General features: G+C 41.9%; 68 protein-coding genes and 1 other annotated feature (2 of these 69 running past the window's edge). Of the genes, 13 read left to right on the forward strand and 55 right to left on the reverse strand.

Annotated features, from left to right (window positions below):
• The 11 genes from hpt to proS all read right to left on the reverse strand — a co-directional run.
• Window positions 1-478, reverse strand: the 5' portion of a protein-coding gene (hpt, locus tag PGW42_RS05625; protein WP_117557526.1) for a hypoxanthine phosphoribosyltransferase. 44 nt of this gene lie to the left of the window's left edge; only the first 478 of its 522 coding nucleotides appear in the window; the start codon lies at window positions 476-478; its stop codon lies off the left edge, out of view.
• Complete coding sequence (tilS, locus tag PGW42_RS05630; protein ID WP_117557528.1) at window positions 429-1,871, reverse strand: tRNA lysidine(34) synthetase TilS; 1,443 nt, start codon at window positions 1,869-1,871, stop codon at window positions 429-431. Before tilS ends, hpt begins: the two co-directional genes overlap by 50 nt.
• Window positions 1,872-1,890: 19 nt before the next feature.
• Entirely contained in the window at window positions 1,891-3,309 is a 1,419-nt protein-coding gene (locus PGW42_RS05635; RefSeq protein ID WP_022220223.1) for a SpoIIE family protein phosphatase, read from the reverse strand.
• Between the two features lie 72 nt (window positions 3,310-3,381).
• Window positions 3,382-3,705 (reverse strand): FtsB family cell division protein, encoded by a 324-nt coding sequence (locus PGW42_RS05640; protein ID WP_008370019.1) that lies wholly within the window; start codon window positions 3,703-3,705, stop codon window positions 3,382-3,384.
• Between the two features lie 84 nt (window positions 3,706-3,789).
• On the reverse strand, window positions 3,790-4,134 hold the full coding sequence (gene yabQ, locus PGW42_RS05645) for a spore cortex biosynthesis protein YabQ (protein WP_118198890.1): 345 nt from the start codon (window positions 4,132-4,134) through the stop codon (window positions 3,790-3,792).
• An 11-nt stretch (window positions 4,135-4,145) separates the two neighbouring features.
• A complete protein-coding gene (yabP, locus tag PGW42_RS05650) occupies window positions 4,146-4,436 on the reverse strand; it encodes a sporulation protein YabP (RefSeq protein ID WP_117557534.1) in 291 nt (96 codons plus the stop codon).
• A 121-nt stretch (window positions 4,437-4,557) separates the two neighbouring features.
• Window positions 4,558-4,797 (reverse strand): RNA-binding S4 domain-containing protein, encoded by a 240-nt coding sequence (locus PGW42_RS05655; RefSeq protein WP_022220222.1) that lies wholly within the window; start codon window positions 4,795-4,797, stop codon window positions 4,558-4,560.
• A 78-nt stretch (window positions 4,798-4,875) separates the two neighbouring features.
• Window positions 4,876-5,151 (reverse strand): HU family DNA-binding protein, encoded by a 276-nt coding sequence (locus PGW42_RS05660; protein WP_117557536.1) that lies wholly within the window; start codon window positions 5,149-5,151, stop codon window positions 4,876-4,878.
• Between the two features lie 172 nt (window positions 5,152-5,323).
• A complete protein-coding gene (locus PGW42_RS05665) occupies window positions 5,324-6,319 on the reverse strand; it encodes a CotS family spore coat protein (protein ID WP_117557538.1) in 996 nt (331 codons plus the stop codon).
• A 77-nt stretch (window positions 6,320-6,396) separates the two neighbouring features.
• The gene (locus PGW42_RS05670; RefSeq protein WP_270203484.1) at window positions 6,397-7,725 is read right to left on the reverse strand and encodes a CCA tRNA nucleotidyltransferase; all 1,329 of its coding nucleotides are present in this window, start codon (window positions 7,723-7,725) and stop codon (window positions 6,397-6,399) included.
• Window positions 7,726-7,737: 12 nt separating this feature from the next.
• On the reverse strand, window positions 7,738-9,183 hold the full coding sequence (gene proS / locus PGW42_RS05675) for a proline--tRNA ligase (RefSeq protein WP_008370004.1): 1,446 nt from the start codon (window positions 9,181-9,183) through the stop codon (window positions 7,738-7,740).
• 155 nt (window positions 9,184-9,338) lie between these two features.
• Window positions 9,339-9,540: a binding site (T-box leader), on the reverse strand.
• Between the two features lie 118 nt (window positions 9,541-9,658).
• On the opposite strand from proS, the gene PGW42_RS05680 reads away from it, so the two are divergent.
• Window positions 9,659-10,351 carry an RluA family pseudouridine synthase gene (locus PGW42_RS05680; protein ID WP_207733896.1) on the forward strand — a complete coding sequence of 231 codons (693 nt, stop codon included), beginning with the start codon at window positions 9,659-9,661 and terminating at the stop codon, window positions 10,349-10,351.
• A gap of 17 nt (window positions 10,352-10,368) precedes the next feature.
• Entirely contained in the window at window positions 10,369-10,704 is a 336-nt protein-coding gene (locus tag PGW42_RS05685) for a hypothetical protein (protein WP_022220217.1), read from the forward strand.
• On the opposite strand, the gene PGW42_RS05690 is transcribed toward PGW42_RS05685, so the two are convergent.
• Window positions 10,664-11,335: an HAD family hydrolase gene (locus PGW42_RS05690; RefSeq protein ID WP_117557544.1), complete on the reverse strand. Its 672-nt coding sequence runs from the start codon at window positions 11,333-11,335 to the stop codon at window positions 10,664-10,666. The genes PGW42_RS05685 and PGW42_RS05690 overlap by 41 nt on opposite strands.
• A complete protein-coding gene (locus PGW42_RS05695) occupies window positions 11,335-11,496 on the reverse strand; it encodes a hypothetical protein (RefSeq protein WP_008369991.1) in 162 nt (53 codons plus the stop codon). Before PGW42_RS05695 ends, PGW42_RS05690 begins: the two co-directional genes overlap by 1 nt.
• A gap of 224 nt (window positions 11,497-11,720) precedes the next feature.
• On the opposite strand from PGW42_RS05695, the gene PGW42_RS05700 reads away from it, so the two are divergent.
• The gene (locus PGW42_RS05700) at window positions 11,721-12,281 is read left to right on the forward strand and encodes a hypothetical protein (protein WP_022220216.1); all 561 of its coding nucleotides are present in this window, start codon (window positions 11,721-11,723) and stop codon (window positions 12,279-12,281) included.
• Window positions 12,282-12,473: 192 nt separating this feature from the next.
• On the opposite strand, the gene PGW42_RS05705 is transcribed toward PGW42_RS05700, so the two are convergent.
• From PGW42_RS05705 to PGW42_RS05725, 5 genes are all read right to left on the reverse strand, one after another.
• Window positions 12,474-13,334 (reverse strand): deoxyribonuclease IV, encoded by an 861-nt coding sequence (locus PGW42_RS05705; RefSeq protein ID WP_117557546.1) that lies wholly within the window; start codon window positions 13,332-13,334, stop codon window positions 12,474-12,476.
• Window positions 13,304-15,094, reverse strand: a complete 1,791-nt coding sequence (locus PGW42_RS05710; RefSeq protein WP_117557547.1) for an aminopeptidase P family N-terminal domain-containing protein — start codon at window positions 15,092-15,094, stop codon at window positions 13,304-13,306. Before PGW42_RS05710 ends, PGW42_RS05705 begins: the two co-directional genes overlap by 31 nt.
• A 168-nt stretch (window positions 15,095-15,262) precedes the next feature.
• Window positions 15,263-15,400, reverse strand: a complete 138-nt coding sequence (locus PGW42_RS05715; RefSeq protein WP_270203485.1) for a hypothetical protein — start codon at window positions 15,398-15,400, stop codon at window positions 15,263-15,265.
• 51 nt (window positions 15,401-15,451) lie between these two features.
• Window positions 15,452-15,829: a DUF3783 domain-containing protein gene (locus PGW42_RS05720; RefSeq protein WP_118217411.1), complete on the reverse strand. Its 378-nt coding sequence runs from the start codon at window positions 15,827-15,829 to the stop codon at window positions 15,452-15,454.
• Window positions 15,830-15,841: 12 nt separating this feature from the next.
• Window positions 15,842-16,726, reverse strand: coding sequence for a YitT family protein (locus PGW42_RS05725; protein ID WP_270203486.1), 885 nt, complete (start codon window positions 16,724-16,726; stop codon window positions 15,842-15,844).
• A 217-nt stretch (window positions 16,727-16,943) separates the two neighbouring features.
• On the opposite strand from PGW42_RS05725, the gene PGW42_RS05730 reads away from it, so the two are divergent.
• A complete protein-coding gene (locus tag PGW42_RS05730) occupies window positions 16,944-18,392 on the forward strand; it encodes a 4Fe-4S dicluster domain-containing protein (RefSeq protein ID WP_117557551.1) in 1,449 nt (482 codons plus the stop codon).
• An 87-nt stretch (window positions 18,393-18,479) separates the two neighbouring features.
• On the opposite strand, the gene fliB is transcribed toward PGW42_RS05730, so the two are convergent.
• Genes fliB through PGW42_RS05745 form a run of 3 tightly spaced genes read right to left on the reverse strand, consistent with a single transcriptional unit; the run spans window position 18,480 to window position 20,973 of the window.
• Window positions 18,480-19,616, reverse strand: a complete 1,137-nt coding sequence (fliB, locus tag PGW42_RS05735) for a flagellin lysine-N-methylase (RefSeq protein ID WP_270203487.1) — start codon at window positions 19,614-19,616, stop codon at window positions 18,480-18,482.
• On the reverse strand, window positions 19,617-20,258 hold the full coding sequence (locus PGW42_RS05740; RefSeq protein WP_173826117.1) for an endonuclease III domain-containing protein: 642 nt from the start codon (window positions 20,256-20,258) through the stop codon (window positions 19,617-19,619).
• Between the two features lie 13 nt (window positions 20,259-20,271).
• Window positions 20,272-20,973 (reverse strand): helix-turn-helix domain-containing protein, encoded by a 702-nt coding sequence (locus PGW42_RS05745; protein ID WP_117557557.1) that lies wholly within the window; start codon window positions 20,971-20,973, stop codon window positions 20,272-20,274.
• 250 nt (window positions 20,974-21,223) lie between these two features.
• Between PGW42_RS05745 and pepT the strand changes: the two genes are divergently transcribed.
• The 4 genes from pepT (at window position 21,224) to PGW42_RS05765 (ending at window position 27,024) form a co-directional block, all read left to right on the forward strand.
• On the forward strand, window positions 21,224-22,444 hold the full coding sequence (pepT, locus tag PGW42_RS05750) for a peptidase T (RefSeq protein ID WP_118217415.1): 1,221 nt from the start codon (window positions 21,224-21,226) through the stop codon (window positions 22,442-22,444).
• A gap of 18 nt (window positions 22,445-22,462) precedes the next feature.
• Window positions 22,463-23,962 (forward strand): YfcC family protein, encoded by a 1,500-nt coding sequence (locus tag PGW42_RS05755; protein ID WP_118217416.1) that lies wholly within the window; start codon window positions 22,463-22,465, stop codon window positions 23,960-23,962.
• Between the two features lie 30 nt (window positions 23,963-23,992).
• Window positions 23,993-25,369 (forward strand): dipeptidase PepV, encoded by a 1,377-nt coding sequence (gene pepV / locus PGW42_RS05760; protein WP_270203488.1) that lies wholly within the window; start codon window positions 23,993-23,995, stop codon window positions 25,367-25,369.
• 170 nt (window positions 25,370-25,539) lie between these two features.
• Window positions 25,540-27,024: a sensor domain-containing diguanylate cyclase gene (locus tag PGW42_RS05765; protein WP_270203489.1), complete on the forward strand. Its 1,485-nt coding sequence runs from the start codon at window positions 25,540-25,542 to the stop codon at window positions 27,022-27,024.
• A gap of 139 nt (window positions 27,025-27,163) precedes the next feature.
• Here PGW42_RS05765 and PGW42_RS05770 read toward each other — a convergent pair whose 3' ends face one another.
• The 13 genes from PGW42_RS05770 to PGW42_RS05830 all read right to left on the reverse strand — a co-directional run bounded on the left by PGW42_RS05770 (window position 27,164) and on the right by PGW42_RS05830 (window position 38,396).
• Window positions 27,164-28,297: an ATP-binding protein gene (locus PGW42_RS05770; protein WP_270203490.1), complete on the reverse strand. Its 1,134-nt coding sequence runs from the start codon at window positions 28,295-28,297 to the stop codon at window positions 27,164-27,166.
• Between the two features lie 171 nt (window positions 28,298-28,468).
• On the reverse strand, window positions 28,469-28,639 hold the full coding sequence (locus tag PGW42_RS05775) for a hypothetical protein (RefSeq protein ID WP_270203491.1): 171 nt from the start codon (window positions 28,637-28,639) through the stop codon (window positions 28,469-28,471).
• Window positions 28,640-28,752: 113 nt separating this feature from the next.
• Entirely contained in the window at window positions 28,753-30,042 is a 1,290-nt protein-coding gene (locus tag PGW42_RS05780; RefSeq protein WP_008369949.1) for an O-acetylhomoserine aminocarboxypropyltransferase/cysteine synthase family protein, read from the reverse strand.
• A gap of 215 nt (window positions 30,043-30,257) precedes the next feature.
• A complete protein-coding gene (locus PGW42_RS05785) occupies window positions 30,258-31,385 on the reverse strand; it encodes a M20/M25/M40 family metallo-hydrolase (protein WP_270203492.1) in 1,128 nt (375 codons plus the stop codon).
• 108 nt (window positions 31,386-31,493) lie between these two features.
• A complete protein-coding gene (locus tag PGW42_RS05790) occupies window positions 31,494-32,633 on the reverse strand; it encodes a trans-sulfuration enzyme family protein (RefSeq protein WP_270203493.1) in 1,140 nt (379 codons plus the stop codon).
• A gap of 88 nt (window positions 32,634-32,721) precedes the next feature.
• On the reverse strand, window positions 32,722-33,156 hold the full coding sequence (locus PGW42_RS05795) for a GNAT family N-acetyltransferase (RefSeq protein WP_173826124.1): 435 nt from the start codon (window positions 33,154-33,156) through the stop codon (window positions 32,722-32,724).
• 16 nt (window positions 33,157-33,172) lie between these two features.
• Entirely contained in the window at window positions 33,173-33,505 is a 333-nt protein-coding gene (locus tag PGW42_RS05800) for a hypothetical protein (protein WP_270203494.1), read from the reverse strand.
• 15 nt (window positions 33,506-33,520) lie between these two features.
• Window positions 33,521-33,847, reverse strand: coding sequence for a hypothetical protein (locus PGW42_RS05805; RefSeq protein ID WP_117824081.1), 327 nt, complete (start codon window positions 33,845-33,847; stop codon window positions 33,521-33,523).
• Window positions 33,848-33,917: 70 nt separating this feature from the next.
• Window positions 33,918-34,676 carry an amino acid ABC transporter ATP-binding protein gene (locus PGW42_RS05810; protein WP_055249387.1) on the reverse strand — a complete coding sequence of 253 codons (759 nt, stop codon included), beginning with the start codon at window positions 34,674-34,676 and terminating at the stop codon, window positions 33,918-33,920.
• Window positions 34,677-34,679: 3 nt separating this feature from the next.
• Complete coding sequence (locus PGW42_RS05815) at window positions 34,680-35,423, reverse strand: amino acid ABC transporter permease (RefSeq protein WP_008369937.1); 744 nt, start codon at window positions 35,421-35,423, stop codon at window positions 34,680-34,682.
• A complete protein-coding gene (locus PGW42_RS05820; RefSeq protein WP_270203495.1) occupies window positions 35,423-36,286 on the reverse strand; it encodes a transporter substrate-binding domain-containing protein in 864 nt (287 codons plus the stop codon). The genes PGW42_RS05815 and PGW42_RS05820 overlap by 1 nt, the downstream gene beginning before the upstream one ends.
• Before the next feature lie 25 nt (window positions 36,287-36,311).
• On the reverse strand, window positions 36,312-37,349 hold the full coding sequence (locus PGW42_RS05825; protein WP_270203496.1) for a glutathione S-transferase C-terminal domain-containing protein: 1,038 nt from the start codon (window positions 37,347-37,349) through the stop codon (window positions 36,312-36,314).
• A gap of 12 nt (window positions 37,350-37,361) precedes the next feature.
• Window positions 37,362-38,396, reverse strand: coding sequence for a glutathione S-transferase C-terminal domain-containing protein (locus PGW42_RS05830; RefSeq protein WP_270203497.1), 1,035 nt, complete (start codon window positions 38,394-38,396; stop codon window positions 37,362-37,364).
• A gap of 236 nt (window positions 38,397-38,632) precedes the next feature.
• On the opposite strand from PGW42_RS05830, the gene PGW42_RS05835 reads away from it, so the two are divergent.
• Window positions 38,633-39,040, forward strand: a complete 408-nt coding sequence (locus PGW42_RS05835; protein ID WP_055158591.1) for an RrF2 family transcriptional regulator — start codon at window positions 38,633-38,635, stop codon at window positions 39,038-39,040.
• An 11-nt stretch (window positions 39,041-39,051) separates the two neighbouring features.
• Window positions 39,052-39,540 (forward strand): GAF domain-containing protein, encoded by a 489-nt coding sequence (locus PGW42_RS05840; protein ID WP_117835107.1) that lies wholly within the window; start codon window positions 39,052-39,054, stop codon window positions 39,538-39,540.
• Here PGW42_RS05840 and PGW42_RS05845 read toward each other — a convergent pair.
• Window positions 39,524-39,766, reverse strand: coding sequence for a hypothetical protein (locus PGW42_RS05845; protein WP_270203498.1), 243 nt, complete (start codon window positions 39,764-39,766; stop codon window positions 39,524-39,526). The two genes, PGW42_RS05840 and PGW42_RS05845, sit on opposite strands and share 17 nt — an antisense overlap.
• 68 nt (window positions 39,767-39,834) lie before the next feature.
• Between PGW42_RS05845 and PGW42_RS05850 the strand changes: the two genes are divergently transcribed.
• A complete protein-coding gene (locus PGW42_RS05850) occupies window positions 39,835-41,043 on the forward strand; it encodes an MYG1 family protein (protein WP_270203499.1) in 1,209 nt (402 codons plus the stop codon).
• Window positions 41,044-41,123: 80 nt separating this feature from the next.
• Here the strand turns inward: PGW42_RS05850 and PGW42_RS05855 are convergent, their stop codons facing one another.
• From PGW42_RS05855 to PGW42_RS05880, 6 genes are all read right to left on the reverse strand, one after another.
• Window positions 41,124-42,122: an aromatic acid exporter family protein gene (locus PGW42_RS05855; protein WP_270203500.1), complete on the reverse strand. Its 999-nt coding sequence runs from the start codon at window positions 42,120-42,122 to the stop codon at window positions 41,124-41,126.
• Window positions 42,123-42,210: 88 nt separating this feature from the next.
• Window positions 42,211-42,408, reverse strand: coding sequence for a hypothetical protein (locus PGW42_RS05860; protein ID WP_117557584.1), 198 nt, complete (start codon window positions 42,406-42,408; stop codon window positions 42,211-42,213).
• A gap of 484 nt (window positions 42,409-42,892) precedes the next feature.
• Window positions 42,893-43,801: a radical SAM mobile pair protein B gene (locus tag PGW42_RS05865; RefSeq protein WP_117835112.1), complete on the reverse strand. Its 909-nt coding sequence runs from the start codon at window positions 43,799-43,801 to the stop codon at window positions 42,893-42,895.
• The gene (locus PGW42_RS05870; protein ID WP_270203501.1) at window positions 43,789-44,169 is read right to left on the reverse strand and encodes a hypothetical protein; all 381 of its coding nucleotides are present in this window, start codon (window positions 44,167-44,169) and stop codon (window positions 43,789-43,791) included. The genes PGW42_RS05865 and PGW42_RS05870 overlap by 13 nt, the downstream gene beginning before the upstream one ends.
• Complete coding sequence (locus PGW42_RS05875) at window positions 44,166-44,603, reverse strand: radical SAM mobile pair system MarR family transcriptional regulator (protein WP_004853467.1); 438 nt, start codon at window positions 44,601-44,603, stop codon at window positions 44,166-44,168. Before PGW42_RS05875 ends, PGW42_RS05870 begins: the two co-directional genes overlap by 4 nt.
• A 143-nt stretch (window positions 44,604-44,746) precedes the next feature.
• Window positions 44,747-45,079 carry a winged helix-turn-helix transcriptional regulator gene (locus tag PGW42_RS05880; protein ID WP_008373705.1) on the reverse strand — a complete coding sequence of 111 codons (333 nt, stop codon included), beginning with the start codon at window positions 45,077-45,079 and terminating at the stop codon, window positions 44,747-44,749.
• Between the two features lie 141 nt (window positions 45,080-45,220).
• On the opposite strand from PGW42_RS05880, the gene PGW42_RS05885 reads away from it, so the two are divergent.
• Window positions 45,221-45,574, forward strand: coding sequence for a cupin domain-containing protein (locus tag PGW42_RS05885; protein WP_270203502.1), 354 nt, complete (start codon window positions 45,221-45,223; stop codon window positions 45,572-45,574).
• A 106-nt stretch (window positions 45,575-45,680) separates the two neighbouring features.
• Here PGW42_RS05885 and PGW42_RS05890 read toward each other — a convergent pair whose 3' ends face one another.
• From PGW42_RS05890 to PGW42_RS05925, 8 genes are all read right to left on the reverse strand, one after another.
• Window positions 45,681-45,827 carry a hypothetical protein gene (locus PGW42_RS05890; protein ID WP_270203503.1) on the reverse strand — a complete coding sequence of 49 codons (147 nt, stop codon included), beginning with the start codon at window positions 45,825-45,827 and terminating at the stop codon, window positions 45,681-45,683.
• Between the two features lie 71 nt (window positions 45,828-45,898).
• Window positions 45,899-46,909, reverse strand: a complete 1,011-nt coding sequence (locus tag PGW42_RS05895) for a helix-turn-helix domain-containing protein (RefSeq protein ID WP_117557589.1) — start codon at window positions 46,907-46,909, stop codon at window positions 45,899-45,901.
• Between the two features lie 149 nt (window positions 46,910-47,058).
• Entirely contained in the window at window positions 47,059-47,247 is a 189-nt protein-coding gene (locus PGW42_RS05900; RefSeq protein ID WP_117557591.1) for a hypothetical protein, read from the reverse strand.
• A 115-nt stretch (window positions 47,248-47,362) separates the two neighbouring features.
• On the reverse strand, window positions 47,363-47,746 hold the full coding sequence (locus PGW42_RS05905) for a DUF6483 family protein (protein ID WP_118217426.1): 384 nt from the start codon (window positions 47,744-47,746) through the stop codon (window positions 47,363-47,365).
• Between the two features lie 38 nt (window positions 47,747-47,784).
• A complete protein-coding gene (locus PGW42_RS05910; RefSeq protein ID WP_118217427.1) occupies window positions 47,785-48,114 on the reverse strand; it encodes a hypothetical protein in 330 nt (109 codons plus the stop codon).
• 58 nt (window positions 48,115-48,172) lie between these two features.
• Window positions 48,173-48,919, reverse strand: a complete 747-nt coding sequence (locus PGW42_RS05915; protein ID WP_005342006.1) for an alpha/beta hydrolase — start codon at window positions 48,917-48,919, stop codon at window positions 48,173-48,175.
• Window positions 48,920-48,992: 73 nt separating this feature from the next.
• The gene (locus PGW42_RS05920; protein ID WP_004613237.1) at window positions 48,993-49,316 is read right to left on the reverse strand and encodes a hypothetical protein; all 324 of its coding nucleotides are present in this window, start codon (window positions 49,314-49,316) and stop codon (window positions 48,993-48,995) included.
• Window positions 49,317-49,370: 54 nt separating this feature from the next.
• Entirely contained in the window at window positions 49,371-49,931 is a 561-nt protein-coding gene (locus PGW42_RS05925) for a hypothetical protein (protein ID WP_270203504.1), read from the reverse strand.
• Between the two features lie 146 nt (window positions 49,932-50,077).
• On the opposite strand from PGW42_RS05925, the gene PGW42_RS16250 reads away from it, so the two are divergent.
• Window positions 50,078-50,224, forward strand: coding sequence for an IS3 family transposase (locus PGW42_RS16250; protein WP_416386978.1), 147 nt, complete (start codon window positions 50,078-50,080; stop codon window positions 50,222-50,224).
• 274 nt (window positions 50,225-50,498) lie between these two features.
• Here the strand turns inward: PGW42_RS16250 and PGW42_RS05930 are convergent, their stop codons facing one another.
• From PGW42_RS05930 to PGW42_RS16255, 6 genes are all read right to left on the reverse strand, one after another.
• Window positions 50,499-51,446 carry a hypothetical protein gene (locus PGW42_RS05930; protein ID WP_270203505.1) on the reverse strand — a complete coding sequence of 316 codons (948 nt, stop codon included), beginning with the start codon at window positions 51,444-51,446 and terminating at the stop codon, window positions 50,499-50,501.
• Between the two features lie 8 nt (window positions 51,447-51,454).
• A complete protein-coding gene (locus PGW42_RS05935) occupies window positions 51,455-51,970 on the reverse strand; it encodes a hypothetical protein (protein WP_270203506.1) in 516 nt (171 codons plus the stop codon).
• A 150-nt stretch (window positions 51,971-52,120) separates the two neighbouring features.
• Window positions 52,121-52,744: a response regulator transcription factor gene (locus tag PGW42_RS05940; RefSeq protein WP_270203507.1), complete on the reverse strand. Its 624-nt coding sequence runs from the start codon at window positions 52,742-52,744 to the stop codon at window positions 52,121-52,123.
• Window positions 52,741-54,018 (reverse strand): sensor histidine kinase, encoded by a 1,278-nt coding sequence (locus PGW42_RS05945; protein WP_270203508.1) that lies wholly within the window; start codon window positions 54,016-54,018, stop codon window positions 52,741-52,743. The genes PGW42_RS05940 and PGW42_RS05945 overlap by 4 nt, the downstream gene beginning before the upstream one ends.
• Window positions 54,015-55,682, reverse strand: coding sequence for a histidine kinase N-terminal 7TM domain-containing protein (locus tag PGW42_RS05950; RefSeq protein WP_330676999.1), 1,668 nt, complete (start codon window positions 55,680-55,682; stop codon window positions 54,015-54,017). The genes PGW42_RS05945 and PGW42_RS05950 overlap by 4 nt, the downstream gene beginning before the upstream one ends.
• Before the next feature lie 143 nt (window positions 55,683-55,825).
• Window positions 55,826-55,853: the 3' portion of a 4Fe-4S binding protein gene (locus tag PGW42_RS16255; RefSeq protein ID WP_442872432.1), read on the reverse strand. It continues 224 nt past the right edge of the window; only the last 28 of its 252 coding nucleotides appear in the window; its start codon lies off the right edge, out of view; the stop codon is at window positions 55,826-55,828.

The raw sequence follows: 55,853 nt of genomic DNA on the forward strand, positions 1-55,853 counted from the left end.
GTGCATAGTCCAGACCGAATCCTACCACAAATTCATCCGGAATATTAAATCCGACATAATCTACATGTACGTCGCGCACACGACGATCCGGTTTGTCAAGAAGTGTGCAAAGCTTCATGCTCTTCGGTCCTCTCTTCCGAAGGATGTCAAGCAGATAATAAAGAGTACGTCCTGAATCTACGATATCCTCAACAACAATTACATCTTTCCCCTCCAGAGACTCATCCAGATCTTTTGCAATCTTAACGATTCCACTGGACTGAGTTCCGTCACCATAGCTGCTGACGCTCATAAAGTCCATTGTTACCGGCACTGTAATCCTTTTTGCCAGCTCACACATAAAGAACACTCCACCCTTTAAAACACAGATCAGATGAACCTGCTTTCCCGCATATTCTTCACTGATCTTTTTTCCAAGTTCTTCAATTCTAGCATTTACTTCTTCTTCCGGAATTAACATTTTCACTTTCTCGGCCATTTAAAGTACCTCCATTTATCGTAATTTCTAATATTTTCGTTGTCTGCTCTGTCACCTGGTATGCCTTGCTCTGCCGGCAGCCCACAATCCATAAAATCTCGCTTCCCTCTGCGATCAGAGGAATTCCGGCACGTTCTGCCGCTGGTATTTTTTTATTGATAAAATAAGATTTCAGCTTCTGCCTTCCTCCGCTTTCATCAATTACAATAAAATCGCCAGCCCTTCTGGTGCGTACAGCGACACTCTGCTTTATTATACCATAATCAAACCATTTCGTGTACGTTTTTTTCGGGATCTGGCATCTGCATTCTTCTTTTCCAAAAATACGGTAGGAAATTTCCCATTTCCCGTAAGTTATCTTTCCCGAAACCTGCTGTAGATCCAGATTTTTCTCTTCTTCTGCCAATTCCGGACTCTTCTTTTTCCTCTTCAGTTCAATCCCTTCATAGGTTCTGCATGCGCAGACTCCATAAGGAAGATCCAGTCTTTTTCCAACCTGTTTTTCAAACAGTCCCTCCAACTTTTCTATATGAATCTGCTCCAGATCTTTTTCATGTCCTGCTACCAGTGCCAATGCTTTCCGGAGAATCATTTTCCGGATTAGCCGTTCCTGTCTGTGATATACCTCTGCATGGATGCCGATCTTTTCTCCATTTTGGGCAGAACAGATCTGATATGCACTTTCCGTCTGCCGTTCCATATAATCCCAGATCTCCCTTAGCTGATCCATAGACCGATTCATATGCTCCACAGTTTTTTCATTGATATTTTCTTTAAAATACGGAATCACATGGTTACGAATGCGATTTCGCATATATGCATCTTCCATATTTGTCGCATCAATGCAGTAAGGCATCTCCCGTCCCTTCAGATAATCCTCAATCTCTTTTCTTCCCACGCAAAGAAGCGGCCGTATATACATCCCGTTTACCGGATATATACCGCCGAGCCCCCGAAGTCCGCTGCCGCGGGCAAGATGCAGGAAAAATGTCTCTGCATTGTCATCCTGATGATGTGCCAGTGCGATCCTGGTTCCTCCCCATTCTTCCGCTGCCTGCTCAAATATTTTCCTTCGTGCAGTCCTTCCCGCCTCTTCTTCTGACATCCTGTATTCCACTGCCATTTTCGGAATATCCACCGATACACTCCTGCATGGGATTTCTTTTTTCTCACACAGTGTCTTTACAAATTCTTCATCAGCTTTTGCCTCTTCCCCACGGATCCCGTGATTCACATGTACCGCAAGCATCTCAAATCCGATCTTTTTTCGCAGCTCTTCCAGTATCAGAAAAAGGCATACAGAATCTGCCCCTCCGGAAAGGCCAACGACAACTTTATCTCCTTTTTCAAGCATCTTCCACTGCCTGATATAGTTCTCTACTTTTTTTAACATGGTAAATTCCTCTCGTCTTTTATCTACTGTAACACATCTTCCAGATTCCCGCCACAAGGACTGTCATATCATCTCCTGCTTTTCCGGCCGCCAGCTCCAGCACCTTATCCAGAATATAATTCGCCAGTTCCTCCGGATTCTCCAGCGGACTTCCCCCAATCATCAGATCCAGTAAATGCTCCTGCTCTCCTGCCGGAAGCGCATCCAGGATCCCGTCCGATACCATGACCACCACATCTCCGGATTCCAACTGTCTGGTTTCCTTTTCACTTTGCTGTCTCTGGATTACCCCCAGCGGAAGACTTTCCGAACGGATATGCTCCACCCCGTCTTTAGTCCGCAGAAATGTCACTGCCGCTCCTGCTTTTACAAACTCACATTTTCCATTATAGAGATCAAAAATGCTCATATCAACCGTAGAAAAGCGGACCTCTTCCCGTCCCATAACAAGAGCCGTATTGATCATGGAAAGTGCAGTTTCCACAGGAAATCCTGCTCCAAGAAGCTCTTCCAGCATTTCTACCAGCATCCCGCTTTCCTGTAGCGCTCTCTCACCAGATCCCATTCCGTCTGACAAAATTGCCGCCTCTTTTCCACCCGGAAGTGTCTTCATAAGAAAACTGTCACCAGATATCTTTTGTCCGTTTTTTCCCATTTTTGCCACACCCTGCAGCACATAATATCCCGGTCCTTCCACACATACAATAGTTTCATACTCCTGTCCCAGAACCTGCCTTTCGTTCTGAGCCGGGCACATCCTTCTCTTAGTACATACTGATAAAAGCTCTGCCGCTTTTCTGGTTGGAATACAGTTTCCCTTCTCACTTTTTACCGTTACATGAATTTCATATCTGCCATGCTCATCCACAAAAAAAACGGAACTCAGCATCCGGATCCCTGCCTTTTTGAAATGCTGCGCAACCTTTTTTGCAAGCGGCGGATCCGTAAAAATACTCGCATCCAGATCTCTCGTCACATGGCAGAGCATGTCCGCAAAAGAATCCAGCTGTGCCGCACATCCCTCACGGCTCTGTACCATCTTATTATTCCACACCAGAATCCTTTTTGCCTCCTGGAAAGTCTCCAGTGATTCTCGTAAAAACCGTGGTGCCTGAATACACTCCCTCTGAAGATGCTGTTTCATCTCTTTATTCAGTTCTGCACCATATCCTTCAATCGTACACAAAAGATCATAAAAAAGCTGCCAGTGTTCTGCCTTCTTTCTCTCCAGACACTCCGATTTCCTGCTGCATCCTCTGCACACCTTTTCCGTAATCCGATCATACATTTCTGTCATTTCTTCGGGTGTAAAACACTGCTTTTTCGGCTCCATTTTCAGAAACCTGTCTGCCAGATGCCGAAGCGACACTGCCATTTTATCTGCCTGCGTTACATATGGACTTGTGATCACTTGCTCCTCTCTGTATTTAACCTCCATTTGCCACCACCCTCTAAATTTCTATGAATGAAAAAAGCTTCGGGATATTTTCTTCCCAAAGCTTTTCTTACGTTACTGCTGTGCACGGAACAGAATCTCATTCTCCTTTACAAGTCCCAGCTTCTCTCTGGCGACTTCCTCGATGTATTCATCTGTTCCTACATATTTTTTCAGTTTATTAATTTCTTCTGAGCGTTCTTTTTCCGCATCGATCTGTGTCTGCAGTTCTTCTTCCTGCACCTTATATGCATCATTGCTCTTTTTGAGCGCCATCCCATGTACAATAACCATGCCGCATAATAATATAATAACTGCGGTAATCGCAACAATACTTCTTTTGTGCTTCTGAAGCCCGCTCCCCGGACGCTTTTTCCGGTTCTTCTTTAAGCTTCCCATCTAATCTATTCACCTTTCGCTATCAGTTGATCTTGTATAGCTTCTTACTACCAAACCCATTTAGTCTTCTACAGTGTACCGTTTTTAATCAGATTTATCAACTCTTTTTACTCTTTTTTCACAAATTCGTGTAGAAATCTTTTTGTAAGCTCTTACAAAGACAGCTGAAAGCAGCGCCATCCCGATTGATCCGAACGCAATCCCCAGTCCGATATACCACCGCAGAACACCATCACTCGTATGATAGATCTGCACAAAAGTATAAACGGAAATTCCCGCCCAGTAACAGGCATCCTCCAGATTGATCAGCCACAATCTGTGAGCAACCAGTCTGCGCAAAACCCTGATCCACAGATAGACTGCCACGATCAGGACACCGGTCAGGATTGCATAACAGAAAACCCTGATCTCTGTTCCGATACCAGACATTTTTTCTCCTCCTACCGAAACAGTTTTGACAACAGATTTTCTCCGGCTTTTACTCCAGAATGGATATCCGAATAAGAAATATTGTCAATATTGCCTGCCAGGTCGACCTCCCCTTTTTCAAGATTCAGCCGGTTTACATGCATGTCCGTACCTTTTACCATCAGCATTCCCTGCTCTGTCTCAAGCAGGATCTCATTTAAATCAAAAGAAAGAACGTCCAGCACTCCCGTTACTGTACCTGTCTTCCGGTTATTGATAACCAGCCTGTGATTCTGAGGTTTTACCAGCTGTCTCTCTTCCATACAAATCCCAACCTTTCCTATACTGTCTTTCTAGTTATTGTATGAATAACATCTGGTAAATATGCCTCGGATCCGCTGCCGGAATGATCTCAAACCACATCTTTTCTGATGTTCCGGAGTTTTAAAGATAACGGAATAAATCTGCCGCCTCTTCTTTTTTAGTCGTATCGCGCAGATCCAGAACCTCTGCCTTTACAGTCTTGGTTCCAAACTGGATCTCAATGATATCACCTTTTTTTACTTTCGTGGAAGCCTTCGCCACCGCCCCGTTGATCAGGACTCTTCCTGCATCACAGGCTTCATTTGCAACGGTGCGCCGTTTGATCAGGCGGGACACCTTTAAAAATTTATCAAGTCTCATTTTGATTTTTCCTTCCCGTAATACGAATAAAGCGCAGCCCTTTTCAGACTGCGCCATTTTTCAAAAATGTTTTACAAATTATGCATTAACAGCATCTTTTAAAGCTTTTCCTGCTTTGAATTTCGGAGCCTTGCAAGCTTCGATCTTCATAGTTTTTCCAGTCTGTGGATTTCTTCCTTCTCTTGCAGCTCTTTCGCTTACTTCGAAAGTTCCGAATCCTACTAACTGAACTTTTTCACCTTTTTTCATTTCTTCTGTAACAACATCAACAAATGCTTTTAATGCTTTTTCTGCATCTTTCTTTGAAATATCTGCCTGTTCTGCAACTGCAGCTACTAATTCTGTCTTGTTCATGACTTACGTCCTCCTGTAAAATATACTCCCGGAACACCCCGGCATTTTGTCTTTTTGCTAGGTTTATTCTGCGTATCCATGCGGTCTGACACGCCCCTTACCCTACATATGTTATATAAGTTTTTACCTTCTTTGTCAAGTCTAAACCCTTAAAATCTAAGAAAACCGAACGCTATACCTGAAACGCAAACAGATTCCGCAAAAAACGCTTTTTTTCTTCTGTCTGTGCGACAGAAAGTGAAAGTTTTTCGACATTTTTTGCAGGAATCCATGCCTTTCCTGAGTGGTAATACGAATTGGTGATCTTCCAGAATTTTTCCGGATAAGCAAGACGGATTGCAAGGTAATCCCGTTCTTTTTTCCCAAGATTATTCACCGAATCATACGCTCTCATCATCCGATATCCAAGCCGTTCATCATAATGATGCTTTTCCATACATTTGCGCAGGAAATAATACAGATCTTCCATCTGAACATCCCGGTGTGCATGTTCAAATCCAGTCACCGCCATGCCTTCCTGACAGACCAGAAGATTATGATAATTATAGTCTCCGTGGACCATATGATTTTCTGCCTCCGCTTCTTTAAAAACACTGTCCAGATCCATATTTTCCAGTATTTTCAGCACTCTGTCTGCCCAAAAATACATCTGGTCATATCCCTTTAAAAATGCGATCTCAAACGGGCTTTTCACACTTCTTCTGCAGACAAATTCCCGAACCTTTCTGAGTTCTCTGTTATGCCTTGCGTACTCCTTGATCACCGGATTTTCTTCTCTTCCTGCAAATCCGTTTTCTTCCCCAGCCAGACGCATGCATAGATGGATCCGGGCAAGATTTTCCGCACCGGCGATCAGTTCATTTTCACGTCTGACATCACACTCACGTCCCTGAAACCATTTCTTTAAGATATAGCCTGTTCCATCCTCGGCTTTACTGACATAAGCATCCTCTTTATTAAGCAGAGGCGTATCTACCCATTCAAATCCATTCGCATTTAACTGCTCATATATTTTTGCAAGCGCGCAGATCCGGCTCTCCTCCATGCGCGTCTCCTTCAAGAGGAGCAGCCCCTTATCTGTATCGCATAAAATAGCACCCCTTACTTTGTGGGTGCCGAATACTTCCATCTGATATTGTGTCAATACACTGATTCCATAATCTTTCATGGCTTCCCCCTGCCGCTTTGTTTTACCGGTCTTTCTAATGTATGCAGGGGGAGACTTAAGTCATGCATGATTTTTGATTATTCCAATTCTTTTATTCTGGCAAGTAAATATTCCCGTGTATTTTTCTCCGGTTCCCCGATCACTTCCTGTAAAAGTGTCTGGAGTGTCTGACCAATTTTCGGTCCTTTTTCAATACCTGCCGCGATCAGATCCTGACCGTTTACTTTTAGTTCTTTTAAAGAAACACATTGCTTTTTCTCCAGAATCTCCTGGTAGCACTTCTCGATACCAGCCAGATTTTCCAGCTTCTTATCACGCTGATAATCACTCTGTGCCAACGTATCAGCCATCCGTACCTTCATATAATACGGGAACAGTTCCGCACTGATCCGGTTCATTGCGCGGCGTACATGCTTCATCGTTGCAGGCATCCGGTCATCATGATACAGCACCAGCTTTGACACCTTACGCAGCGTATCATTATCGAATTTCAAGCGATGCATGATCGACTTTGTGAGTTCTTCGCTGACGTATGCATGCCCTTTAAAATGTGCCGTCCCATCCGGATCGACCGTCTTTCGTGCCGGTTTCCCCGTATCGTGAAACAGCATTGTAAGACGCAGCACTTTATCTGCCGGAATATTCATCAGCGCATGGATCGTATGCTCACCTACATTATAACAGTGATGCGGAGTTTCCTGTGTTGTTTCCATCATTGCATCGAATTCCGGGAGGATCACCTTTGTGATCCCAAGCTCATATGCATCCAGGATCTTTTCCGGATGATCGGAGACCAGAAGCTTTACAAGCTCTGTCTGAATACGTTCTGCACTGATATAGGAAAGATTTGGTGCAAGTTTTCGGATTGCCTGTCTGGTCTCTTTCTCAATCTCAAATCCAAGCTGCGCCGAAAAACGGATCGCCCTCAAAATCCGCAGGGCATCCTCCGAAAAACGTGCCTCAGCATTTCCCACACAACGGATCACACCTTTTTTCAGATCCTCCATCCCATGAAACAGATCCACCAGTCCGTCCTGTTCATTGTATGCCATCGCATTGATCGTAAAATCCCTGCGCAGCAGATCCTCTGACAGACTTCTGGTAAACTGCACTTTACTCGGATGCCGGTTGTCTTCGTATTTCCCGTCAATCCGGTATGTCGTCACTTCAAATCCTTCTCCATTTAAAAGCACCGTAATCGTTCCATGCTCGATTCCGGTGTCAAAAGTTCTGGCAAATAATGACTTTGTCTCTTCCGGCGCTGCCGATGTTGTGATATCCCAGTCACCCGGCACACGTCCGAGAAAAGAATCCCGGACGCAGCCGCCGACTGCATATGCCTCAAAGCCATGTTTTTGTAATGTAGTTATAATTCGATTCACCTTTTCAGGTAACTGAATTTTCATATACATTCGCTCCTAGTATGCTTTTCCAAAATAAACAACATGTTTTGCCTGTTTGCCACAGAAAATACAGGTATCTCCGTCTTTTACCTGATCCTCTTTGCAGATACAGCGGGTGGTTGCTCCACCTGTTGCTGCCTTGATCTCATCTTCACATTCTGCGCTTCCACACCATTTTGCTTTGATGAATCCACGTTTGGTGTTGAATTTTTCATTCATTTCATCCATGGTTTCAGCAAAATCAATGTGGCTGTCAAGGAATGCTTTTGCACGGTCATACATATCCTTCTGGATTGTTTCAAGGATCTCGCCAAGTTTTGTCTCGATCTCATCTAAAGAAACAACGATCTTTTCTCTTGTATCACGACGCACAACGACAACCTGGTTCTGTTCGATATCCTTTGGTCCGATCTCGATACGTGTCGGGATACCAAGCATTTCCTGCTCACTGAATTTCCATCCAGGGCTCTTCTCAGAATCGTCGATCTTCACGCTGTAGCCAGCTTTTTTCAGTCTCTCTGTCAGTTCATTTGCTTTTTCAAGAACGCCTTCTTTGTGCTGTGCGATCGGAATGACTCTTGTTTGAACCGGTGCGATTCTCGGTGGAAGAACAAGTCCGCTGTCATCACCATGAACCATGATCAGGGCTCCGATGATACGTGTAGACAGTCCCCATGAAGTCTCATATACGCTGTGAAGTTCATTGTTCTTATCCAGATATTTGATGTCAAATGCATCCGGGAACGCATTTCCGAAGAAATGGCTGGTTGCAGACTGAAGTGCTTTTCCGTCATGCATCAGAGCTTCTACGGTGTAAGTGTCCTGTGCACCCGCGAACTTCTCGCTCTCTGTCTTCGGACCTGATACGAACGGGATTGCAAGGGAATCACGGATCAGTTCCTGATATACACGAAGCATGGTCAGTGTTCTCTGTTCTGCTTCTTCATAAGTTGCATGAATGGTGTGTCCTTCCTGCCATAAGAATTCTCTGGAACGAAGGAACGGTCTGGTTGTCTTCTCCCAGCGAAGTACCGAACACCACTGATTCCATACTTTCGGAAGGTCACGGTAAGACTGTACGGTTCTTGCCCACAGGTCGCAGAACAGAGTCTCCGATGTCGGACGGATGCACATTGGCTCCTGAAGAGTCTCAAGACCACCTTTTGTTACCCATGCAACTTCCGGTGCAAATCCTTCGATATGATCGCTTTCCTTCTGAAGAAGGTTCTCCGGGATCAGCATTGGCAGGTATACGTTTTCAACACCTGTCTCTTTAAATCTCTTGTCAAGGTCTGCCTGGATCTTCTCCCAGATTGCATATCCATTTGGAAGATAATTAAGACATCCTTTTACACTTGAATAATCACAAAGCTTTGCTTCTCTTACAACGTCGGTATACCACTGTGCGAAATCTTCATCACGAGAGGTAATCGCCTGTACAAATTTCTTTTCCTTAGCCATTGATAAAGTTCTCCTTCTCTTCATTTTTGATTTTATAAATAAGGTTATCATAAAACCAGAAGATGCTGCTCTCTGCAGCCTCTGCCGGATGCAGGGGATTCAGATCAGACATGCTTTGCCCGTAAAATAAAAAACACCAAATCTTCATGCCCCTGACAAGGGACCGAAAATTCGGCGGTACCACCCTAATTAATCGTATTACGATTCACTTCATTACCCGTTAACGCCAGGCATACGCCACACTTTTCATGCGGAACTCCAAGGTCGGTTCTATAATTTCCATGCAGCTTCCTCCCACCAGCCAGAAGCCTCTCTGTGCCACTTTCATCATATACTAGTCCTCTTCATCGTCAAATCTCTTCGATTTACTATAGAGTTTAATTGAGATTTTCGGATTTGTCAACCCAATTGACAAGCCCTTTCCGTTATGTTTTAATCAAAGAAACAAAATTTTCGCATATGGGGAGGAATTATTTTGCAAACACCTGAAATTCTATATGAAGACGACCAGATTCTGGTCTGCCACAAACCTGCCGGTGTTCCCGTGCAGACAAAAAAGATCGGTACACAGGACATGGAGAGCATTCTGAAAAATTATCTGTTCATCCATTCTTCACATCATGCCGGACATAAGCCACCTTATCTTGCCGTGATCCACAGACTGGATCAACCGGTTTCCGGCATCCTGGTTTTTGCCCGCACACCTGCGGCTGCGAAAAATCTGAACCAGCAGTTACAGAACGATCAATTTGAAAAATACTACCAGGCTGTAGTATGTGGAGCCCTTCCGGACTCCGGCACTCTGACCGATTATCTGGTAAAGGACGGCCGCACCAACACCTCCCGCATCTGCAGTAAAAATACACCCGGTGCCAAAAAAGCTGTCCTTTCGTATGAAATACTGGAAACTTCCGAAGTGACTGGCTTATCCGTTGTTCAGATCCATCTCGGAACCGGACGCCATCACCAGATCCGTGTCCAGATGGCAGGTGTAGGCGCACCACTCTGGGGTGACAACAAATATAACCCGGAATTTGTAAATAAAAGAGGATATTTCCCGATTGCACTGCGGGCTTTCCGGCTTTCTTTCTGCCATCCGACCACCGGAAAACGTATGGAATTTGAAGTCCCATGTAACTGGGAACAGTTGGAAACAAAAGCAGATTAGAATGGAGAATACAAAAAATGAACTTATTAGAAGAATTCAAAAAAAATCCCGGATTCGTCTACCGAATCGGGACTGATTACTATTATATAGGAAAATGGATCTGCAAGCCATGCACAGACGAAGCCGTTACAGACTGCCATGCCATGTATGAAATGTGCATCCAGGCAAAAGAACAGGCAAACGCAGCCCTTTATTTTCAGAAGCTGCGTGCCTACAGTGAATTTGCCCTGGACATTCCATACAATCCGGCAAAGATCCTTCAGTACCAGACCGCTCTTGTCGAAGCACTTTCCGATGCTGATATCCAGTCTCTTACCGACCAGCTTCGGCATTTTCACGATCAAGCATCTTAATCACATCCAGAAGTGTAGGATACACATACCGGCATAATCCTCTCACTTCTTCATCCGGCTGTGCAAGATCCGGGATCATCACCGGGATCATACCCGCAGCCGAAGCCGAGCGGATTCCTGCCGGTGCATCTTCAAGCGCAATACTATGTACCGGCTCGATGCCGATCGCCTCGCACGCTTTGAGGTAAATTTCCGGATCCGGCTTTGCATGTTTCACCGAATCGCCAAAAACCCCGCCATCAAAATATTTCCACAAACCGACTTTCTCAAGAGATGCCTTTGCGTGGATCTCTCTGGAGGACGTCGCAAGTCCGACCTTGTATCCGTGTTCCTTCGCATAGATAAGAAGTTCCCTTGCTCCCTCTTTTACGCCGATCCCTTCTTTGTCACAAATACCGTAATACTTCTCCCGTGTCAGCTCATTAAACTTATCCATCGGAAAATCTTCGCCATATACACTTTTAAAATATGCTTCTCTGCGGACTACATTGAATCCCAGCGTATGATAAATATGCTCCCCGATCCGTCCGTATCCGAGCTTCTCTCCTGCATAATTCCAGGATCTCTGCACAACACGTTCCGAATCAAGGAGCAGTCCGTCCATATCAAATACCAGTGCTTCTACCTTCATCAGAATTCAATTCCCTTTCCGAGGGCATCTTTTAAATACGTGGTTACGTCTTCCAGTTTTTCCAGAATTTCTTCACGTTCTTCCCACTCTTCGCCGGTCATATCTTTGCTGACCAGTGCCTGCTTGACATCTTTTAATTTTTTGATCAAATCTTCTGTCATAGTAAATCCCCCTTTTCTTATCAATTACTGTTTTTCTATAAATTTATTTTACCGATATTGTCAGCAAATTTCAACAGTTCATCCGAAAATGTAAACAAATCTTAACATTCACCGCTATAAAAAACTCTTAGCTAACTTCCATTTTTCTACTTCCATTATATAGCAAATGTGCTATAATAATTCAGTATGTAAAAAAGTGTTATAATCATAAGGGGATTAAGAAATTGGATGACAACAAATTAGAAGCAAAACTGCTGAAGATTAAAGCGCTTGCCGAACGGGGAGAAGGTGGCGAGAAAGAGGCCGCCATCAAAATGTATCATAAGCTTCTGAAGAAGTATGATATTGATGAAAAAGCATTACAAAAAGACAAGCTCAGCAAGCACTGGTTTACATATGAGACAGATATCGAGGAAAATCTTCTGGTCCAGATTTTTTACATGGTGACCGGAGATCCCGAATATTTCCGCCGGACAAGCCGTACACGCGGAACCCAGTGCGGATGCATATGTACCGATTTTGAGAAAACTGAAATTCGTTTTTATTTTGAATTTTACAAAGATGCACTCAATCAGGAACTGGAAGCCTTTTTGATGGCTTTCAAATTAAAAAATCATCTGTTTCCGGATGAAAGTGCAAGATGCTTTGTTCCTGAGGAAGAGGAAGAGATATCAGAAATGCTGTTAAAAGCGCAGAAATTTGCAGAAGATATTGATAAGTCCAACCCGGTTCGCCGGATTGCATCTGCCGATCTTTCTGCTGATCCGGATGCACTGGAATCATAGGTATATACGTCGTTCTTTTGCGATATGCATTATAGCAAAAAAGCTGTTCTTAAAACAGGAGGGTATGACTCATATTAAATCATACCCTCCTGTTTTGATTTCTCGCGCTGTATCTGTGATAAAACTTATCTTCTGTACAATCTATAGCCTGCAGATACCGCCTTAACAACTCTTTTCCATCTGTCTGACCACCTAGGCAAGATCCCGAAGCCTTGCAATTTCTTCTTTATGCCCCGCATCATCCAGTGGCGTTTCCAGATAAAACGGCAGATCTTTTAATTTCGGGTGACGCATGACATTTAAAAGCGCCTCTATCCCGATCTCTCCGCCGCCGATCACCGCATGCCGGTCTTTTCTTGAACCAAATGGCATCATACTGTCATTTAAATGAATCGCTCTCAAAAGCTCAAGTCCAAGTACTTTGTCAAACTCTTCCAGCACCCCGTCCAGATTATTTACAATATCATATCCTGCTGCAAACACATGACAGGTATCCAGACAGATTCCGATCCGCTCCGGATGTGATACCCCGTCGCGGATTGCTTTCAGCTCTTCAAATCTCCAGCCAATCTCTGTCCCTTTTCCGCTCATTGTCTCAAGCAGAACCGTAATATTCTCTTTTCCGGTAATCGCCTGGTCAAGCCCCGCAATGATATTTTGAATTCCTGCTTCTGCGCCAATTCCGGTATGGCTTCCCGGATGAAACACCAGATTCTCAATCCCCAGTCTGTCCATCCGCGTCACATCTTCCCGGATCACCGTGCAGGCGAATTCATACACCTCCGGCTTCGCACTCGCCAGATTCATCGTATAAGGTGCATGCGCCAGAATCGCTCCAAAACCGGCCTCTCTCCTGATCCTCTGAAACTCCTCCGCTTCCTTCACCGTCGGATCCTTATAATTCGATCCCCGCGGATTCCTGCTGAAAATCTGCATCGTATCTGCATTCATCTTCACCACATTCTCTGCAGTCTTCACAATCCCTTTCGCAATCGACATATGTGTTCCTATTACCATATTTATTAGATCGCTCTCGTATACTTCTTCAGCCATTCTTTCTCTTCATCATTCAGATAAGGAGACACCTTCTCATATACAGTTGCATGATAAGTATTCAGACGTTCCTTGTCTTCTGCATTCATGATATCCGGATTGATCGCATCCAGGTCAAATGGCACATAAGTAATCGGTTCAAAATACAGGAATTCTCCATACTCATTCTTCTCTCCTTCACAGACAAGCAATTCATTTTCCAGACGCACACCGTGAGATCCTTCGATGTAGATTCCCGGTTCATCCGTAATGACCATACCTGGCTGGAATGCATCAGACTCACCGGCTCTGTAAGTATAACGGAAGCCTGCCGGTCCCTCGTGGATGTTCAGAAGGTATCCAACCCCATGTCCTGTTCCGTGATTAAAGTCCAGTCCTCTGTCCCAAAACGGCTTTCTTGCCAGATAATCAAAGTTCATTCCGCAGCAGCCTTTCTTGAAGATCGGACTTGCAAGATTCAGGTTACTGATCGCAACCAGTGTAAAATGATCTTTCATGATCTGTGAAACTTCTCCAAAAGCATATGTTCTGGTGATATCAGTAGATCCTTCGTAGAATCCTGCTCCTGTATCCGTCATCAGGAAACTTCCCTCATGAAGCTCTACATCGGTCTCCGGTGAAGAAGAATAGTGTACGATCGCACTGTGCTCCCCGAATGCAGAGATCGGTCCGAAGCTTGGACGGATAAATCCACCCATCTCGGCACGAAACTCATCCAATTTGTCAGAAGCGCTCATCTCTGTGATCGTCTCTTTGCCAACATTTTCTTTCAGCCATTTCATAAATCTGACATGAGCCACGCTATCCTTGATCTCAGCGATACGGATATTTTCGACCTCTGTCGGATTCTTTACACATTTGAATAAGATCGCCGGATTTCTCTCTTCCACTTTCTTCACATTCTCCGGAATGTTCTTGTAAAGTGCAAAGTTCAGTCTTCCCGGATCTACCATCAGGACTTCTTCTGCTGCAACCTTTTTGATGTCCTCATAAATATCATTGTATGGGTGCAGAATAACCCCGTCTGCTGCAAGATGTGCTTTGATCTCATCGCTTAATTTTTTCTCATTTACAAAAAGATCCACCTTGTCCATTCTGATCACTGCATAGGTCAGAACCAACGGAAAATATTCTACGTCATTTCCACGAATGTTCAGTGTCCAGCAGATGTCATCCAGTGTGGTAAGAACGTGTGCTGTCGCACCTGCTTCTTTCATTGCTGCACGTGTACGTGCAAGCTTGCTCTCCACAGTCTCTCCTGTGTATTTCTGTTCCAGTTCAAATACCGGCTCTTCTGAAAGAATCGGACGGTCTTCCCATACTTCATCGATCAGATCATATGCATATACGACCTTTCCGTTCTTCTCAGATGCGATCTTCTCGTATTCTTCTCCTTCTGTTACAGAAACAACACGTCCATCAAATCCTACATTTTCGCCTTCTGCCAGAGCTGTTTCCAAATATTCCCCAATCTTCGGAACGCCCGGCTGTCCCATCTTCATCAGTTCTACTGTTGTTCCCTCCAGCTGCTTTGCCGCTTGGATAAAGTATCTTCCGTCTGTCCACAGGCGTGCTTCTGTCTTTGAAACCACTGCTGTTCCTGCAGATCCCGTAAATCCGGTAATATACTCTCTTGCTTTAAAATGCTCCCCCACATATTCGCTCTGATGAAAATCTGCAGTCGGAATAATATAAATATCTATTCCCTTTTCCTGCATTTTTGCACGCAATTTTTCAAGTCTTTCCGGTATTGTAGACATTTTAAAAAACCTCCTTTAATTTTTCCATTCTCTGACCATTATAACCCGTAAACTTTTGAAAAGCAACCTAAGAAAAGGAGCTGACTTCGGCAAAACCAACATGCCTGTTCCAGCTCCTTTTTACTGCCTGCATTTTCTATCACAGACAGCTTTCTTCAAATGCTTTCGCTACTCAAAATAATACCCGTCAAAAGAATATTTATATACTCTGTAGATAAATTTTTCCACGTCCATCGTATAAGATGCCAGCAAGTTATGGGCTGCATCATGCTCTGCAAAAGTCCCTGCAAATTCACTGTCGATCACGTAATTTTCATCCAGATCCTGTGCACTGCTTACATAACCGGAATTGTAAAATCAGGACTGATGCATTGCTGCATGCTCCTTTTCCAGTTCTTTAAAAAGTTCCGGCACAGTCCACTGACTGTTTGTGTCTGTCAGAACCGCTTTATAATCAATACGTTTCATACCCTTCTTTCGCATCATAAATAAAATCTGATCCAGATGGCTGCCTGTCACTCCGGCAAATACCATCATCTCATCTGCCAGCTCTTCACCCTCATAAATCCTGTCTGTCTCTGACGCTTCTTTCATTCCGGCAAGTACACCAACCGTCTGAAAATACTCTTCTCTTTTTATCAGTCGCACCCGAATCCTGAGTGACATACAGATCATCTGCAGCTCCTGCGCACGCTTCTTATCTTTTATATTAAATAATAATACTGTTTCTCTCATAAATTTCCTCGACTACTCCGCTTTTCTCAAACGGTTCTTTTTATGTTTATTCCACTCTCCGATTACCTCACTGACAGTTGATACCGTAACAAACGCACTCGGGTCTGTCTCATGGATAAATGCAAGAAGCTTTGCATATTCACTCTTTTCCAGAATTGTAACCACTTCTGTCTGTTCCTGATTGCCCAGTCCTCCGACTGCCGGATAAAGAGTCGCCCCTCTGTGCAGCTCATGTACAACAAACTGCTGGATCTCCGGATATTTCTTTGACAGGATACACACCCTCTTACGGATACTGAAACCATCGATAAAATTATCCAGAACAATCCCATAAAGATAAGTTCCCAGAAGGCTCACTACCAGTGTCTTTCTGTCGTAGACAAGGATAGACGTCGCAGCGGTCACAAATCCTGCGATCGTAAGACTCTTTCCAATTTCAAAATGCAAATATTTATTTAAAACTTTTGCAACAACATCAAGCCCACCAGAAGATGCATTGACATTAAACAAAATCGCCTGTCCAATGCTGATCACCAGAATATGGCACAGCATATTGATAAACATATCATCTGTGAGCGGCGGAACATCTGGTGTCACTGTTTCAAAAATACGCAGATAAACCGGGAGCATTAAAGATGTAATGACCGTCTTACCTCCGAATTCTTTTCCGACAAACACAATCCCTATGATCAGAAGTGCTACATTTAGAATCATCGTCATCGTCGAAACCTTCAGCGGAATAAAATTTGCCAGAACCATGACAAGTCCCGAAATACTTCCCACAACAAAGGAATTCGGCATCATCAGATAATACACTGATGCCGATACAATAAACATTCCTACCGTGATCGTTGCATACTCTTTCAATATGTTTTTTGCTTTGTTCTTCTCTTTCAATTTTCTTTCCTCTCTTTCATACCGGTGCCTCTTATTTCCCCAAATATGCGGCACACTATATTTCCCAACATAGCACATTCATCATAACATACTTCTCATCAAACTTCTACGCTATGTTTCTCATTAAAAACATGAAATCTTCTTTCCATTTATAGTAGTTTCAATTATAATAAAGGAAGAGTGAATTTTTTAACAATTAGAGAAGAGAGGGTTAATTATGAATGCTGATGGAAACGTAATCAAAATCAAACATGACGTACTGTTCGAAATAGCAAAGCTTGCTTTTGCAGGTGAACTTGAAGAACAGCGTGATCACCTCCCGCTGAAGCTTATTCCGGGACCGACCCCGCAGTTCCGCTGCTGTATCTACAAAGAGCGTGAGATCATCCGCCAGAGAATCCGCCTCGCAGAAGGCAAAGCTCCGGGACCGGAAGATGATGGCAATATCATCCAGGTTATTTCTTCTGCCTGCGAAGACTGTCCGATCTCCAGCTACACAGTAACAGAGAACTGTCAGAACTGTCTTGGAAAGGCATGTATCAATGCCTGTAAGTTTGGGGCAATTGAACCGGGACATTACCGTTCCCACATTGACGCATCCAAATGTAAAGAATGTGGTCAGTGTGCCAAAGCCTGTCCGTACAATGCCATTGCACATTTAAAACGTCCGTGTAAATTCAGTTGTCCGGTCGATGCGATCACCTACGACGAGCATGGCATTTCCATAATCGACAAAAACAAATGTATCCGCTGCGGTAAATGTATCCACAGCTGTCCATTCGGTGCAATTGCTTCCAAAACATTTATTGTTCCGGTAATCAATGCTTTAAGAGAAGGAAAACACATCTACGCAATGGCTGCTCCTGCCACAGAAGGTCAGTTTGGTGCTGACATTACCATGGAAAGCTGGCGCAAAGCAATGAAAGAGCTCGGATTCGTAGATTTCTACGATGTAGGACTTGGTGGAGATATGACTGCTGCTTATGAAGCTGAAGAATGGGCTGAAGCTTACAAAGAAGGGCAGAAAAAAGTAACTTCCTGCTGCCCTGCATTTGTAAATATGGTTCGCCTGCATTACCCACAGCTTGCTGACAATATCTCAACAACTGTTTCTCCGATGTGTGCAGTTTCCCGTATGATCAAAGCACAGGATCCGGAAGCGATCACTGTATTTATCGGACCTTGCCTTGCTAAGAAATCCGAAGTTGTCGATCAGCAGATCGAAGGAAATGCAGATTATGTTCTTACATACAGCGAGATCCGTGCGATCATGAAAGCAAAAGACGTTGAACTCGAGGCCTGTCCGAACGACAACCAGACCGCTTCTACCTTCGGAAAACGCTTTGCAAATTCCGGCGGTGTAACAGCAGCTGTTCTGGAAAGTCTGAAAGAATCTGACAACTGCATCGATGCGAAAGTCTGTCGTGCAAATGGTTCTCAGGAATGTAAGAAAGCCCTCCTTCTCATGAAGGTTGGACGTCTTCCGGAAGACTTCATCGAAGGCATGGCATGTGACGGCGGATGTGTCGGCGGTCCAAGTTCATTCAATGACCAGATGGCTTCCAAGAAGAACCGTGATGCCTTGATCTCTCAGGCTGACGATCGTGGAATTCTTGATAATCTGAAGAATTACGATATGGATAAGTTCTCTATGCATAGAGACTAAAATTATAAGGGAGTTTTGCTCTATCACTGAAATCAGTTATAAAGTAAAACTCCCTTATTCTAATTATACACACCACGCATCTATTTATTATCCCCTATACCACGGCAGCCTGTCCCGCAGCATCATCTTTTCCATCCGCTCCAGATTCTTATCCGAATGCTCAATCTCCCGCGAATACCGGTACACCAGCTCTACGATCTCTTCTGGTGTAAGCTCTCCTTCATTTTTTATCCACCGTGCTTTCCACAGCTCATAAATATGGAAAGTACTTATTACTGCCATCTGCACCTTCGCATAAATTCTTCCGTCATAGATCGCGCCACAGAAATAAGTGAAAATGAAATACACCAGCAACTGCTCTGCCTGGATCTGGATATTACTCTCTTCCTTCGCCCACTTCTTAAATTCAGACGAGATTTCTTTATACGTATCTGCTCCATGCGAATACAGAAGTTCTTCGCTCTCCATCAGAAGCATATCCCAGTCCTCACGCAGAAGTTCCAATTCATAAAGTTCCCGGAACATCTTATGCGCCATCTCCCATCTTTCCTGCACAGACGGCTTTTCTTCTTTCCAAAGTTTCCGTACAAACTTTCTGGCACTCTTTGTCTGATAACGGTCAATGACTTCCTCGCAGAAAAATAACTGTTCCCGGTTAAATCTGCCCTGCAGATCATGCGCCATTCCAAGAATCAGTCCCACTCTTATTTTTAATGAATGCTCCCGATCCTGCAGAATTCCAAGCATTGCATCTCTCGCATCTACAAGCATAGAATACAGAAACGGATCAAATTCCTCGTATTCCTCTTCTCCTTCTTTTTCATAAGTAAGAAAACGGACCGGCTCTTTCTTCTCCATCAAAATCCTTGCCACCTCTGGACAGGATACCGACAGGGTAATCTCCCGTACATCCTCAAACTCCTCGACATGTCTCGGATACAGGCGGCAGGTTTTACACAGACTTTTCTCTCCGAGATTCGCATACATCTCACACAGATTACAGTCATTTAAAAATGCACATCGCTTTTCTTTATCCTGCCTGAAAATGCCACGGATCCAGTCCACGGATTTCAACATCGTAAACCAGAATTTTCCTTTCACATGCTTATATTTATTCAGTGATTTTTTGTCAATTACAATCTTCCACCCTGCACAACAGGTATCTTCACATTTGTCTGCGATGCAGGTGAATTCTTTATAATAATCCGGAATTGTATATTGCATTTATTTTTCTACCCCTATCTTCTTACAGATATCCGCCAGACAGCATCTGTCGCAGTGCGGCTTCGTCCTTGCCGTACAGACTTCTCTTCCGTGGTACACCAGTCTGTGACAGAAATCGCTTCCTTCCTCTGGCGGAACCAGCTTCCAGAGTTCCATCTCTACTTTCTTCGGATCCTTAATCCCGTCTACCAGTCCAATACGGTTCACCAGACGGATACAATGGGTATCTGTTACGATCGCAGGCTCACCAAATACATCTCCCATGATCAGATTCGCGCTCTTTCTCCCAACACCAGGCAGCTTTAAGATCGCATTAAAATCCTTCGGAATCTTTCCGCCATACGCATCCCGAAGCATCTTCATACAGGCACTGATATCCCGTGCCTTACTTTTTCCAAGCCCGCAAGGACGCACAATCTCTTCGATATCATTTACATCTGCTTCTGCAAGGGCCTCTACTGTCGGATATTTTGCAAATAAACCTTCTACGACTACATTTACCCTTGCATCCGTACACTGTGCGGCAAGCCGTACACTGACCAGAAGTTTCCATGCCTGATCATAATCCAGAGTACAGTCTGCATCCGGATATTCTTTTCGGAGGCGTTCGATTACTTCCAATGTCCTTTGTTTTTTCGTCATTTTCTACTCCTCTTTACTTCATATTCTGTATTGTAAGATAATTAATCTGTTTCATCTGTTTGATATCGTCTTTATTGAAGGTAAGCAGATTCATCAGCTTTTCTTTATTCACGATCTCTTTTTCTGAAATTACTGCTTTAAAGGTAATCGGAAGCATCGTATAATTCGACAGCCCCGATACCAGTGCAAGCTGCTGCCCGGGATTTACCAGATTATTAACACAGGAAATCATGATATGCTCCGACTTTAATGCCTGATTATGCAGCATATAGGTTCCGATAAAGCCTTCTTTCTCATATTCTCCTGTATAAAGTCCACTGCAATCTCCCGGTTCCCGAATCTCACTTACATCATTAAAAAGATGTACTTTATATCGATTCCCATTTCCTTCAACTACCTGCTGTTCGATCACACTTTTGATGATCACCTTCCCGATTGCATCATAGCTATACATATACAATTTTTCGATCTTCTCTGCATAACGGCATTCTTCCTCTTCTTTTGCAGTCTCATCCCCAATAATTGCCAGCGGAGATACTTTCAGGATCCGTGACAGCTCCACAAATGTCGACATATCCAATGAAATATCTCCTTTTTCGTATTTAGAAACTGTCGACACACTCTTATGTAACAGTACCGCCAGTTCTTTTAAGGTCATATTATACGCCATACGGTATTTTCTGATATTCTGACCTACTCTTTCATCTACATTCATACCAATTTTCTTTCCTTTAAATCAATTTTTTTATGACATGTGCATAAATTTTGTCGCATTTTCCCAATTTTGCATTTTGCAGCATGTTTTTTCTATTATTTCAATAATAACACGTTCATTTTTTTCCTGTCAATAAAACACACCTCTTTTGTCATTTTGGTTTAATCCGCATAAAATGAGGTTGTCAAACACAATCAACTCATAAATTTGTGTAACTAAAAATCAAGGAAGAAATGAAAGGGGATTACAAATGGAAGTTAAAGAAAGATTACTAAAATACATTTCCATCAAAACACCTTGTGACGAAAACAGTGATAAGGTTCCAACTACATCATGTCAGTTTAATCTTGCGAAAATCCTTGCCGATGAATTAAAAGATCTCGGACTTACCAAAGTGATTCTGGATGACAAGTGTTTTGTCTATGGAATTCTCCCGGCTACTCCCGGTTATGAGACCAGAAAAAAACTGGGATTTATTGCACACATGGATACCGTTCAGGAATTCTGCGAAGGAGAAATTCATCCTGTCTGTACACCAGATTATAATGGTGAAGATCTCGTCCTTGGAGACAGTGGAAGAATTCTTACCACAAAGGATTTCCCACATTTAAAAGCTTTAAAGGGACGTACCTTAATTACCTCTGACGGAAATACCATCCTCGGAGTAGACGACAAAGCCGGTATTGCAGAAATCATGCAGCTGCTGGAAATCCTGCAGACAGAGCAGATTCCTCATGGTCAGATCAGTGTAGCATTTACACCGGATGAAGAATGCGGAAGCGGTGCTGCTCATTTCGATTTTGAAGCTTTTGATGCTGAAGTTGCCTATACAATGGACGGAGATGGAGAAGGCGAGATCCAATACCAGAATTTCAATGCCTGTGAAGCAAAATTTGAAATCAACGGGAAGAATGTTCATCCCGGATCTGCAAAAAATGTCATGATCAATGCGGTTCTCATCGCAGCAGATATCAACAATATGCTTCCAAGATATGAGATTCCGAGATATACCGAAGAGTACGAAGGATTTTACCATCTTCTGAGTATTCACGGCGACGAAGGATATGCCATCGCTGAATATATTATCCGCGATCATGATACAGACAGCTTTGAGGCTCGAAAAAATACACTCCGCCATATCGAGAAAACCTTAAATGAGCTCTGGGGAGCGGGAACAGTTGCTTTGACTCTGACAGACGAATATAAGAATATGGAATGTATTATTAAAGAGCATATGTATCTGATCGATTACGCAAGACAGGCTTGTGCAAACGCAAATGTCCCGGAAGATATTTCTCCGATCAGAGGCGGCACAGATGGCTGCAAGCTGTCTTTCAAAGGACTTCCTTGTCCAAACCTTGGCACCGGAGGTCATGGCTATCACGGACCATTAGAGCATGTGACCATAGAAGGCATGGAAGCTGCTGTCCGTGTGATCGTAGAACTTGTAAAAATATTTGCAAATGAATAGAAAACAGAGGTACCGATTATGAAAAAGAAAAAAATCTCTTTCCCTTCTGCGCTTACCGTATTATTTATCGTCCTTATTTTTGCCGCTATTTTAACCGCAATCGTACCGTCAGGACTTTATTCCAAATTAACCTACAACGCAGATCATGATGTATTTGAAATCACTACACCGGATGGTGACGTTACAGAAATGGCTCCCACTCAGGAAACGCTGGATGAACTTGGTGTCACCGGTAATCTGAACAAATTTTTGGATGGAAGCATCAGCAAACCAATTGCCGTTCCGGGAACTTATCAAAAAGTAGAACAACAGCCACAGGGAGTATTCAAAATCCTTCTCGCTGCCATCAAAGGTGTATATGATACCATTGATATCATCCTCTTCGTATTCATTCTGGGCGGATGTATCGGTGTCCTGAATTATATGGGCGCATTCAATGCAGCAATTGCCGCTCTTTCCAAAGTCACAAAAGGGAAAGAATATATCCTGATTATTTTGATCACCATTATTATTGCGGCAGGTGGAACAACCTTTGGTCTTGCCGAAGAAACCATTGCTCTGTATCCAATCCTTGTTCCGGTATTCCTTGCGGCCGGATACGATGTTATGGTCTGTATCGCTGCCATTTATATGGGTTCTTCCATCGGAACCATGTTCCCTACCATTAACCCGTTTTCCGTAGGAAATGCATCAAACGCAGCCGGAATCAGCCTTGCTGACGGAATGGGAATCCGTGGTATCGCACTGGTGCTCGGAATCATCATCACCTTGATCTATATTCTTCGTTACGCAAAGAAGGTAAAAGATGATCCGTCTAAATCTATCTGCTATGACCAGTATGAATACCATTTACAGAAATACGGTCATCAGGGAGAGGTTCCGGAATTTACAGGTAAAATGAAACTTTCGCTCCTTGTATTCGGTGTATCCTTTGGTGTACTCGTATGGGGACTTGTCGCACAGGGATGGTGGTTTGATAATATGACCGCTCTCTTCCTTGCCTGCGCGGTCCTGCTCGCCTTTACCTCCGGCATCGGCGAGAAGAACTTTATGGATCAGTTTATCGGTGGTGCTGCCGATCTGATGGGTGTTGCCCTGGTTGTCGGTGTTGCCCGTGGTATCAATGTCATTCTGGAAGATGGTATGATTTCTGATACGATCCTTGAATTCTTCTCAAAAGCGATCAGCGGCATGAATCCGATCCTGTTCATCATCCTTATGATGCTGGTATTTATCGTGCTTGGATTCTTCATTTCCTCTTCCTCCGGTCTTGCGGTTCTGTCCATTCCGATCATGGCACCGCTCGCCGACACCGTTGGGGTATCAAGATCCGTCATCGTTTCAGCATACGCATACGGTCTTGGACTGATTTCCTTCATCACACCGACCGGACTGATCCTTGCATCCCTTGCAATGGTTGATGTTACCTATGACAAATGGCTGAAATTTATCATGCCTCTTATGGGTATGACAACCGTATTCAGTGCGATCATGCTAATCATTCAATTATATGTATAAATACCTTATCCAGACAGGAGGAAGCCAGTTATGGATTTTGAAAAACAAATAAAAGCAGATCGGGAAAGTCTGATCCAGGATATCATAAAACTGGTATCGATCAACAGTGTGGAAGCAGCACCGGAGGCAGGAATGCCTTTCGGTGCAGGTCCTGCAAAGGCTCTCGATTGTTTTCTTGAAATAGCAAATTCAATGGGACTTACAGTTGAAAATTTTGACAACTACGCAGGACATGCCGATTATGGAGAACAGGATGAAATTCTGGGAATCCTTGGGCATGTAGATGTCGTTCCCTGCAGCGGAAACTGGATCTGTGATCCTTTCAAACCGGAAATCATAGACGGAAAGCTTTACGGGCGCGGTGTTCTTGACGACAAAGGTCCTCTTCTCGCCTGCATGCACGCAGTAAAGATTCTGAAAGCAATGGGACTTCCTCTGCAAAAGAGAATTCGTTTCATCGTTGGCGCCAATGAAGAAACCGACTGGAAATGCATGGATTATTATTTCAATCAAAAGAAAATCCCTGCTCCACAGATGTCTTTTACACCGGATGCTGTATTTCCACTTATTTATGCCGAGAAGGGTGTCTTCCAATATCAACTTGTAACAGATATCACGGAAGAGCTTGTTCTATCCGGCGGAAACGCTTTTAATGCAGTTGCAGATCACGCATCTGTTCTGCTTCCCGAAGAAATGGAAGATGTGATCCGTAAGAATCTTCTCTCCTGGGAGACACAGACGAATTGCCATTTCCGACTGGACAGAATGGACTCGTCTCTTCGCCTGACTGCAGAAGGTGTTGCCGCACATGCCGCCCATCCTTCTACCGGAATCAATGCGATCAGCGGACTTATGAAAGCTGTTTCTGAATTACCACTTCAAAATGAGCTTTCCAGAATCGCTGCCTTCTATATGAAGTACATCGGTTTTGATCTGACCGGCAAAGGACTGGGAATTGATCTTTCCGATGAAATTTCCGGTAAATTAAGTTTTAATGTAGGAAAGGTCGAAGTACAGGATTATAAAGTCATCTTTTCTATTGACAATCGTGTTCCTGTCACTTACCACTGCATGCAGGTACAGGAGCTTATCCAGAAGCATTTAAGCGGCTCCGAATTCCGTTTTGAAAATCCAAATGCCACAGAATCGATTCATATCCCAAAAGATTCTTTCCTTGTACAAGCATTGTTGGAATCCTACCGTACCGTTGTTGGCGATTCATCTGCTATGCCTCTGGTTGACGGAGCCTGCTCATATGCGCGCGCACTGGATAACTGTGTTGCTTTCGGAGCACTTTTACCGGATCAGCCGGATCTGATGCACCAGACCAATGAATATCTGGAACTTGACAAGCTTGATATCTGGATGAAGATTTATCTGGACGCCATTTACAGACTCGCAAAATAGAATCGGAATGAATAATGTAATGTATTTGTTAATATCTTACATTATTCATTCCTTTTTTTATTTAAGTTTTATACATTTTGTACATTTCTCAAATGACATTTCGTTAAATCCATGCTATAATTAAAAAAATGATAATTCATCTGTTAACGTACAAAATAAGGGGGGCTTACATGAAAAAAATATCACGTCATGAACTGATGCAATATGGAACGGCTGTCATTTCGTTCCTGATTGTAATGACGTTCACACTTCTGATTTTTTTCTGGTTTGTACAACAGAGCGTTGATAAAAGTGTACAGAACGTTATCCAAAAAAACACACTGCAGCAAAAGGATCACCTGGAACTGGTTCTGGAAAAAGAATATGAATTCCTGGAGAGTCCTGCTGCATACTTCGGAACAACTTCCGATCTGTTCAGTAGCGATAATCTTCAGCTTCTTGCTGAACTGGCTTCTTCCAGCTCCTTTCACCGGCTTATGCTTTTTTCTACAGACGGTATCGGACACTCCAGCGATGGAAAGAATACCGATGCAAGTTCACGGGACTATTTTCAAAAGACATTGGAAGGCAGACGCGTCCTTAGTTCTCCTCTGTCAAGTAGCGTAGACAACGAAACCCTCGTTGTCCTCACAGTTCCTGTTTATGACAAAGATCAGAATATTATCGGTGTTTTTGGAGGTTCCATCGATGTCGCGAAACTGACTACCATGCTCTTTGAGGATCTGTATTCCGGTTCCGGCTACTCATTTATCACAGACTCGGACGGCAACATTATTTCCATTGAATCTACTCACAACGAAATCCGGGAGAACTTTTTTACTTCTTCCTCTGACTGGGTATTTCAGACCTCGGAAGATGGCGCTACCCTTCAGGAAGATTTTAAGCAAGGACACGCAAACTGCCGCAAGATTACAGCAGATTTATCACATGCACGCTATATTTCCTACCAGCCACTAAAGTACAACGACTGGATGCTCTGCTATATCGTTCCTGCTGTCGAAGCCCGTCAGCACTTTGCTTTTATCAACAACTTTGAAATCATTCTGTTCGCCTTTTTTATCTGCATTGTGCTGCTTCTGATCTTCGCACTCTGGAAGATCAACCAGAAGAATCAGACTTCGCTTCTTCGCCAGGCGCATACAGATGCTCTGACCGGACTTCTGAACAAAGTTTATGCAGAACACACGATTTCCGAATGGCTGCGCGAAAAAGATTTTGAAGATTTACAGGCTTTAATGATGATCGACATGGATTATTTCAAGCAGATCAATGATACTTATGGACATGCAACCGGTGACCAGGTACTGAAAATATTTGCCGGATTTCTGAAAGAACAGTTTCGGACAACCGATATCATCGGTCGTGTCGGTGGTGACGAATTTATGATCCTGATGAAAAATGTACGTCTGGATTACAGTATCCATCTGCATTTGCAAAAGCTCTATACAAATCTTCAAAATATAGATATCCCGGAACTAAATGGCCAGAAACTTTCCTGCAGTATCGGCTGTGCTGTTGCTCCAACGGATGCTGAATCTTTCAGCCAGTTATACCGCCTTGCTGATCATGCTCTGTACACAGCTAAGCACAACGGACGTGGACGTTTTGTTATTTACCACGATATCAAGAACCAGCAGGAAACCGTTTTATCCTGATCAACGTCAGGAATTCTGGTACAGGTCAATATTCCTGTCATTTAATCTCAAAATTCCCGCCGGGCAGATCCTGTACCTGTCCGGCGGGAATTTCATTCTTCTTTATATCTCAGATATGCCTCGGCACATCCAGTCATTTTTAATCATCGTAAGTATCCAGGAAATTGTGTCTTACACCTTTTGCCTTGTAACCGACAACCGTATCCAGATTGACATTTTCCACACTCTTGAAAATATTGCCCTCCACAAACGGGTTCGTCTTCTTAAGCTCTGCAATCAGCTTTTTGATTTCCATACGCTTTGACTGATTTTCTTCATTGTTGCAGGTTGTACAGGTATCGGTAAACTTACATGCACACTGGATAAAATGCAGATCATTGTAATCTCTCCATGCCTTGATGTCATCCTCACGGATCAGATACATCGGTCGGATCAGTTCCATCCCTTCAAAATTTGTACTGTGAAGCTTCGGCATCATAGTCTGCACCTGTGCACTGTAGAGCATTCCCATCAGGATCGTCTCAATCACATCATCATAATGATGTCCCAGTGCGATTTTGTTGCAGCCCATCTGTTGTGCAAAATTATAAAGATATCCACGTCTCATCCTTGCACAGATATAACACGGTGATTTTTCAATCTCAAATACCGATTCAAAAATATTGGATTCAAAAATCTGGATCGGAATCTTCATCTTCCTTGCGTTTTCTTCAATAACCTTCCTGTTCTCCGGACTGTATCCCGGATCCATCACCAGGAACTTTACTTCAAAGTTAAACTTGTTGTGACGCTTTAATTCCTGGAAAAGCTTTGCCATCAGCATTGAATCTTTTCCACCGGAAATACATACTGCGATCCGGTCACCTTCTTTGACCAGTTCATATTCTCTGACAGCTTTTGTAAATTTGGACCAGATCTTCTTTTTGAACTTCTTGCGGATACTAAGCTCCACATGTTCACAGACATCATCTGCTTCCTTTTTCTTCATATCTGCCATCAGCCATCCTACATAACCGCCCTTCAGGCTGTATGCTTCATATCCCTGATCCTGCAGTTCTTCTGCGATATCCCTGCTGATCTGTCCTCTGCTGCAGCAGATAATGATCTTCTTTTCCTTATCTTCCGGCAGATTCTCCATCAGTACATCTGCTGAGCTTGCCACTGAATTCGGCAGGATTCCATGGGCGCGCTCAATCTCGCCACGGATATCAAAAAGCTCGTAGGACTCTGCAGGAAGCGTTTCCATTTCCTCGATCGTAATATCTATACTCATTGATTTTCTCCTTGTAAAAAGAATGTATCCTGACACATAATCCTCTTTATTGAACAGAAAGTTCCATCTGGATTGTTGTCAAATAAAAAATACGCGTGTATCGGTACATATCATAGCATAATCTGTTCATCTGGTCAAAGGGAGATCCATCCGAAAATACCGGATTTCCACTTATCGCACAGCATTTTCAACACTCCTGACTGCCGCAATTCCTTTCGGAAATGCAAGACTGACAAACAGTGAATAGTACCAGCCAAATCCGGCATTTTCCATCATAATCCCATATGCCATGCTTACGAAAATGTAGCTGCACATGATCGGAATGGATTTCAGAAAAAGCATTTTTTCTGATTTGTGCCTTTGTCATAGTGTTTTCTCCTTAAAATTTTCTGTGCACATCGAAAAAGACGAAGGTTTCGAAAAACCTCCGTCCAAAATTCCTGTGTGTATAATATTTATTTGCCCTGAACCGCTGCAAATCCACCTTCAAGATCTGCGATGATATCATCGATATGTTCTGTACCGATAGAAAGACGGATTGTGTTCGGTTTGATTCCCTGATCAAGCAGTTCTTCTTCTGTCAACTGAGAATGTGTTGTTGTTGCCGGATGGATAACAAGGCTCTTAACATCCGCAACATTTGCAAGCAGCGAAAAGATCTTCAGGTTGTCGATGAACTTGTGAGCTTCTTCCTGTCCGCCTTTGATCTCGAATGTGAAGATAGATGCTCCACCATTCGGGAAATATTTTTCATAAAGTGCATGATCCGGATGATTCGGCAGTGACGGATGGTTCACATGCTCTACCATTGGATGGTTAGAGAGGTATTCTACTACTTTCTTTGTATTTTCTACATGACGGTCAATTCTAAGTGACAGTGTCTCTGTTCCCTGCAGAAGAAGGAATGCGTTAAATGGAGAAATTGTTGCTCCCATATCACGAAGAAGGATTGCACGGATGTAAGTTACAAATGCTGCCGGACCTGCTGCATCTACGAAAGATACTCCGTGGTAGCTTGGGTTTGCATCTGCGATTGCCGGGTATTTTCCACTTGCTTTCCAGTCAAATTTACCGGAATCTACGATGATTCCACCAAGAGTTGTTCCGTGTCCACCGATGAATTTGGTAGCAGAATGTACAACGATGTCTGCTCCGTGTTCGATCGGACGGATCAAATACGGTGTTCCGAATGTATTGTCGATTACAAGCGGAAGTCCATGCTTGTGTGCAATTTCAGCAATCGCATCGATATCCGGGATATCACTGTTCGGATTACCAAGAGTTTCAAGATAAATGGCTCTTGTGTTATCCTGAATTGCATCTTCTACTTCTTTCAGGTTATGTGCATCTACAAATGTAGTTGTGATTCCGTAATGTGTCAGTGTGTGTTCAAGAAGGTTGAAGCTTCCACCGTAGATTGTCTTCTGCGCTACGATATGTCCGCCATCTGCTGCAAGTGCTTCGATGGTATATGTAATTGCAGCTGCTCCGGATGCTGTTGCAAGAGCTGCCACACCACCTTCAAGTGCTGCGATTCTCTTTTCAAATACGTCCTGTGTAGAGTTTGTCAGACGTCCGTAAATGTTACCTGCATCTGCAAGTCCAAATCTTGCTGCTGCATGTGCAGAGTTCTTAAATACATAAGATGTTGTCTGGTAAATCGGTACTGCTCTGGCATCAGATGCCGGATCTGGTTCTTCCTGTCCTACGTGAAGCTGAAGTGTTTCAAATTTATAATCGCTCATATTTTTCTACCTCTCTTTTCTACTGTCTGATGTATCGTGATCTCTATAGTGATCTTTCAAATTTGATAGTTGCATTATATCTACTTTTACCTACTTTGTCAATAGGTTAATAGGGAATTATTTTAAAAACATTTAATTTCAATATGTTTTATCTGTTTTTCTTCTATCAATATAAAAAAGACGCTTTTGGCGTCTTTTCTGTATAATAACATCCACTACTGCTCATCGGTGATCAGCCCGGCGATCAGTTCTGCTCCTGTCACAAGATCTTTGATTGTCGTATATTCATTTACCGAATGTGCCTGGTACATTCCATTTGACAGCACCAGTCCAGGAATCCCGTTCTTCGCAAAGCTGTTGTTGTCACTTCCGCCAAATGTCTCTACAAGATTTCCTGCAAGTCCCAGCTTTTTGCTTACTCTTTCAAACCGTTTTACCGGCACACTGTCTTTTGCTGTCTCATAAGCGATCAGATGAACTTCGCAGGTAAGTTCTGATTCAGCTCCGTGTTTTTCAGCCACCTTTTTGAAGGTATTTCCCACTTCTTCTACACAACGAGTCGCTTTTTCATGAGAATAGCTCCGGATTTCTCCCTTTACAATACATTTTTCCGGAACAATGTTCGTTCCGCTCCCACCTTCGATCAATCCGATATTGCAGGTTATCTCTTCATCCACATGTCCCTGACTGATCTGCGTGATCGCTTCGGATGCAATAGCGATCGCATGAACGCCGTGCTCCGGGTCAAATCCGGCGTGGGATGCCTTCCCGGTTACTACCACCTGATAAGAAATCAGAGACGGTGCTTTATATGCCGCGCTTCCAACCGGTCCGCTGATATCCAGTACATAGGCTTCTTTTGCACGAACCTTTGAAAAATCAAATACGCTGCTGCCCTTGATATAAAGCTCTTCTGCAATTGCAAAAAGAATCTCGATATCCCGGTGTGGTACTCCCGCTTCTTTTACACTGCGGATTCCTTCCAGAATCTCCACAAGTCCTGCCACATCATCAGCTCCAAGAACTGCTTTTCCTGCGGAACGGATCACACCGTCTTCTCCGATGATCCCTTTCTTACCTTTGGACGGCTCAACCGTATCCATATGGCCGGACAAAAGGACCGGATCTCCCGGAAGATCTCCCGGAAGATATGCATATAAGTTTCCGGCATTTCCTCCGAAATGTTCTCCGGCATTGTCTTCCTCTACTTCAAAACCAAGTTCTTTTAATTTCACGATCAGCCGGTCTGCCATCTGACGCTCCTCAAAGCTTGGTGCATCGATCGCAGTCAGTTCCTGAAATTCATCGACTGCCCGCTGTTCATTTACCTTTATTTTACTCATTTCTGCCACTTCCTTATCTGCACGGTCATATTCCATCTGCCGGCTATCTGTCCGCTAATACACCTTCGGTCACAGATATCTTCCGCTTTATACACAATTCTATTTGATTTATTTTAATACAGCTTCCAGCTCTGCGATCAGATCCTCTGCTCCCTCAATTCCAACAGACAATCTTAGAATCCTGTCTGTAATTCCGTTCCGGTCAAGCTCTTCTTTGGAAAGATCCGCATGCGTCTGGGTGATCGGATAAGTGATCAGAGTCTCAGTTCCTCCTAGGCTTTCCGCAAACTGGATCAGTTTTACATTTTCCAGAATGTGATATGCTCTCTCTTTGGAATCTACTTCAAAGGTCAGGATCGAACCAAATCCTCTTGCCTGCTTTTTCATCAGTTCGTAACCCGGATGTGATTCAAGCCCCGGATAAAGCACCCTTGTCACATACTCCTGCTTCTCCAGAAAATGTGCGATCTTCAGTGCATTTTCCTGTGCCCTCTCCATACGGACTCCAAGCGTCTTGATCCCTCTGAGGATCAGCCAGCTGTCCATCGGCGCAAGGGTTGCTCCTGTCGTCTTGATGATAAAACGAAGCTGTTCCTGAATGTCCTCGCGGTTTGTTATCAGAAAACCTGCAAGTGTGTCATTATGTCCACCCAGATATTTTGTCCCGCTATGCACAACAATGTCAGCACCAAGCTTCAGCGGATTCTGGAAATATGGTGATAAAAAGGTATTGTCCACGATCAGAAGAAGTTCATGTTTTTTTGCTTTCTTTGAAAGTTCTTCCAGATCAGATACACGCATCATCGGATTGGTCGGTGTCTCTGCATAAATTGCTTTTGTGTTATCCTGAATATAATCCTCTACATCCACACTGCTTAAATCCACGCTGGTAAATGTCAGTCCATTTTTCACATTGATGCTGTGGAACAGACGGACGCTTCCTCCATAAAGATCCTCATCAATGATGATGTGATCGCCCGGTTTGAAAATCTCCATCAGAGCTGTGATTGCTGCCATTCCTGTCGAAAATGCCAGTGCATCGATTCCTTCTTCCAGCGATGCTACGATCTTCTCAAGATGTTCTCTCGTCGGATTCTGTAATCTGGAATAGTCATAACCACTTCCTCCGCCTACTCTGTCTCTTGCAAATGTTGCAGACTGATAGATTGGATAACTGATCGCCCCATATATTTCATCCTTATTATCGTCAGCCAGATGCTGACATCGTGTATCAATTCCGTACTTCATTCTTGTCTATCTCTCCTGTTTCTATAATCAATGTCGCTATTTACTGTACAATATCTTTCTGCCAAAATCCAGTTTTCTTTTCATAAATTTACGCAAGTTCTTTCTCCGTCATCACACATTCAAACTCTCCGGAGCCGCTTACCTGTGAAAAATCTGCGGTATAGCCGAGCTTTTCATAGAATCCAAGTGCCGCTTTTCTGGAATTGATATAGATTTTTGTCACACCTTTTTCGCGCATCCAGTTTTCCGCCTCAATGATCCCTGCCTGTCCGTAATGTTTTCCCCTATAGGATTCCAGTGTTGCCACACGCTCAATTTTTCCGGTATGTTCATCCAGATAATGCAGCCTGCAGGTGGATACCGGATAAATTCCGTCCATCACCAGAATATATTCATCTTCCGGTGTATCATCCGCGAATTCTCCCTCCAGCGGAATCTGAAACCCCAGGCACATTGCCTGTGTCCGCACATAGTGTACGCCGGCTCTCTGCCATTCTTCTGTCACTCTGACTGCTTTCATCATTCATTCCCCGCTTTCTTTATTTTCCGGATAATTTTTCTCTTCCGTGTGGTGTCATCCATAAGGTTTCATCCGGTCCATTTGGCTCGATCACAAATTCATTGGACGGGCAGCAATCGATATGATAATGCTTCTTGATCGCCGCAAAATTCGTTGTGTCGCCAAATCCCGGTGTCTGATACAAATCTCTTGCATATGCCCACAGATTCGGATAATCGCGGAGAAGCTTTTTATTCAGACGAAATACCGGATAATATGCACAGTCAAATCGTACCAGTGTCACATAAAGACGCACATCAGATTCACTGTCTACTTCTTTATTTACCCATTCTGTCGATGTATTTTCTCTCATAATCTTTTCCCTTTCCTACACTGTCTGATTCTGTTTTTCCTGCTCTTGTCTGATGCTTCTTGGCGATACATATGGCTGTCTCTCATAATCGTTGTCACCAAAACGATAGCCTTCTTCCAGAAGTGCCACATTGTAGATTGCAGCCTGACACACGCCATCGGAAATTGCCCTCGCACAGCCAACTACCTGGTCTCCATCGTAAATAAATGCCGTCGCATAGCTGTTCTTAAATATTTTTTCTTCTGTAGCGGCATCAAAATGACTCAGTCCAAAATGGTCTAAAATATCTGCCACTGCCTGATAATCTACATTTTCCTTGTCTGTCACCAGTCTGATACTCATTGCTTTCGCTCCCTTCTTTTATCCTGTTGGAAAAAATCGACTGATCCCTCAGCCGATTTTGTTTTTTCTCTTAAATTGAATAATCCGGTTCTTCCATCCGGTTGATCTTTGTAAAGAACTCTTTGACACGTTCGTTCTTTGGATTTCCAAACACTTCTCTCGGCGTTCCGTCTTCCAGGATCTTTCCTCCGTCCAGGAAGATCACTCTGGTTGCAACGTTTCGTACAAAGCTCATCTCATGGGACACCAGAAGCATTGTATATCCTTCATTTGCCGCTTTTTTGATCGTATCCAGAACTTCTCCGACAAGCTCCGGATCCAGTGCAGATGTCGGCTCATCCAGAAGTAAAAGCTTTGGCTCCATCGCAAGTGCTCTTGCGATTGCAACCCTCTGCTGCTGACCACCTGACATATGTCTCGGATAATGGTTTGCGTGATCCAGAAGACCTACATTTTTAAGCTGCTCTCTCGCAATCCTTTCTGCTTCCTCTTTTTTCATCTTCTTTACCACGATCAGCCCCTCCATTACATTCTGAAGTGCTGTCTTCTTTGAAAAAAGATTGAAATTCTGAAAAACCATGCCGGTCTTTTTCCGAAGCTCTGTCAGATCTTTGCCATGAATATGTGCAAGATCCTGTGTCTCACCGTCAATCGTTATGGTTCCGGTTTCCGGTTTTTCCAGTCTGTCCACACATCTTAAAAATGTGGATTTTCCTGTTCCAGAAGGTCCGATGATCGCTACGACATCTCCCTGATTGATGGTAAGGTCGATCCCATCAAGAACCTTATTATTTTTAAATGTTTTTGATATATTTTTGATTTCGATCATACCTTATTCCACCTCTGTATCTCTGATATCTAAAAGTGCCGGTGCATCTTCCGGTACCCGGAGCTTCTTCTCAAGATAGCTGATCACTCTCTCAAGTACGAAAGTAATTACCCAGTAAATAATTGCCAGTGAGATATACACTTCAAAGTAACGGTAATTTCTTCCCGCAAGAATCTTTCCTTCTGCGGTCATCTCCACTACGGAACAGACAAATGCAAGAGAAGTTCCTTTGATCAGTCCGATAAATGCATTTCCAAGGGATGGGAGTGCTACCACGATTGCCTCCGGAAGGATGATCCTTATCAATGCCTGGAAATAATTCATTCCTAAAGCGCTTGCTGCCTCAACCTGTCCTTTATCTACTGATTCAAGGGAGGCACGGATGATCTCTGCGTTAAATGCAGATTCATTGAGTGCCAGAGCAACGAATGCATATACGATTGGTGCGACTCCATTGACATTATAGTTGGTTCCACATTTAAAGTTGATATATTTCAGGAGCATCGGAATACCGAAATAGGTCACATATAACTGAACCAGGATCGGCGTTCCGCGGATAACCGAGATATAGATACTTACCAGCTGTTTCAGTACCGGTACCTTTTTAATCTTCACAAGTGCAAGGAGCAGTCCCAGGATGAGACTGGCGATCATTGCTGTGACAGCCAGTTCCATTGTGACCGGAAGATATTTTAAAAGTAGCGGTATCTGTGTAAATACCAGTTTTCCATCAAATAATTTACCCATTAGTTAATCGTCTCCTCGAACTTATCATCCTCCGGTGCGGCATCCTGACCATACCATTTTTTACTGATCTCAGTCAGGGTTCCGTCTTCCTTCAGCTCCTTCAGTGCTTTGTCTACCTGTTCTCTTAAATCTTTCTGATCCTGTGGGAAAATATAATATGCATAAGAGTTTTCTGCAATCATTTTTGCTTCATCTTCCGGAATATCATTTTTCTGCACATCATAGTTAAATTCTTCCATGTAAGAGTTGTACATTGCCAGATCGATGATCGTAAAATCCTGCGATCCGTCTGCTACATGCTGTAAAAATACAGATGTATCTGCATCCGAGTAAGTAATATTGATCGCTTTATCCGGATTCTTTTCATTCCATGCTTCTACTGCATTGGATACGCTGATTCCTGTACCACCTTCAAAAGAAAGTCCTGCTGCATCTTCAAATGATTTGATCTCTTTTCCACCTTTCTTTGTTACGAATACATAGCTGATCTTGTCATATGGATAAGAGTAAAGATAACTTGCTCCACGGTCTTCGTTGTAAGAGAAGTTGTTAACTCCGATCTGATAATTTCCACTGTTCAGTCCGGAAAGTACAGATCCAAAATCAGTCACTTCATATTCCAGTTCATAATCCGAAAGTTTATCAAAAACTGCATTCAGTACATCCACATCGTATCCTGCCGGCTTGTCATCATCGCCTACATAGACATATGGTTTTGCGTTTGCTCCGGTTGCTGCTTTGATTACTGTCTTTCCACTGTCTGAAGAGCTGTCCTTTGAAGCGCTTCCTGAAGAAAATCCGCATCCTGTAGCCAGGACTCCTGCTGCCAGTGTAACTGCTAAAATGCTTGCCAACTTTTTCATAATATTTTTCCTCGTCTTTCGTCTGTTATTTTTCTGCTTTAAATTTGTGTGCCGGATCTTTACTGAGTGATTCTCTTCCTGTCGGTGTCTTCCAGATAGTATCCCAGTCTGTTTCCTGCACCACGATATCATAGTATGTATTTTCCCAATACTCTTCATCTGCTTCATTCAGATCGACAGATGCCGCAAAATCCTTAAAATATGTGTTATGTCTGAATGCCGGGATCTGATACAGATCTTTTGCATATCCCCACAGATTCGGGTAATCTACCAGACGGTGTTTGCAAGGTCCGATATTTCTTGAATAAGACACATCCAGTCTTGCGATGGTTGTATAAAGACGGATATCACTGTCTGTCACATAATCTCCGAATAAGAATCTCTTGTCTGCAAGTCTTTCCTCCATTGCATCAAGCCCTGCGAAAAATGTCTCATATCCATCGGCAAATGCCTGTAAGGATTCAGCGAACTGCGCTCGATAAACAGCGTTGTTTACATTTTCAAAAAGCCATTTGTTCAGCTTATCGATCTCCGGTCTTAATTCTTCCGGGTAAAGATCCGGCGCTCCCTTTTTGTGGAACGGTCTGAACGCTGTTTCCAGATGATTTGTAAGCCAGTGGTAATCATTATTTACCACTTTCTTTGTCTTATAATCTACAAATGCCGGAACGGTTGTACGTCCTGTGTATTCTTCATCCGCATTGTAGTAAAGCTCACTTAAGAACTGTGCGCCCGTTTCCGGATTGATATGATCCGTGGAATTTACAAATTCCCATCCAAGATTCTCTTCCCGGTCTGTCCAGTCTACGATCTCAACTTTCACTGCATCCTCAAGTCCGAGAAGCTCTCTTGCGATCGCTGCCCGATTGGACCAGTTGCATCCTTTTGCCCAGAAAAGAATATATCTGTCTTTTTCTACCGGATTTTTCCCTTCTCCAAAACCTTCCGTGAAGCGGTTTGGCTGACGATGGAAATTTCCATATTCATCAATTTCCTGTGCGGTTTCTCTCGGTCTTACTCTGATCTGTCTTCCATTTACATCTACATATTCAAAATCTGCCATAATTCGTTCCTCCTACTGTTCTTCTGCCTTAAATTTATTACCCGGATCGCTGCTTAAATGTGCACGGTCATGCGGTGCACCCCAGTATGCATCAAAATTGATCTCATCCAGAAATCTTGCATTGAAAGATTCAAAAAATAATGCGCCGACCTTCTTGTTATTTGGATTTGCGAAATCCTTAAAGTAGGTGTTGTTTCTGAATGCCGGAATCTGATACAGGTCTCTTGCATATCCCCACAGATTCGGATAATCGATCAGGCGGTGTTTGGTATGTCCAAGCTGCCAGGTGTAACGAATATCCAGTCTCGCCAGTGTCACATACAGTCTCACATCACTGTCTGTCACATAATCTCCAAAGAGAAATCTCTGATTTTCCAGACGTTTTTCCAGAATATCCATTGCTGCATAAAAAGAATTATAGGCATCCCAGTAAGCTTCCTTTGATCTTGCAAAGGTTGCTTTATAAACTCCATTATTAATGTTATCAAAGAGCCAGTCATTCATCTCATCGATATCTTTTCTGAGTTCTTCCGGATAAAGATCCGGTGCTCCTTTTTTGTGGAACGGTTTAAAATCTACTTCAAAATAATTGGTAAGCCAGGTGTAATCGTTATTTACAACTTTTCCTGTCTTTGTATCGATCAAAGCCGGTACCGTTGTTCTTCCTGTGTAATCATCATCTGCTTTGTAATAAGCTTCACTTAAGAACTGGATTCCAAGGACCGGATCGATATGATCTTTGTCGTATACGAATTCCCATCCAAGATTCTTCTCATGCTTTGCATGATCAACCTTGTTGACACTGATTGCATCTTCCAGTCCAAGAAGTTCTCTTACGATCGAAGCTCTGTTAGACCAGTGACAAAGCTTTGCCCATACCAGATGGTATCTGCCTTTTTCTACCGGATTTTTTCCTTCTCCAAATCCTTCTGTAAAATGATTTGGCTGGCGGACAAAATATCCATTCTCATCTATCTCCGATACAACTTCCTGCGGACGTACACGGATCTTTCTTCCATCTACTACTTCATAATCAAATTCTGCCATTATTTCTTCCTCCGTTCATATTTATCAGTACTGGTTATTTTGTATAACCTTTATTTCCTATCAATTTAGTTGGTATAATACCATCTATTACCTACTAAGTCAATAGGTTATTTTATTTTTTTGTTTTTTCCTTGAAACACATATAACCCTACGGTATAATAGGTAAAAAGGCACCAGGGTTCATAAACTCTCTGGTGCTGCTATTGTACATATAAAAAAATGGGGGAAAACTAATTATGATTTCTACAAAAGGACGTTACGCACTCCGCGTGATGATTGATCTCGCCCAGCATAAGGACGAAGAATATGTTCCGCTTAACGAGATCGCAATCCGCCAGGAAATTTCCGAAAAATACCTGGAAATTGTCCTGAAAATTCTTGTAAAGAAGAAACTCTTAAAAGGACGTCGTGGCAAAGGGGGCGGATACCAGCTTACCAGGGAACCTTCTGAATACACTATCGGCGAGATTCTTGAACTTGCGGAAGGCAATCTCGCTACAGTCGCCTGCCTAGTTCCAGGTGCCGAGGTCTGCAGCCGTGAAGAGCAGTGCATTACACTCCCTTTGTGGAAGAAATTTGATGGAATGGTACATGATTTCTTCTACGAGATTACATTGGAAGATGTGTTAAACGGAAATATTTAAGGAGATTTTTTATGAATACTTCGAATTTTGAATGGCCAGTTGATAAAAAGCCACTGTATTCCCTGCTTTCGATCCGCCTCCGCGGTCTGATTGACGGAATCCCTCACCAGATCTCAAATCTGGCAAATGCATCAGCCCTTCTCGGTGATGCGCTTCTGAATATCAACTGGGTTGGTTTTTATCTGATGAAAGAAGGCAGACTCGTTCTCGGTCCTTTCCAGGGCAAACCTGCCTGTATTGAAATTGAAATCGGTAAAGGTGTCTGCGGAACCGCTGTGGCAAACGATCAGGTTATGCTGGTAAAGGATGTCCACCAGTTCCCGGGACATATCGCCTGCGACAGCGCCTCTAATTCCGAGATTGTGATTCCGCTTCATAAAGGAAATGAAATCGTTGGCGTTCTGGATATCGACAGCCCTGTTCTCGCCCGTTTTGATGAAGAAGATCAGGAAGGGCTGGAACACTTTGTCAGAATCCTGGAATCTATTTTTGACAGATAAGCTGTTCTTCCAGATAGCTTACGATCACCTCAGCTGCATATCCATGTGACTTTTCCCCCGGATGCCGGAGAGAACCCACTTTTTCCTCCGGCGTATCCGGGAGTTCTAAAAATCCATAAATCTTTTCATAGCGTGATGGCACATTATGATCCGAATTATTATCACATCCTGACAAAACTCCCCATCCTCTCTGCGAAACAGCCCGGAATTCTACTATTTTCCACACTTGACATTTTCCTTTTCTGCTTATACATTATTACATTAGCAAAACTATTTTTATTTGGAGAGATTAAGATGAATGAATTATTAAAAAAGATCCGCCTAAAAGATGCTTCCGCATTTACACATAGTGGAAAATTCCACGCAGATGATGTATTTTCCTCTGCATTGTTATTATATTTAAATCCGGAAATTACAATCCTTCGTGGTAATAAAGTACCCGAAGACTTTGACGGCATCATATTCGACATTGGGCGCGGCAGATATGACCATCACCAGAAAGACAGCCGCATCCGTGAAAATGGCATCCCTTACGCGGCATTCGGCCTTCTCTGGGAAGAACTTGGTACCGAAATCCTGGGGGAAGAGCTTGCTGCTAAGTTTGACGAAGCTTTTGTCCAGCCACTGGATAATAATGATAATACCGGTGAAAAAAATGAACTGGCTTCACTGATTGGAAGCTTCAATCCTTCCTGGGACGAAGATGGCGGAACCGATGAAGCCTTTTTCCGTGCAGTCAGTGTTGCCGGAATGATCCTTGACAATAAATTTGCCCGTTACCTTGGAAATGAACGTGCTGACAAGCGGATCGAAGAAATTCTCGAAACACAAAATCCTGAAGCTGATTCCCGTATTCTGGTCCTTCCTGAATTCATTCCATGCCAGAAACGTCTTTCCGAAACAGATATCGCTTTCGTTATTTTTCCATCCAACCGCGGTGGTTACTGTATCCAGCCTCAGAAAAAAGAATATTCCCTGAATTATAAATGCAGTTTTCCATCTGAATGGCTCGGTCTGGAAAATGAAGAACTCCAGAAAGAAACCGGTCTTTCGAGTGCTTCTTTCTGTCACAAGGGCGGCTTTTTGATGACTACAGCTACTTTAGAAGATGCACGAAAAGCATGTCAGATCAGTCTGGATACCTTTACTGACGAGATTACCCTTGTAAATCTCAGTTCCGACACTTCTACAGACACACTTTTAATGAAACTGCCAGAACTCGCGCATGTAAAAATTATCCACAAACCTCTGCCTGATCTCCCTGCTTTAGATATCAATGGAATTTATGCTGAAATAGAAATGAAAAAAACAGAGTGGAAAAAATATATCAAAGATCTGGTAAAAGATCTGCTGAAAACGAAACCGAAAGCTGTCTATGTCGATGGAGATATGTTTTCTATTTACCCGGTCGTGCATCAGCTTCGCAAAAAGCATATCCCGGTTCTTACTTCTGTTACAAAAAACGGTGAAAAACTTATTATCCGTATCCCATCCGGTTCCTGATTTTTTATTATCAGGAATTTGATGATCTGAAAGTGTCAAAAAGAATGTGCCATAACACATTCTTTTTGACAAATGAGAGCTTAATTATCCCAGTATAATTTTCGCTTTTTATCATCCAGCCCATTCACAAACCTTCTTTTGAATACAAGGAATTCTTCCAGATCCATCAGGATATGGTACAGCATCGCACGGCTCTCAAATTCCTCTCTGGTCTTTGGAAGTGGATTTTTTCTGATAATCGCAAAAAGTTCATGTAGTTCATCCAACTGAGCTGTCGGAACTGTATGTTCCTTCACACATACCAGCATATCAAACACATAACTCGAAATGATCATTGCCTCATCTGGCATATGCCTGATTTTCTTCATCTCATAATGTAAGTTATGGATCACGTTGCACTGCTTCATACGCATTTCAAAATAATCGATATAGTATCCCGGATGTGACTGAAACGTATTATCCTGATATTCATAGGCATCCTGGATAAAGCCCTGAACCTCTTTTTCCAACGCACAGATATCATCCCATACATTTCTCTGCATTTCCTTATTCGCCAGATATGCCGAGATCTCTCCAAGTATCATCTGCAGACGTTCTTCCGTATATCGCATATTTTCGACCAACGCCTTGCGCTGACTTCCATAATCATAAAACAAGTTCAGGACCAGTGCCATCGTAATTCCGATCAATACCAGCATAAATTCATTTGCAATAAAATCAACTTCAAAATCTCTGACTTCCAGAAAATGCATTCCGATCAGTGCATTTACGGAAATCGTCGCTCCCCATCCAAGCATCTCTGCGATAATAACCACAAAAAACACATAAATACCATATGCCATCCATTCTGATTCTACTGCTGAGAATATAATAAGTGCCATAAGTACTGAAATTATAAATGTTACAACCCTCGCTACCGATAATTTGACAGTTTTCCACTTTGTAGTCACCATTGTAAGAAGTGCAACACTTCCTGCGGCCAGTGAATACTTCAGTCCACACAGATTGGCTATGTAAATCGCCAGACTGCTTCCTATCGCAATTTTTAGTGCCTGCATCCCAATCTTTTTACTTTTCATTGTTCCTCCTGAAATCTCATGCGTATATCCCCACAAATTCTGTACATTTGATTTTGTATCCATATTTATGATGTCGAGAGCAGGATAACTATGTCAAATATTTTCTTACTTCTATCATACCTGCTCCACTCCAAAAATAATTTTGAATTGCATTTTCGATTTTTTCAATAAGCTCTGGATTATCTTCACCATCAACCATACCGTCAAAAATCATGAGTACTTTTTCGTTTTTCACATCATAATAGTATTGTGTATCATTAGCTGTGTTCCTTTTTTCGTCTGCCACTTTGATGCATACACAGTCATATATAATGCATTCGGAACCGACTGATCATAGCTGAACCATACACATCCATGTCACGCTCATATTGCAAATATCCAAAATAATCCCTGTAATCATTATTATACCGATTAACAGACTAATAAACCACCTTTTTTTATCTTTACTCTCCTATAATGGTCTCATAAATTTAGACACTTTTTCGGACGGATTATAATGCAGCCGTTGTATTCGACGATAATCGTGAAGAAAATCTCAAAGAAAAACTCGCCGAAGAACGAAAAGAAAAAGCTGCATATACTCTGTATTGGGAGAGACAAAATCGGACATGATTTTAGAAATTATTTTTTGAAGTGCAAAAAAACATAAAAAAGATGCCCGGATTTCTCCTGACACCATAGTGACTGAACCAATATTCATGAGCTTTCATTTTATCATCTCCCCTTGTTTATTTAAATATGCAACTTTTGATGAAATATACAACTTGAAGTTAGCGATTTCTTTTTCCGGTATTCTCTGTCCCACGGATTTCCTCATGATAGAAATAATCTACGATCACCGGATGTCCCTGCGGGACTCTGCCATAAGGCATTTCATTATCCACAAAGGCACAATCATACTTCTTAGCCATTTTCTCAGCTTTTACTTCAAGTGCTTCAAAGTAGCTGCGGTTATGCTTGTTATAGATCTCGTCGTAAAGTGGTACAAGATCAGGATATTTTCCGGCGATATAATCCATAATTGTCTTTTTGAAACCGCCTCGAAGATTGAGATTTTCGAGCCAGAACAGATCGCACTGATCCTTTACCCGCTCAAAGATTGCTTCAAAATCCGTGATACCGGGGAATACCGGGGATACGAAACAAACTGTACGGATACCTGCTTCATATACCTGCTTCATAGCAGAGATACGGTGCTCAATGCTCGAAGCAGAATCCATATCGTTCTTGAAATTTTCATCTAGTGTGTTAATCGACCATGAAACGGTTACATGTCCAAGCTTCTTCAGCAGATCAATATCCCGTACCACAAGATCCGACTTTGTGCAGATCAGAATATCTGCGTCACTGCCGATCAGCTGCTCCAGAAGTTTTCTGGTATTCCCGAATTGCTCCTCCTGTGGATTGTAGCCATCTGTCACAGAACCGATGACCACCCGCTGTCCGGCATATTTCTTCGGATTTTTAATTTCCGGCCAATGCTTCACATCAAGGAAAGTGCCCCATTCCTCCTTGTGCCCGGTAAAGCGCTTCATAAAAGAAGCATAGCAATACTTGCAGGCATGTGTACAGCCCACATAGGGATTGACCGAGTAACCGCCTACCGGCAGACTAGACTTAGTCATGATGTTCTTTGTTTCCACCTCACGAATGAGGATTCCATTTATTACTTCTTCCATGATTTCTGTACCTCTAACACTTTATTAAATTCTTCCGGCATTTCCTGAATCATATTTTCATCCCCTATGATAGGGACAAGGTCTTCCTTCATAAACACCGGAATGCCGATCTTATGTGCCTGGTCCGTCAGAGACCATGCCCATTCCGGCTTCCATCCGGAGAGATCGCTCATCCCAGTAAGAAGAAAGTTCTGCGGACGTTTCTTTTCCATCATCTTGAGCTTACCCGGAAAGAATTCAGGGTCAGCGAAGTCATCAATCACATGCCAGCGTTTCACGTTGTTGCGGGCATAGCAATATGTACACCCCACTGTGCAGCCAATGACGATATTCATGTTCTGAATCTGATCTTTGATACAAATACTCATGACTTCTGCCACTCCTCAAGATTCTTTCTGATGCGGTCGAGACATTCCTCAAACCGGGTAATTTCTTCCTCTGAAAAACCTTTGTAGTAAATACTGCCCATCTCATCAGATACAGAATCGTACTCGCCCTTTAAGGCATGTGCTTTCTCAGTCAGAAACAGGAGTGTTTTCCTTTTGTCCGTTTCAGACTGAACACGGCTTATCAGCCCTTGATTTTCCATTCTTTCCAGCATCGTAGTAAGAGATGTTATCGCTAATCCGCATTTAGTCGAGAGTGACCTGATTGAGATACCATCCTCCTGCCACAGCACATAAAGAATACGTCCCTGGGCTCCATTAAACGCATCAATATTCTTTTCACTGAGAATCTTCTCAAAAATCCGGTCTCCAAGCTGTTTTATTTTGGTGACAAGAAATCCTCCATTCATTTCCATACAAAAGCTCCTATATAGTAGTTTATTAAAAACATACTATATAGGAGCTTTATTGTCAAGAGTTTATATGTCTTAATAGGTAAATTCCGTTTTTTTCAATTCTCCAAACTTGAATTGTTCGAGCTTTTCAAATACTAACGTCCTTAATTCTGTTCAATAATTGATTTATAGTAATTACCAAAGTCAGCAAGTGAATTAACAATTGGAAGCATTTTTGTTCCAAGTTCCGTTAAGCCGTATTCAACTCTCGGTGGCTGCTCATGGTAATCGTGGCGATATGCCAGCCCATCACTCATCATTTGTCTTAAACTATCTGTCAAAACCTTTTGTGAAATACCATCTATACTTCGTTGCAGCTCATTGAATCTCCATGGACGCTCTTTCAAGTTACGCAAAATCAGCAGTTTCCATTTTCCTCCGATAAGAGATACTGCTGTTGCAACTGGGCATTCCGGTAATTCTTCTTTTGCTCGCATAATTCTCACCTCCGAGTCTATTGTAACACATTCATTTTTGAGTGTACAGTTACAAAAAGGTGCGTACTTGTTTTTGTATGTGTCTCACACTATACTAATACCAAGCAACCAGAAACTACAAATTAACTATGGAGGTTTATTATGGCAAATTACACAAAAACAACTATTGGAAAGGAAAACCGAATTGAGCTGCATGAAAAGTTGTCTTTAACAGGTGCAGAAATCAGTTTAAACGAACTACCTGCAGGAGCAAATGTCCCATTTGTTCATTCTCATAAAGAAAATGAAGAAATCTATGGAATTCTTTCAGGTAACGGCAAAGCCATAATTGATGGAGAAGAAATCAGCCTTTCAACTGGAGACTGGCTAAAAATCGCATCTGCTGCAAAGCGTCAGTTTTTTGCATCCGATATTTCTGGAATTACTTATATCTGCATTCAGGTAAAAGAAAATTCTCTGAAACATTTTACAGCAGAGGATGCCGTAATCGGCTAATTAAAAGTATTTATTTACAAAAATGCATAGTTCACGATAAGCTAAGAACTGTGCATTTCTTTTTTGTTCAATATTACGTTTTCTCAATTTTTCAAACAAGAAGTTATCAGTGATTATCTTTTAGAAAACAGCCAACTACAGCGACGCCAAATCCAAGAACACCTAGGACATATCCCCAAAAATTATTTGTTGTCACAGCAATTCCTAAAAATATTATTGCAATCCCCAATAACTCAATCTTAATTCCTTTCATCGTAAATACCTTCGTTACAAACTTGAATTTCTGGATGAGTATAATATGCGGAAAATAAACTTAACTCCATCTTAAATATAGTGCTGAGTTTCACTGCCATTCTTTAACACCATTTTCACCACACCAAGCAATGCTGCAAACAAAACACCTGCAACCGGCCATACAATCCATGTAATATCCCAGCTCATCGTCCAGAAGCTCCATGCAAGGTAAATCGCTGTAGTCAAGCACCAATATACACCAGAAAACGTGTCAGTCTTTTTCTTAAACAGTTTTTCTTCTTTTGTATATTCGCCTTCCTGAAGAAGGGTATCGTAACTGCTTTTTACCATCCCAACACGAACCAACAGATTCACTCCTATTGCAAGTATGAATAGCAGTAATCCGACGGAAAGACCACAGTAATAATCGGACGCTTCCATAGATCCGGCAATAATTGTCGGAATCACTGCCAGTATACAAAGCACTACACCAACAGCTGTTCCTCTGATAAAAATTGGTTCATAGGAATCTTTTTTTTCTCGTACCATTCCAGATACACCATACTCTGTTTCAAAGCATTCTTTTTCAAAATGTTCCATATGTGATTCACGCATTCCATATGTAATAAACAAAAAGACGGCTGCCGCAATCATTCCAAGCAAAAAAACACATCCAAATACTGTTGCCAGAGATTCCGAAACATGAAATACGCTATCTTCTGCCATTGTCACAAGAACAATCAATAATATTGGACTTAAGATACACATACTTGTTGCGTTTGCCACTACTTTGGATCCATTTCTTTTCATGTCAAGAAATTCATTTGCATTCTCCATAGTTACTTTTTTCAACGGTTCTGCATAGCTTTCAGTACTTTCGTGATAGGTGATATTTTCTGCTTGCATTTCATCTTTTAATAGGTAATCTGTACTAACACCAAATAGCTCCGACATCTGTAAAATTCTTTGCAAATCTGGAACAGCTCCTGCACTTTCCCACTTAGATACTGCCTGTCTGGATACGCCCAACTGATTGGCTAGTTCTTCCTGTGACCATCCATTCTTTTTTCTTTCCTCTGTAATCTTATCAGCTAAAATCATTTTTTTCTCCTTTTGCAGATTTTATGAGCTCAATATAACAGTTTTGCTGTTTGCATTCCACCATTTCAGGCTGTAAATCTGTCAACCAGCAGTTGCAAATCACAAAAGAACTCTATGAATTCCGATTTTCCAACAATACAAGCAGGAAATTATTTATCATCTGTATTGTTTTCCTTTTTCTTATGAGTCGAACCCAGGCAAAGAAATGAAGAACCAAGACAGAACCATACTATAGCCATAGAACTTTCATTTCCACTCGTAAAGCCAATAGCTGACGCTATGAAAAACAGAACTGATGCAATGTAAAATAAAATTGATTTGTTTATCCCTTTTTTCATAAATAAGAATCTCCTCCAAATCCCGATTTTCCCAATTCTCCAAACTTGAATTTTGTATTATGTGTAAATTTGAATTGTCTGGTCATCTTATTCAACTGACAACCAGACAATTCTATTAAAAGTCTGTTAAAAACATTTTTGCAATACTGCTTAGACCAAAGCTATCAGCAACATTTTCTAAACCTAATTTGATTTCATCTCTGCTGAAGTTATTTACTTCTAAAAAATCGTCTGTTTTGTCATTCAAATAGGAATAAAATAATAGTGCAATTTCTAAACTATTCACATCTGTATTACTGGTCAAATCATATAATCTATTTTCAGCTTCATTGATTTCTCCAGCGTCAACCATGTCTAACAGATTTTCCAATGTTTCCTGTTCTTCTTTATTTTCCAACAATTCTACTGTTGGGGACTCCGTATCAATGTTGAATAATAGTTTTAAAATAGCTCGCACCATTTCTTTAATGAGTTTCATTACATAATCTTGCTCAAACACAATTATTCTCCTTTCTGCTTTCTATTTACAGGAATGATTTAATCGTCCATGCGAACCTTTAATGTAACTATGGTATCTCCTCGTGGTAGTTGGATTAAATTAGCACAAAAGCTGATGCATACAACCGTTATCAGAATTTCAAACCAAATATTGAGAATGTTTATGCCTTTTACAGTTTGGACTTTTTTATGGTCTACGTCTTCGATACTGACAATTTCTTGTTCTTTATCTTCGACCACTACATATGTGGTTACCTCACCAAATAAGCCATGAACATTTATTATTCCACAAGGAAGTATTGCAACAGATACGGATATTGTAAAAAGCACAAAGAATAATCGGATTATCCAATACTTTTTCTTGTCCATAATTCCTCCGTAAAATTCAAATCTTCTGTTGCTTTCAGTCTCTGCTGAAGACTGAAAGTTACCTTCGCTTTACTATTTCTAATAGTTTTCTCACATAATCATCTGCGTGGTTTATTGAAAACTCTCCATGATACATATTAGGAAGAACTTGTATAAAACTATCCTGCAATTTTTCATGAATGATTTTAGCAGATTTTTTCATTGATTGCTTTTCTTTTTCTCCAACATAAATTTGAACGGTTGCTTCACACTCTCCAATGCCATCTTTTAGTGAATATACTGAGTTTTCCTGTAAAAAGGCAATCATATCACTCTTTCTAATAGCACAAGTATCTTTGTAATATTCATCAAACAAATTCGACTTTATTCGTAGTGATTTGAATTGCAATTTTGAAAACCACTTATACTTTATTAAGCCATAGCAACTTCCAAACGCCGGTTTAATCATAGAATATGTAAATTTTGAAGGTATCACAAGTACACTTTCCACTATTGCATACTTACATATATCTTTGCGTTGAGATAAAATTTCAAGCAAAATCTGCCCTCCAAGCGATAGTCCTCCCATCATTAAAACAGAACCGCCCAATTTGCTATTTACAAATTCTATAATATCCAAAGCATTATTCTCTATCGTTGTAAACTGCTTATCACATCCTGCATGACCATCTAATATAGGCAAAACCACATGATAATCTGTTTGAAGTCTTTCAGCAACCTCTTTGTAATTCCACCATGATAAACCGCCTCCGTGTAAGAGGATAATTACATCGCTGTTTTCTTTTCCATATTCTACATAATTCAACCTCTTTCACCTCGCTGTAAACTTCCGATTTTTCGTTCTCTGCGACTTCCCAATAAACGGGAATTTGACTTGCCTATTTTCTTAAAATCTCATGTGGAGCTTCTATTTCATTTGCCAAGGTATGCTCTGTTAATTCTGACATCAATTTCAATTTTTTATTAATCAATGGTCGCATACAATTAGGAACATGTTCCTGATGCGCTCTGTGGATTGCTACACATTCCTTACAGTTTCCGTGATAACGACAGGCTTTCAGGCAAGGACAGTGATCTTTGTCTTTATACTCCTTACGAAATTCCGCTGCAAATTCTTCTTGCAGTCTCAGCCCCTCGACACGGTTTCCCTTATGAAATTCTACCATTGCATCCAGTTCTTTCTGGTTCCCTTCAATCTTCATGTTATTATAGCGCCTCCATTTCAACTATTCCTCATTTTCTGATAAATTCCGATTTCATGATATCATTTCTAATACAGATTTTACCGTATTTTTCAGATTCAGTCCATCTTTTAATCCCAACCGATAGAAAAACTCTTCTGTATCTGCTCCACTGCTGAAAATTGCATTACAGTATTCCGTAATCACTTCTTCCTGTTCTGGGGATAACGTTTCCAGTAATTTCTGGTATTTCTTATCAATTTCACTTACCGCCTCTTTATCCTGATTTAACTTCCATTCCGAATACGCTTTTCCCGTATGCTCTGTAATTGTCAGATTTACAAATTCTTGCACTTTCTCTGACATGATACTCTCAGCTTCCTGTTTGTCTTTCTTTTCCTCATTTGATTTCTCAAGTGTTGTATCATCAATATAACGAATGATTTCTCGAATATTTGACTTCATCGACTGCAAATATCCCTTGATCAACACTGCAAGTTTTCTTGCTTCAGACGCTTCTGTTTCAGGATTCGACAAATAAAACTCTTCCAATTCTTTCAGGAGATCTATCCCTGATTTCATCTGAAATTCTACATCCAGTAAATCGTCCATCACTTTATATAATTCTTCCATCATCTATTTTTGCCTTTCTATGTATAGCATACTCAAAAGTTTTCCACCATCATCCCAGGATAAAATCCTGTAATCCACATTTCACGACCTCAAGCACTGCAACTATCCCCATACCGATATGCGGAAGGAGTACAAACACTACTGTCGTAATTGAAAAAGCAAAACAGTCCAGATATATTGAAACATTCTATAATACAGTCCGTATTCATAGTCATTGTGGATATTTGTCTCCAAATGAATATGAGGAACAATATCTGAAAAACTTGGAAACGGACGTAACAAACTTAGCGAGTTAACAATTACAAAAAATGGGAAATTGGTTACATTTAATTTGTACTTTTTCTTGACATAGGACCAGTTATGGCATGGACCAAAAAAGCACTCGATAAAAAGGAGGGGATCCTGATGTTGATCCTCTATGCCATTTATGTTGTATATATCTGTATACGATAAATATGAAAATTGATTCACTGATGTGATAAAATTCTACCTTTATATTGGAAACAGGAAACAGAAAAATCGCTTGCCGGCAGATAAATTTCTGCCGGCAAGCGATTTTTATTTTTTCAATTAAAATCCTGTCAATCTGAAAAACATCAATTCATTTGCTGATCCGTCGTCTCGTTCCTGTGTCAGCATAATTAACAGAGAGCCGTCATCTAAAAGCTGCATATCTTCCAGCCATGGATAACTGACACCAAATATGTCCTCTGTAGAAATTGCACCTACGTGCGTTCCATCTTTTGCCCAAAATTGTATTTCACGCATATTTCCATCTGCAGCCACAAAACCATTTTCTGTTTCCGCCATGCCTGTAATGGAACCGAGCTTGTCCGGAGAACTGATATCTTCTCCACCTAATTTCAAAAGCTGATTGCCATCATAATCATAGACAACAATTTTTGTGCCTTCATCTTCCACAGCCATGGAGCCGGCAACCATAATATGACTATTCGTGATCTGTACGTCATCTATCATAGAAAACAGTCCCTTGCGTTCTTCATCTTTATTTAATCCGGTCAGTATCCACGGTTCTGCCGTCAGGTTACCGCCTTGATTCGCAATCTTCTGAGTATCACTGTTCACCCAGAAACTGATTCCCCATTCTCCGGATGGATGCATATTCAGATCTCCGTCTACTGTTGTCTGAAGTGCCTTTTTCCCATCTTTTACGCCAATTACATCTCCAATTCCAGGCGAAAGATATAACATTCCACTGCTGTCCCCAGACAAATATTCAAAATCATCGTCTAATTCCATCGAAGATACGAATTCAAGTCCACTTTCTGAATATTCATAAGTATCCAGTTTGTTCTCCAGCAAATGGAACACTTGATTGCCCTGTTTTACAAACTGATGATCCATAATCTGCATAACTCCCTGTGCTTCTTTAAATGGGATATATTTCGGAACGATTGTATAAGAACCTACCATCTGCTCTGCCAATACAGGTTCAACAGGCTCTCCCTCCCATGGCCATGGTGCGTCTTTATTTCCTTCATCCTCTAATTTCAGCACAATTCCTTCTAACAATTCTTTGTCGCGAAACGATCAAATGCTGTTTTATTGATAAACATAACTTCCGTTGATTTTGCTACCGGCAAAATGGAAAGTCTTTCATGAATGACACCTTCTTCCAAAAAAGCCGGAATAAATTCGTTCAGTTCTTCTTCTGTAAAATAATCATAATAATCTACAAGTTCCGTATCATCCGGCATCGCCAGAACTGTTTTAGGATAGGAAACAAACATATCCGGCAGTTTAGAGGCTCCCGGATCTCCAAATGCGGAGGCCAGTACATTTTCATGTATCGTATTCGTATTTGTAACACTGCCAACCTGTACTCGGATATTTTCCTCTTTTCCAATCGTTTCATTAAATTCATCAATCAGATTGTTTAATGGCGATTCTGTCTGTCCGCCATATACATGCCACAATGTAACGGTTACCGGATCTTCTTTTTTCTTCTGCCCACACCCTGTAAAAACTATAACCGCAATCATTACCAAGAACAGGCAGCTTCTTCTCATAATATATCTCATATTATTTATCTCCTTTCCAGACAGTGTCTTATAAACAATCTAACATCTCAACAAAGAACAGAACCATCGGATTGAGACACTTTTACATAGTATATGATATCGGTTTTCAGAGTCTTAAGCACTCCCCATATGGGTAGTAAAATGCTATTTTTAAAATCCATTTATAATCAGATTTTTCTTTGTAACAGCTACCGCCAATTTCGTTTTGGAATCAAAATTCGTTTTCTGCAACATATTTTTGATATGCCATTTTACAGTTTCCGGTGATATACACAAGCTCTCTGCAATTTTTTTATAGGATTCTCCTTCCACCACTAATCGCAGAACTGCTAATTCTCCAGGTGTAAAATCACAGCTTTTCGCCGTTCCGATCATCACAACCGGCGGAGCATCCGGATACACGTTCTCCCCTTTCATCGTACGATCCATAACCTCCAACAGTTCTTCTTTACCGGCATCTTTATACCAAAAACTTTCTACTCCCGCTTTGCGCGCCCTGTCAATAAAACTGCACTCTACTAAAGAAGTCACGATAATTACTTTTATCTGGGACATTGTCTTTTTAATCTTCTCCGCTGCCACAAGACCACTCTCATCATTCTCCGTACAGACATCCATCAAAACAAGTTCACACCTGCTCTGTCTGCATACATTTTCTGCCATAGCTGCGTTTGTGATAGAAGCCGCCAGACAATATCTCCCACTGGACTGAATATAATTTTCCATATCTTCCCGAGCCATGCGCTGGTCTTCCACGATTAGTACCCGTATCATCTCCGCACCTCCTTTGGTATCTTAACGGTTATTGAAAATTTTGACTCCGCACAAATTCTCAATGTACCTCCACATTGCTCCACCCTTTTTCGTATACCGGATAATCCTCCTCCTTCTTTGACATCCTTCTCCGTTGTTTGTCCATTATCTGTAATCACCATAATCCATTCTTGTTCCCCACTACTGCATTTTACATACAGTTCGCTTGCCCCTGCATGGCGGACACAGTTGGAAAGTGCCTCCAAAAGTATTATATCCATCAGTTCGAAAATATGAGATTCCCAGACTTGTTCTCCTGTATAAATGATTTTCACACCCAAAATCTCCGCTCTTTCCTGCACCTGCCTATGCAGTTGTTCGCCTTTCACAGACTCGTTATCTTTATTCAGCAAGTCTAATGTCTGCTTCCATTGCGAAAGGAAAACATCCCGGTCTGCTTCCGATTCGCGCAGCAACATCCGCTGTGCCGCCAGGACGCTATATCCCAGATTATCATGCACTCTCATTTTCATAGATAACATTTCTTCTTCTCTGGTCAGCGTTATTACATTCTTAGAAAGTTCTTTCATAGCCACAGACATTTCCTGAAGTTTCTGATTTTCTTCCTTCAGCAACACTTTGTTCCGATATAATTCCGACACTTCAGAAGCAAGAACTTGAAAAAAATGATCTCCGGCTGTCGTAATAATCTCTTTCTCTGAAAATTTCCACACACTTCCATCTGCAAAGCAGTATACTTTCAAATCAACATCATAAAATACATTCTCTTTCAGAGGATGTCCCAGTGCTTCCTCCAGTTCTGTAATATTCTGTATATCTCTTCCCGCCAGATTCTGGCAAATTTGATACATTTTTCGATTCATCAGTTTAGGCATTCCGTTCCCATCAAAAAAAACAATTCCACTCGGCAAATTGTCCAGACTTTCCTGAACTGCATTTTCCCTCAGGCAGCTCTTGCGGTACTTATAAATTCCAAAAATCTTCAATCCCACATATAAAAAAACACCAATTCCTATAACAATTAAAATCACATACGGTATTTTAAATAATATCATGGAATCCTCTTCGTAAAACGCCCGTTGCCACACACACAAGACAGCTGTTATAAGGAAAATAACTATAAGCAATACACTGTCCAGTAGCAACATCTTTCTTTGTCTTTTTCCTGTTCCTTCATAAATAACCAGAATCATACACAGCAAAGTCAAAAAAATAAAAAAACAAACAATCGTAATCTGATACTCCGGTGAACAGTTTTCAAATGTTTTTATCATTTGCCGCTACCTCCTCCCAGAATCAGAGAAAGCAGCCATGATCCGTCAAAATCCTGCTCCGCATAAGCTCCATATCGTCTTGCAATTTCCTGCAGATCTGTTTTGCATTCCACACTCATAGACATGATGATCCGCGCCTCTCTGCGTTTCAGATTTACATTAAATGCCGACAGATCTTCCAAAGATTCCTCTATGACTGCTTCAAAAAAATCATAAATCTGCATAGCATCTTCACTTCGTATTTCTTCTAATGCGGTGGAAAAACCTGCCTCAACATGATTCCATTCCAGATTCTTTATCGTTTCCCTGAAACATAACTCCAACTCTCTTATCGGAAATTTTACTGTCTGCTCCGCAATAAAAATAAGATTACTACGCCTTTTTATATAGGCTCCGATCACAACTATCTTCCCTAATATTTTTTCCCTTTTGTTCTCATCTTCTTCCATAGAATATGCTTCAATGAATTCCGTCAAAAGTTTACTCTGCCTTGCCGTCTGTTTCTGTATTTTATCATACAGCTGATTCTTCACAGAAAGTTTTCCTACTTCTCTTTTTGTTCTCAGATTTTCTTCCTCAATCAGATTCGCATCTTTTAATTCTTCCTTCCGATCTTCAAGCTCTCTTACGATTTCCTGTAATTCTGACAGGTTTTCCTTCCACAACACATAGCCTCCCAAAATTGGTTTTCCCGACAGCCTGATCCCATTTTCTAACATGATCGGGCATTGAACTACCTGCCTTACGATTTCCGGTGCAATACATTCCGAATCCTGAGATTGATAAATGCATTTTCCACTCTGATCTGTAATCTGTGCTGAAATTGTAGATGCTGCAAATAATTGTGCGTATCCTGTATTGGAAGGGATCAATCCGCACTGGATGCAGCTTTCAATGATCAAAGCAAACAGAAGGCATAATGCAGCTGTCATATCGCTTGAAAATATTTTCCAGAAGGGCAGATTCAGATAATAGGCGATGCCATAGACAACCGACAGACCATAAGCACCAAAAGGCATCCAAAGCATTTTCCTGTTTTTAATTTTTCTACACCTTAATAAAATAATCAAGAGTGCTGCCAGCAGACATCCAAGATCCCAGGCAACTATAGCATAATACATTGCTCCATATCCATAGACTCCTACTTCATAGGAAGCTGCTTCCCCCAGTCTTCCCTCCGGGAAAGTAAAAACTAACTGGTGCAGATCATTTGTTAATACAATCCCTATCAAAAACAATGCCGGAAAAAACAGCAGACACCGTCTTTCCGGTAATTTATAATTCTCCGGCTGCCGTATATAAAATGCCAGATAAAGACTGACCGTAGGGAGTAACAGCATAGGAATATAATAAAGATACCAGGCGTAGCGCAGTGCTGTCGGCATCTCATACGGTATTTCAAATTTACACATACGAACGAGCATCCAAAAAACCATCATCATTGCAATCATTATTAAACAACGACGGGGTTCCTTTTGGATAATTCTCTTTTGAAAAGAAATCGCCCATACCAGATAAAGTCCTATATAAATAAAAGGCCTTAAAAGGTGACAAATAGATTGCAGATAAGGATTGGTAAAGGACACATAATGAAGCAGAACTGCCACACCTACGCATAGTGCTACACTTCCGACGTATACTGTAAATTTCTTTTTATCTGACACTGTGCGTACTCCTTCCTGTTACATTTTGCACTATATCTTGTTTGCAGTATATCATAATCTACATTCCAAATTATATCTTTTATTTTTTGGTGTATGTACAAAACTCGACTTTGCCATTGCAGCTATATCTCCAACTCCATTTTTTAATGCAATGCTTTGGTCGGACAGACC

It is taken from the genome of Coprococcus sp. TM115-187, from assembly GCF_027679115.1.
Taxonomy (GTDB): Bacteria; Bacillota; Clostridia; order Lachnospirales; family Lachnospiraceae; genus Allocoprococcus; species Allocoprococcus comes.

What these genes read in the sequence shown, in the direction of transcription:
- tilS (WP_117557528.1), bottom strand. Translation starts at nt 1,871, where the DNA reads ATGTTAAAAAAAGTAGAGAACTATATCAGGCAGTGGAAGATGCTTGAA.
- PGW42_RS05635 (WP_022220223.1), bottom strand. Translation starts at nt 3,309, where the DNA reads ATGGAGGTTAAATACAGAGAGGAGCAAGTGATCACAAGTCCATATGTA.
- PGW42_RS05640 (WP_008370019.1), bottom strand. Translation starts at nt 3,705, where the DNA reads ATGGGAAGCTTAAAGAAGAACCGGAAAAAGCGTCCGGGGAGCGGGCTT.
- yabQ (WP_118198890.1), bottom strand. Translation starts at nt 4,134, where the DNA reads ATGTCTGGTATCGGAACAGAGATCAGGGTTTTCTGTTATGCAATCCTG.
- yabP (WP_117557534.1), bottom strand. Translation starts at nt 4,436, where the DNA reads ATGGAAGAGAGACAGCTGGTAAAACCTCAGAATCACAGGCTGGTTATC.
- PGW42_RS05655 (WP_022220222.1), bottom strand. Translation starts at nt 4,797, where the DNA reads ATGAGACTTGATAAATTTTTAAAGGTGTCCCGCCTGATCAAACGGCGC.
- PGW42_RS05660 (WP_117557536.1), bottom strand. Translation starts at nt 5,151, where the DNA reads ATGAACAAGACAGAATTAGTAGCTGCAGTTGCAGAACAGGCAGATATT.
- PGW42_RS05665 (WP_117557538.1), bottom strand. Translation starts at nt 6,319, where the DNA reads ATGAAAGATTATGGAATCAGTGTATTGACACAATATCAGATGGAAGTA.
- PGW42_RS05670 (WP_270203484.1), bottom strand. Translation starts at nt 7,725, where the DNA reads ATGAAAATTCAGTTACCTGAAAAGGTGAATCGAATTATAACTACATTA.
- proS (WP_008370004.1), bottom strand. Translation starts at nt 9,183, where the DNA reads ATGGCTAAGGAAAAGAAATTTGTACAGGCGATTACCTCTCGTGATGAA.
- PGW42_RS05685 (WP_022220217.1), top strand. Translation starts at nt 10,369, where the DNA reads ATGAACTTATTAGAAGAATTCAAAAAAAATCCCGGATTCGTCTACCGA.
- PGW42_RS05690 (WP_117557544.1), bottom strand. Translation starts at nt 11,335, where the DNA reads ATGAAGGTAGAAGCACTGGTATTTGATATGGACGGACTGCTCCTTGAT.
- PGW42_RS05695 (WP_008369991.1), bottom strand. Translation starts at nt 11,496, where the DNA reads ATGACAGAAGATTTGATCAAAAAATTAAAAGATGTCAAGCAGGCACTG.
- PGW42_RS05705 (WP_117557546.1), bottom strand. Translation starts at nt 13,334, where the DNA reads ATGGCTGAAGAAGTATACGAGAGCGATCTAATAAATATGGTAATAGGA.
- PGW42_RS05710 (WP_117557547.1), bottom strand. Translation starts at nt 15,094, where the DNA reads ATGTCTACAATACCGGAAAGACTTGAAAAATTGCGTGCAAAAATGCAG.
- PGW42_RS05720 (WP_118217411.1), bottom strand. Translation starts at nt 15,829, where the DNA reads ATGAGAGAAACAGTATTATTATTTAATATAAAAGATAAGAAGCGTGCG.
- PGW42_RS05730 (WP_117557551.1), top strand. Translation starts at nt 16,944, where the DNA reads ATGAATGCTGATGGAAACGTAATCAAAATCAAACATGACGTACTGTTC.
- fliB (WP_270203487.1), bottom strand. Translation starts at nt 19,616, where the DNA reads ATGCAATATACAATTCCGGATTATTATAAAGAATTCACCTGCATCGCA.
- PGW42_RS05740 (WP_173826117.1), bottom strand. Translation starts at nt 20,258, where the DNA reads ATGACGAAAAAACAAAGGACATTGGAAGTAATCGAACGCCTCCGAAAA.
- PGW42_RS05745 (WP_117557557.1), bottom strand. Translation starts at nt 20,973, where the DNA reads ATGAATGTAGATGAAAGAGTAGGTCAGAATATCAGAAAATACCGTATG.
- pepT (WP_118217415.1), top strand. Translation starts at nt 21,224, where the DNA reads ATGGAAGTTAAAGAAAGATTACTAAAATACATTTCCATCAAAACACCT.
- PGW42_RS05755 (WP_118217416.1), top strand. Translation starts at nt 22,463, where the DNA reads ATGAAAAAGAAAAAAATCTCTTTCCCTTCTGCGCTTACCGTATTATTT.
- pepV (WP_270203488.1), top strand. Translation starts at nt 23,993, where the DNA reads ATGGATTTTGAAAAACAAATAAAAGCAGATCGGGAAAGTCTGATCCAG.
- PGW42_RS05765 (WP_270203489.1), top strand. Translation starts at nt 25,540, where the DNA reads ATGAAAAAAATATCACGTCATGAACTGATGCAATATGGAACGGCTGTC.
- PGW42_RS05770 (WP_270203490.1), bottom strand. Translation starts at nt 28,297, where the DNA reads ATGAGTATAGATATTACGATCGAGGAAATGGAAACGCTTCCTGCAGAG.
- PGW42_RS05775 (WP_270203491.1), bottom strand. Translation starts at nt 28,639, where the DNA reads ATGCTTTTTCTGAAATCCATTCCGATCATGTGCAGCTACATTTTCGTA.
- PGW42_RS05780 (WP_008369949.1), bottom strand. Translation starts at nt 30,042, where the DNA reads ATGAGCGATTATAAATTTGAAACACTTCAGCTTCACGTAGGACAGGAA.
- PGW42_RS05785 (WP_270203492.1), bottom strand. Translation starts at nt 31,385, where the DNA reads ATGAGTAAAATAAAGGTAAATGAACAGCGGGCAGTCGATGAATTTCAG.
- PGW42_RS05790 (WP_270203493.1), bottom strand. Translation starts at nt 32,633, where the DNA reads ATGAAGTACGGAATTGATACACGATGTCAGCATCTGGCTGACGATAAT.
- PGW42_RS05795 (WP_173826124.1), bottom strand. Translation starts at nt 33,156, where the DNA reads ATGATGAAAGCAGTCAGAGTGACAGAAGAATGGCAGAGAGCCGGCGTA.
- PGW42_RS05800 (WP_270203494.1), bottom strand. Translation starts at nt 33,505, where the DNA reads ATGAGAGAAAATACATCGACAGAATGGGTAAATAAAGAAGTAGACAGT.
- PGW42_RS05805 (WP_117824081.1), bottom strand. Translation starts at nt 33,847, where the DNA reads ATGAGTATCAGACTGGTGACAGACAAGGAAAATGTAGATTATCAGGCA.
- PGW42_RS05810 (WP_055249387.1), bottom strand. Translation starts at nt 34,676, where the DNA reads ATGATCGAAATCAAAAATATATCAAAAACATTTAAAAATAATAAGGTT.
- PGW42_RS05815 (WP_008369937.1), bottom strand. Translation starts at nt 35,423, where the DNA reads ATGGGTAAATTATTTGATGGAAAACTGGTATTTACACAGATACCGCTA.
- PGW42_RS05820 (WP_270203495.1), bottom strand. Translation starts at nt 36,286, where the DNA reads ATGAAAAAGTTGGCAAGCATTTTAGCAGTTACACTGGCAGCAGGAGTC.
- PGW42_RS05825 (WP_270203496.1), bottom strand. Translation starts at nt 37,349, where the DNA reads ATGGCAGATTTTGAATATGTAGATGTAAATGGAAGACAGATCAGAGTA.
- PGW42_RS05830 (WP_270203497.1), bottom strand. Translation starts at nt 38,396, where the DNA reads ATGGCAGAATTTGATTATGAAGTAGTAGATGGAAGAAAGATCCGTGTA.
- PGW42_RS05835 (WP_055158591.1), top strand. Translation starts at nt 38,633, where the DNA reads ATGATTTCTACAAAAGGACGTTACGCACTCCGCGTGATGATTGATCTC.
- PGW42_RS05840 (WP_117835107.1), top strand. Translation starts at nt 39,052, where the DNA reads ATGAATACTTCGAATTTTGAATGGCCAGTTGATAAAAAGCCACTGTAT.
- PGW42_RS05850 (WP_270203499.1), top strand. Translation starts at nt 39,835, where the DNA reads ATGAATGAATTATTAAAAAAGATCCGCCTAAAAGATGCTTCCGCATTT.
- PGW42_RS05855 (WP_270203500.1), bottom strand. Translation starts at nt 42,122, where the DNA reads ATGAAAAGTAAAAAGATTGGGATGCAGGCACTAAAAATTGCGATAGGA.
- PGW42_RS05865 (WP_117835112.1), bottom strand. Translation starts at nt 43,801, where the DNA reads ATGGAAGAAGTAATAAATGGAATCCTCATTCGTGAGGTGGAAACAAAG.
- PGW42_RS05870 (WP_270203501.1), bottom strand. Translation starts at nt 44,169, where the DNA reads ATGAGTATTTGTATCAAAGATCAGATTCAGAACATGAATATCGTCATT.
- PGW42_RS05875 (WP_004853467.1), bottom strand. Translation starts at nt 44,603, where the DNA reads ATGGAAATGAATGGAGGATTTCTTGTCACCAAAATAAAACAGCTTGGA.
- PGW42_RS05880 (WP_008373705.1), bottom strand. Translation starts at nt 45,079, where the DNA reads ATGCGAGCAAAAGAAGAATTACCGGAATGCCCAGTTGCAACAGCAGTA.
- PGW42_RS05885 (WP_270203502.1), top strand. Translation starts at nt 45,221, where the DNA reads ATGGCAAATTACACAAAAACAACTATTGGAAAGGAAAACCGAATTGAG.
- PGW42_RS05890 (WP_270203503.1), bottom strand. Translation starts at nt 45,827, where the DNA reads ATGAAAGGAATTAAGATTGAGTTATTGGGGATTGCAATAATATTTTTA.
- PGW42_RS05895 (WP_117557589.1), bottom strand. Translation starts at nt 46,909, where the DNA reads ATGATTTTAGCTGATAAGATTACAGAGGAAAGAAAAAAGAATGGATGG.
- PGW42_RS05900 (WP_117557591.1), bottom strand. Translation starts at nt 47,247, where the DNA reads ATGAAAAAAGGGATAAACAAATCAATTTTATTTTACATTGCATCAGTT.
- PGW42_RS05910 (WP_118217427.1), bottom strand. Translation starts at nt 48,114, where the DNA reads ATGGACAAGAAAAAGTATTGGATAATCCGATTATTCTTTGTGCTTTTT.
- PGW42_RS05920 (WP_004613237.1), bottom strand. Translation starts at nt 49,316, where the DNA reads ATGAAGATTGAAGGGAACCAGAAAGAACTGGATGCAATGGTAGAATTT.
- PGW42_RS05925 (WP_270203504.1), bottom strand. Translation starts at nt 49,931, where the DNA reads ATGATGGAAGAATTATATAAAGTGATGGACGATTTACTGGATGTAGAA.
- PGW42_RS05935 (WP_270203506.1), bottom strand. Translation starts at nt 51,970, where the DNA reads ATGAGATATATTATGAGAAGAAGCTGCCTGTTCTTGGTAATGATTGCG.
- PGW42_RS05940 (WP_270203507.1), bottom strand. Translation starts at nt 52,744, where the DNA reads ATGATACGGGTACTAATCGTGGAAGACCAGCGCATGGCTCGGGAAGAT.
- PGW42_RS05945 (WP_270203508.1), bottom strand. Translation starts at nt 54,018, where the DNA reads ATGATAAAAACATTTGAAAACTGTTCACCGGAGTATCAGATTACGATT.